Annotated in this window: 50 protein-coding genes; 34 read left to right on the top strand and 16 right to left on the bottom strand. The window is 59.1% G+C overall.

The window, feature by feature from the left end; genetic code table 11:
• The first annotated feature begins 301 nt into the window (after positions 1-301).
• Entirely contained in the window at positions 302-2455 is a 2154-nt protein-coding gene (locus tag ACLEIV_RS16090; RefSeq protein ID WP_410457644.1) for a TonB-dependent receptor, read from the top strand.
• Between the two features lie 227 nt (positions 2456-2682).
• Positions 2683-3363 carry a Fe2+-dependent dioxygenase gene (locus tag ACLEIV_RS16085; RefSeq protein WP_410457643.1) on the top strand — a complete coding sequence of 227 codons (681 nt, stop codon included), beginning with the start codon at positions 2683-2685 and terminating at the stop codon, positions 3361-3363.
• 290 nt (positions 3364-3653) lie between these two features.
• Here ACLEIV_RS16085 and ACLEIV_RS16080 read toward each other — a convergent pair whose 3' ends face one another.
• Positions 3654-5060, bottom strand: a complete 1407-nt coding sequence (locus ACLEIV_RS16080; RefSeq protein ID WP_410457642.1) for a uracil-xanthine permease family protein — start codon at positions 5058-5060, stop codon at positions 3654-3656.
• A 397-nt stretch (positions 5061-5457) separates the two neighbouring features.
• Here ACLEIV_RS16080 and ACLEIV_RS16075 point away from each other — a divergent pair, with 397 nt between their 5' ends.
• Positions 5458-6498 (top strand): sterol desaturase family protein, encoded by a 1041-nt coding sequence (locus ACLEIV_RS16075; RefSeq protein ID WP_410457641.1) that lies wholly within the window; start codon positions 5458-5460, stop codon positions 6496-6498.
• A gap of 62 nt (positions 6499-6560) precedes the next feature.
• The gene (locus ACLEIV_RS16070; protein ID WP_410457640.1) at positions 6561-6920 is read left to right on the top strand and encodes a YacL family protein; all 360 of its coding nucleotides are present in this window, start codon (positions 6561-6563) and stop codon (positions 6918-6920) included.
• Positions 6921-7275: 355 nt separating this feature from the next.
• Here the strand turns inward: ACLEIV_RS16070 and arfB are convergent, their stop codons facing one another.
• Positions 7276-7692, bottom strand: coding sequence for an alternative ribosome rescue aminoacyl-tRNA hydrolase ArfB (gene arfB / locus ACLEIV_RS16065; protein ID WP_410457639.1), 417 nt, complete (start codon positions 7690-7692; stop codon positions 7276-7278).
• Positions 7693-7865: 173 nt separating this feature from the next.
• On the opposite strand from arfB, the gene ACLEIV_RS16060 reads away from it, so the two are divergent.
• The 6 genes from ACLEIV_RS16060 (at position 7866) to ACLEIV_RS16035 (ending at position 14450) form a co-directional block, all read left to right on the top strand.
• Positions 7866-8204, top strand: coding sequence for a P-II family nitrogen regulator (locus ACLEIV_RS16060; RefSeq protein ID WP_410457638.1), 339 nt, complete (start codon positions 7866-7868; stop codon positions 8202-8204).
• A 15-nt stretch (positions 8205-8219) separates the two neighbouring features.
• A complete protein-coding gene (locus tag ACLEIV_RS16055; RefSeq protein WP_410457637.1) occupies positions 8220-9446 on the top strand; it encodes an ammonium transporter in 1227 nt (408 codons plus the stop codon).
• A gap of 232 nt (positions 9447-9678) precedes the next feature.
• Positions 9679-10692: a Fe(3+) ABC transporter substrate-binding protein gene (locus tag ACLEIV_RS16050; protein ID WP_410457636.1), complete on the top strand. Its 1014-nt coding sequence runs from the start codon at positions 9679-9681 to the stop codon at positions 10690-10692.
• Positions 10693-10727: 35 nt separating this feature from the next.
• A complete protein-coding gene (locus tag ACLEIV_RS16045; RefSeq protein WP_410457635.1) occupies positions 10728-12350 on the top strand; it encodes an ABC transporter permease in 1623 nt (540 codons plus the stop codon).
• Positions 12350-13411 carry an ABC transporter ATP-binding protein gene (locus tag ACLEIV_RS16040; protein WP_410457634.1) on the top strand — a complete coding sequence of 354 codons (1062 nt, stop codon included), beginning with the start codon at positions 12350-12352 and terminating at the stop codon, positions 13409-13411. Before ACLEIV_RS16045 ends, ACLEIV_RS16040 begins: the two co-directional genes overlap by 1 nt.
• A gap of 124 nt (positions 13412-13535) precedes the next feature.
• Positions 13536-14450, top strand: coding sequence for a Dyp-type peroxidase (locus ACLEIV_RS16035; RefSeq protein ID WP_410457633.1), 915 nt, complete (start codon positions 13536-13538; stop codon positions 14448-14450).
• A 179-nt stretch (positions 14451-14629) separates the two neighbouring features.
• Here ACLEIV_RS16035 and argR read toward each other — a convergent pair whose 3' ends face one another.
• Positions 14630-15130, bottom strand: a complete 501-nt coding sequence (argR, locus tag ACLEIV_RS16030) for a transcriptional regulator ArgR (RefSeq protein ID WP_410457632.1) — start codon at positions 15128-15130, stop codon at positions 14630-14632.
• Positions 15131-15263: 133 nt separating this feature from the next.
• On the opposite strand from argR, the gene ACLEIV_RS16025 reads away from it, so the two are divergent.
• The 5 genes from ACLEIV_RS16025 (at position 15264) to mdh (ending at position 19136) form a co-directional block, all read left to right on the top strand.
• A complete protein-coding gene (locus ACLEIV_RS16025; RefSeq protein WP_410457631.1) occupies positions 15264-16001 on the top strand; it encodes an ATP-binding cassette domain-containing protein in 738 nt (245 codons plus the stop codon).
• Positions 16002-16020: 19 nt separating this feature from the next.
• A complete protein-coding gene (locus tag ACLEIV_RS16020) occupies positions 16021-16755 on the top strand; it encodes a transporter substrate-binding domain-containing protein (RefSeq protein ID WP_410457630.1) in 735 nt (244 codons plus the stop codon).
• A gap of 1 nt (position 16756) precedes the next feature.
• A complete protein-coding gene (artQ, locus tag ACLEIV_RS16015) occupies positions 16757-17404 on the top strand; it encodes an arginine ABC transporter permease ArtQ (RefSeq protein WP_410457629.1) in 648 nt (215 codons plus the stop codon).
• Positions 17397-18074 carry an arginine ABC transporter permease ArtM gene (gene artM, locus ACLEIV_RS16010; RefSeq protein ID WP_410457628.1) on the top strand — a complete coding sequence of 226 codons (678 nt, stop codon included), beginning with the start codon at positions 17397-17399 and terminating at the stop codon, positions 18072-18074. The genes artQ and artM overlap by 8 nt, the downstream gene beginning before the upstream one ends.
• 123 nt (positions 18075-18197) lie before the next feature.
• On the top strand, positions 18198-19136 hold the full coding sequence (mdh, locus tag ACLEIV_RS16005) for a malate dehydrogenase (RefSeq protein WP_410457627.1): 939 nt from the start codon (positions 18198-18200) through the stop codon (positions 19134-19136).
• Between the two features lie 392 nt (positions 19137-19528).
• Here the strand turns inward: mdh and ACLEIV_RS16000 are convergent, their stop codons facing one another.
• The 6 genes from ACLEIV_RS16000 to ACLEIV_RS15975 all read right to left on the bottom strand — a co-directional run bounded on the left by ACLEIV_RS16000 (position 19529) and on the right by ACLEIV_RS15975 (position 27994).
• On the bottom strand, positions 19529-20992 hold the full coding sequence (locus ACLEIV_RS16000) for a carbon starvation CstA family protein (protein WP_410457626.1): 1464 nt from the start codon (positions 20990-20992) through the stop codon (positions 19529-19531).
• A 330-nt stretch (positions 20993-21322) separates the two neighbouring features.
• Positions 21323-22213 (bottom strand): hydroxymethylglutaryl-CoA lyase, encoded by an 891-nt coding sequence (locus ACLEIV_RS15995; RefSeq protein ID WP_410457625.1) that lies wholly within the window; start codon positions 22211-22213, stop codon positions 21323-21325.
• A complete protein-coding gene (locus ACLEIV_RS15990) occupies positions 22210-24225 on the bottom strand; it encodes an ATP-binding protein (protein ID WP_410457624.1) in 2016 nt (671 codons plus the stop codon). Before ACLEIV_RS15990 ends, ACLEIV_RS15995 begins: the two co-directional genes overlap by 4 nt.
• Positions 24218-25015: an enoyl-CoA hydratase-related protein gene (locus ACLEIV_RS15985; protein ID WP_410457623.1), complete on the bottom strand. Its 798-nt coding sequence runs from the start codon at positions 25013-25015 to the stop codon at positions 24218-24220. The genes ACLEIV_RS15990 and ACLEIV_RS15985 overlap by 8 nt, the downstream gene beginning before the upstream one ends.
• A gap of 8 nt (positions 25016-25023) precedes the next feature.
• On the bottom strand, positions 25024-26628 hold the full coding sequence (locus ACLEIV_RS15980) for a carboxyl transferase domain-containing protein (RefSeq protein ID WP_410457622.1): 1605 nt from the start codon (positions 26626-26628) through the stop codon (positions 25024-25026).
• A gap of 202 nt (positions 26629-26830) precedes the next feature.
• Positions 26831-27994, bottom strand: a complete 1164-nt coding sequence (locus ACLEIV_RS15975) for an isovaleryl-CoA dehydrogenase (RefSeq protein ID WP_410457621.1) — start codon at positions 27992-27994, stop codon at positions 26831-26833.
• Between the two features lie 294 nt (positions 27995-28288).
• Between ACLEIV_RS15975 and ACLEIV_RS15970 the strand changes: the two genes are divergently transcribed.
• The 6 genes from ACLEIV_RS15970 to ACLEIV_RS15945 all read left to right on the top strand — a co-directional run bounded on the left by ACLEIV_RS15970 (position 28289) and on the right by ACLEIV_RS15945 (position 35948).
• Positions 28289-29470 (top strand): acetyl-CoA C-acyltransferase, encoded by a 1182-nt coding sequence (locus ACLEIV_RS15970; protein ID WP_410457620.1) that lies wholly within the window; start codon positions 28289-28291, stop codon positions 29468-29470.
• A 34-nt stretch (positions 29471-29504) separates the two neighbouring features.
• Complete coding sequence (locus ACLEIV_RS15965) at positions 29505-30998, top strand: CoA-acylating methylmalonate-semialdehyde dehydrogenase (RefSeq protein ID WP_410457619.1); 1494 nt, start codon at positions 29505-29507, stop codon at positions 30996-30998.
• Positions 30999-31397: 399 nt separating this feature from the next.
• Entirely contained in the window at positions 31398-32552 is a 1155-nt protein-coding gene (locus ACLEIV_RS15960) for an acyl-CoA dehydrogenase family protein (RefSeq protein ID WP_410457618.1), read from the top strand.
• 223 nt (positions 32553-32775) lie between these two features.
• The gene (locus ACLEIV_RS15955) at positions 32776-33903 is read left to right on the top strand and encodes an enoyl-CoA hydratase/isomerase family protein (protein WP_410457617.1); all 1128 of its coding nucleotides are present in this window, start codon (positions 32776-32778) and stop codon (positions 33901-33903) included.
• 14 nt (positions 33904-33917) lie between these two features.
• On the top strand, positions 33918-34811 hold the full coding sequence (gene mmsB / locus ACLEIV_RS15950) for a 3-hydroxyisobutyrate dehydrogenase (protein WP_410457616.1): 894 nt from the start codon (positions 33918-33920) through the stop codon (positions 34809-34811).
• 375 nt (positions 34812-35186) lie between these two features.
• Positions 35187-35948 carry an SDR family NAD(P)-dependent oxidoreductase gene (locus ACLEIV_RS15945; RefSeq protein WP_410457615.1) on the top strand — a complete coding sequence of 254 codons (762 nt, stop codon included), beginning with the start codon at positions 35187-35189 and terminating at the stop codon, positions 35946-35948.
• Positions 35949-36480: 532 nt separating this feature from the next.
• On the opposite strand, the gene ACLEIV_RS15940 is transcribed toward ACLEIV_RS15945, so the two are convergent.
• Positions 36481-38127: an electron transfer flavoprotein-ubiquinone oxidoreductase gene (locus ACLEIV_RS15940; RefSeq protein WP_410457646.1), complete on the bottom strand. Its 1647-nt coding sequence runs from the start codon at positions 38125-38127 to the stop codon at positions 36481-36483.
• A 132-nt stretch (positions 38128-38259) separates the two neighbouring features.
• Here ACLEIV_RS15940 and ACLEIV_RS15935 point away from each other — a divergent pair, with 132 nt between their 5' ends.
• On the top strand, positions 38260-39009 hold the full coding sequence (locus ACLEIV_RS15935; RefSeq protein ID WP_410457614.1) for an electron transfer flavoprotein subunit beta/FixA family protein: 750 nt from the start codon (positions 38260-38262) through the stop codon (positions 39007-39009).
• The gene (locus ACLEIV_RS15930; RefSeq protein ID WP_410457613.1) at positions 39009-39935 is read left to right on the top strand and encodes an electron transfer flavoprotein subunit alpha/FixB family protein; all 927 of its coding nucleotides are present in this window, start codon (positions 39009-39011) and stop codon (positions 39933-39935) included. The genes ACLEIV_RS15935 and ACLEIV_RS15930 overlap by 1 nt, the downstream gene beginning before the upstream one ends.
• 148 nt (positions 39936-40083) lie before the next feature.
• Here ACLEIV_RS15930 and tenA read toward each other — a convergent pair whose 3' ends face one another.
• On the bottom strand, positions 40084-40752 hold the full coding sequence (gene tenA, locus ACLEIV_RS15925) for a thiaminase II (protein ID WP_410457612.1): 669 nt from the start codon (positions 40750-40752) through the stop codon (positions 40084-40086).
• A 381-nt stretch (positions 40753-41133) separates the two neighbouring features.
• Here tenA and pyrG point away from each other — a divergent pair, with 381 nt between their 5' ends.
• The 11 genes from pyrG to rpoS all read left to right on the top strand — a co-directional run bounded on the left by pyrG (position 41134) and on the right by rpoS (position 50886).
• Positions 41134-42771: a glutamine hydrolyzing CTP synthase gene (gene pyrG / locus ACLEIV_RS15920; RefSeq protein WP_410457611.1), complete on the top strand. Its 1638-nt coding sequence runs from the start codon at positions 41134-41136 to the stop codon at positions 42769-42771.
• A 103-nt stretch (positions 42772-42874) separates the two neighbouring features.
• The gene (gene eno, locus ACLEIV_RS15915) at positions 42875-44176 is read left to right on the top strand and encodes a phosphopyruvate hydratase (RefSeq protein WP_410457610.1); all 1302 of its coding nucleotides are present in this window, start codon (positions 42875-42877) and stop codon (positions 44174-44176) included.
• 285 nt (positions 44177-44461) lie between these two features.
• A complete protein-coding gene (ftsB, locus tag ACLEIV_RS15910) occupies positions 44462-44752 on the top strand; it encodes a cell division protein FtsB (protein ID WP_410457609.1) in 291 nt (96 codons plus the stop codon).
• Positions 44749-45444: a 2-C-methyl-D-erythritol 4-phosphate cytidylyltransferase gene (gene ispD, locus ACLEIV_RS15905; RefSeq protein ID WP_410457608.1), complete on the top strand. Its 696-nt coding sequence runs from the start codon at positions 44749-44751 to the stop codon at positions 45442-45444. Before ftsB ends, ispD begins: the two co-directional genes overlap by 4 nt.
• Entirely contained in the window at positions 45441-45917 is a 477-nt protein-coding gene (gene ispF, locus ACLEIV_RS15900; RefSeq protein ID WP_410457607.1) for a 2-C-methyl-D-erythritol 2,4-cyclodiphosphate synthase, read from the top strand. Before ispD ends, ispF begins: the two co-directional genes overlap by 4 nt.
• Positions 45914-46957: a tRNA pseudouridine(13) synthase TruD gene (truD, locus tag ACLEIV_RS15895; RefSeq protein WP_410457606.1), complete on the top strand. Its 1044-nt coding sequence runs from the start codon at positions 45914-45916 to the stop codon at positions 46955-46957. The genes ispF and truD overlap by 4 nt, the downstream gene beginning before the upstream one ends.
• Positions 46938-47684 carry a 5'/3'-nucleotidase SurE gene (gene surE, locus ACLEIV_RS15890; protein WP_410457645.1) on the top strand — a complete coding sequence of 249 codons (747 nt, stop codon included), beginning with the start codon at positions 46938-46940 and terminating at the stop codon, positions 47682-47684. The genes truD and surE overlap by 20 nt, the downstream gene beginning before the upstream one ends.
• Before the next feature lie 3 nt (positions 47685-47687).
• Positions 47688-48314 (top strand): protein-L-isoaspartate(D-aspartate) O-methyltransferase, encoded by a 627-nt coding sequence (locus tag ACLEIV_RS15885; RefSeq protein WP_410457605.1) that lies wholly within the window; start codon positions 47688-47690, stop codon positions 48312-48314.
• A complete protein-coding gene (locus ACLEIV_RS15880) occupies positions 48311-48892 on the top strand; it encodes a YqaA family protein (protein WP_410457604.1) in 582 nt (193 codons plus the stop codon). The genes ACLEIV_RS15885 and ACLEIV_RS15880 overlap by 4 nt, the downstream gene beginning before the upstream one ends.
• Positions 48892-49872: a LysM peptidoglycan-binding domain-containing protein gene (locus ACLEIV_RS15875; RefSeq protein WP_410457603.1), complete on the top strand. Its 981-nt coding sequence runs from the start codon at positions 48892-48894 to the stop codon at positions 49870-49872. The genes ACLEIV_RS15880 and ACLEIV_RS15875 overlap by 1 nt, the downstream gene beginning before the upstream one ends.
• Positions 49873-49914: 42 nt before the next feature.
• On the top strand, positions 49915-50886 hold the full coding sequence (rpoS, locus tag ACLEIV_RS15870) for an RNA polymerase sigma factor RpoS (RefSeq protein WP_410457602.1): 972 nt from the start codon (positions 49915-49917) through the stop codon (positions 50884-50886).
• Between the two features lie 87 nt (positions 50887-50973).
• On the opposite strand, the gene mutS is transcribed toward rpoS, so the two are convergent.
• The 5 genes from mutS to ACLEIV_RS15845 all read right to left on the bottom strand — a co-directional run.
• Positions 50974-53592 carry a DNA mismatch repair protein MutS gene (gene mutS / locus ACLEIV_RS15865; RefSeq protein WP_410457601.1) on the bottom strand — a complete coding sequence of 873 codons (2619 nt, stop codon included), beginning with the start codon at positions 53590-53592 and terminating at the stop codon, positions 50974-50976.
• 263 nt (positions 53593-53855) lie between these two features.
• Positions 53856-54230, bottom strand: coding sequence for a RidA family protein (locus ACLEIV_RS15860; protein WP_298723370.1), 375 nt, complete (start codon positions 54228-54230; stop codon positions 53856-53858).
• A gap of 92 nt (positions 54231-54322) precedes the next feature.
• Positions 54323-55885, bottom strand: coding sequence for a BCCT family transporter (locus ACLEIV_RS15855; protein WP_410457600.1), 1563 nt, complete (start codon positions 55883-55885; stop codon positions 54323-54325).
• A 57-nt stretch (positions 55886-55942) separates the two neighbouring features.
• Positions 55943-56953, bottom strand: coding sequence for a dipeptidase (locus tag ACLEIV_RS15850; RefSeq protein ID WP_410457599.1), 1011 nt, complete (start codon positions 56951-56953; stop codon positions 55943-55945).
• Between the two features lie 13 nt (positions 56954-56966).
• On the bottom strand, positions 56967-57562 hold a 596-nt coding region (locus ACLEIV_RS15845), incomplete at its 5' end, for an aldehyde dehydrogenase family protein (RefSeq protein ID WP_410457598.1).

Below are 57562 nucleotides of genomic sequence, written 5' to 3'. Positions count from 1 at the left end.
TGCGGGTTCGGCTAAACGCGTTTTTCTCTTTGTTGAGAGGGCTTTGCTTAGAATGACTAGGCTACACCCCATACGCTCGATAAAAACGCGTTAACTCGAACAAAATTTCACCGCGCAAGGTCAACAGACCCTAATGGCTTCTTTATTAACCAGTCGCACTCAGCAAGTGATAAATGCATTGATCTTAATGTAAGGTTAAATAAGAATGACTCGCTTTTGTATTTACTTGTCATTCCATTCAACCTTGCAAGGAGCCGCAGTGCAAACCTTCATTCAGTCTTCCCCCCTCCCACCGCGAAAAATGATGGCATCTGCCGTCGGTCTGGCGGTGGCGTCACTGGCCGTATCCTCCCAGGCTCATGCGCAACAAGTGACCCAGCTCGACACCATTACCGTGCAGGATGTGCGGGAGCAGGGCTACAAGGCTGAAGAGTCGGCCTCATCCAAGTACGTTAAGCCCCTGCTGGATACACCGCAAACCGTGACGGTAGTGCCGGAAGAAGTGATTAAAGAGCAGCAGGCGCTGAGCCTGAGGCAGGTACTGTCGAACGTGTCGGGCATTACCTTCGATGCGGGTGAGGGCGGCGGCGGCTCCGGCGACAAGATCAATATTCGCGGTTTCAGTGCCAACTCCAACATGCAGATTGACGGCCTGCGCGACAGCAGCCAGAACAACCGTACCGACACCTTCAACATCGAACAGGTGGAAGTGCTGAAGGGCCCCAACTCGGTATTTGGCGGTGCCGGTACTACGGGGGGCGCCATCAATCAGGTGAGCAAGGCACCCAAACAGCGTGACTTCGCCGAAGTGGGGGCCAGCCTGGGTACCGATAATTATCACCGTCTGACCCTGGATGCCAACAAGACCCTGGATGGCGTAGGCGTAGACAGTGCCGCCCGCATCAACCTGATGGCCCACGAAAACGACGTGCCCGGCCGCAACGATATCGACCGCCAGCGCTTTGGTATTGCGCCTTCCGTGACCATTGGCCTGAGCGAGCAGACCCGGGCCACTCTGAGCTACTTCCATCAGCAGGATGACAACCTGCCCGACTATGGCCTGCCGGCCCGGGACGGCAAGATACTGCCCGGTGTAGATCGGGAAAACTACTACGGCTGGCGCAACCTGGACGAAGAAAAAATCCAGTCCGATGCCATTACCCTCAAGTTGGAACACGATCTGAGCGATACCAGCCGTATCGAAAACCAGACCCGCTACAGTCGGGTAGACAGAGACACCACCATTTCAGCTTCTCATGTGAATACCGACGGATTGCCCGCTGGCCGTTATACGCCGGCCGGTCCGCAAGGCTATCGCCGGGATGCCCGGACCGAACTATGGGTGAACCAGACCGGACTGAGCACCGCGTTTGACACCGCAGGGCTTGAGCATGACATGCTGATTGGTGCCGAGATTTCCCGGGAAACCTACGATCTGACCTCCGGCAGCTACAACCTGAGCGGTAACTACCCCGCCAACGGGTTCGATCTGTACCATCCGCCCGGCATCTGGACCGGACCGACCAATTACAGAGATAGCGGTGGCACCGCAGCCGAGTTGGATACCCGCGCGCTCTACGTGTTTGATACCGTGACTCTGCACCCGCAGTGGGATCTGAGTCTGGGGCTGCGTCATGACTGGGTGTCCGGTGAAACCACCGACAAAAACAGCGGCCTCACTACCAGCAGCAGCGATCAGATGTTCAGCGGTCGTGCCGGGCTGGTATTCAAACCGGCAGACAACGGACGCCTCTATCTGGCTTACGGTACTTCCTTCAATCCTTCGGCCGAGGCGTTGGCTACCTCTGGCCGAGTCTCGGGCGAAAACTTGCAGCCCGAGAAAAACAACACCTGGGAGCTGGGCACCAAGTGGGAGCTGCTGGATGGCCGCCTGGGGCTCGACGGCGCCCTGTTCCGGGTCGACAAAACCAACGCCCGGGAGACCAACGAGCTGACCAATGAACTGGAGCTGGCCGGCGAACAGCGGGTGCAGGGCGTCGAACTGGGGTTGACCGGCGAACTGACCGAAGAGTGGAAGGTGTTTGCCAACTATACCCTGCTCGACAGCGAAACCCTGAAGTCGGCGGCCGCGCCGCAGACCGGCGGCCGCTCCGCCGAAGGCCAGCCGTTGGGTAACACGCCGCGCAACAGCGCCAACCTGTGGACCACCTATGAACTGGCCTCCGGTCTGGAGATTGGCTACGGCGCCCGCTATGTCGGCTCTCGTTATGTCGCCTCCGATGTGGACGCCAAAATCGACAGCTACTGGCTGCATAATGCCATGGCCTCCTACCGGGTGAATGAGGCCTTGAGCCTGCAGCTGAACGTGAACAACCTGTTTGACGAGGAATACGTGGAGCGGGTGCGCGGTCGTCCGGGTACCGATACCCGCAGCTCGGCGGTAGAGCTGGGCGACGGTCGCTCGGCGGTGCTGTCCGCCAACTACCGGTTCTGAGCCTGCTCGTTTTTAAGACAAACCACGTCAATGCCCGAGAGGAAGGCTGAAGGGAATGACTCCACCGACCCTCTGCGCCATGGATGGCGCAGCGGAGCCCCCAGGGAGGGGTTTACGGCGTGTCGGTGGAGTCAGCCCTTTGGCCGACCAGATCGAGGTTTACAGACAATTTTGTTATAAGCCCCTCATGGGGCTTTATCCATTTATAACGAAAAGAGTATTTCACCATGATGCTGCATATTCCCGGTGTGCTCGGCGCCGAGCAGGTGGCCGAGTGCCGCCAACGACTGTTGGCCGCCCAGTGGAGCGACGGCAATGTTACTGCCGGCTTTCAGTCGGCTCAGGCCAAGAACAACCTGCAACTGCCGGAACACGACGAGACGGCGCGTGACATCGGCGAGTTGATCACCTCGGCTCTGGCCCGGCACCCGCTGTTTATTGCCGGCGCCTTGCCCGCCCGGATTTTTCCGCCGTTGTTCAATTGTTATCAGGGCGGTCAGTCGTTTGGCGTGCATGTGGATAACGCGGTGCGCATAAACAGGGCTACTGGCGAGTCGATTCGTACCGACTTGTCGGCCACCCTGTTTTTCTGCGAGCCGGATGAATACGAAGGCGGTGAGCTGGTGGTGGAAGACAGCTATGGCGCCCACAGCGTCAAGCTGCCAGCCGGTGATTTGATTTTGTATCCGTCGAGCAGCCTGCATCGGGTAAAGCCGGTGACGGCGGGGGCGCGGATCTGTTCGTTTTTCTGGATTCAGAGCATGGTGCGGGACGATGGTCAGCGCAGCCTGCTGTTCGATCTGGATACGGGTATCCAGCAGGTGAACCAGCAGCTGGGAGCAGGCAGCGAGACCAGCATTCAGCTGACCGGCGTCTATCACAACCTGCTACGCCGCTGGGCACTATGACTCCGAATGGCTCGCAGACAGTGCAAGCAGGAGACGCGGATGTATCAAGGAGGTCAACGGGATCTGCTCCGCCGTCCATCAGCCGACAGGGCCAACAAAGGCTCCTGCAATACTGATACTTCCGCCGTCGATGGCGGCCGGATGTCATGTGCTGAAACGGTGAGTGTCATTCGCCTGAAGCGTGTCGGCGGAGTGGGCCCTATGTTCGGGATTGGCATGACAATCAAACTACGCCGGCAATAAAAAAGGGCCGGTACATACCGGCCCTTAAAGCGAGACAAACGGCTGGTTTAACCGGCCTGTTCTGCCTGCTGCTGCCCGGCAGCTTCATCTGCCTGTGGCTGGTTCAGCGGCATTATGATGTTCATCAGGATGGCGGTGATACCACCGGCGGCGATGCCGGAAGAGAACACGTTCTTGATGAGCTCGGGCATGAACTGCAGTATATCCGGGCGTTGGGAGATACCCAGGCCCATGCCGAACGAAATGGCCATGATGAAGAGGGCACGACGGTCCAGACGCTCGCGGGACAGGATGCGTACCCCGGCGGCGGCGATAGAGCCGAACATCACCAGGGTGGCGCCTCCTAGTACCGGCTCGGGAATGCGCTGTACCAGGGTACTGATGGCCGGGAACAGACCCATAATCACCAGAATACCGGCCACGAAGAAGCCTACATGGCGACTGGCGACGCCGGTCATCTGGATCACGCCGTTGTTCTGGCTGAAAGTCGACACCGGAAAGGTGTTGAAGATGGAAGCCAGCGACGAGTTGATGCCGTCACCCAGCACGCAGCCCTTGAGACGGCTCATGTAAACCGGGCCACTGACCGGCTCACCGGACACTTCTGACGTGGCGGTGGTGTCGCCGATGCCTTCCAGCGCGGTGATCAGGAAGACCAGTACCAGCGGAATAAACAGCGAAGCGTTGAAGCCCAGACCGTATTGCAGCGGAATGGGGAAGGACATGGAGGGCAGAGTGCCTTCCAAGGGTGCCAGCTTACCCAGGTACCAGGCCAGCAGGGTGCCGGTGACCATGGCGACCAGAATGGACGACAGACGAACATAGGGGTTACGGCTGCGGTTCATCAGAATGATGATACCCAGCACGGTACCGGCCAGGGCCAGGTTGTCGAGGGCACCGAAGGTGCCGCCGGACATGGCGTCGAAACCACCGCCGATAGAGGTCAGACCCAGTTGGATCAGGGTCAGGCCTATCAGGGTGACGATGATACCGCTGACCAGCGGCGAGATGACGCGACGGGCCAGATGCAGAAAACGCGACAGAATCATCTCGGTAGGGGCGGCCAGCAGGGCGGTGCCGAAAATGGCGGCCAGCATGGCTTCGGTGGTGACACCGCCGTCTTTCATGGCCAGGCCACTGGCGATGATGGGGCCGAGAAAGTTGAAGCTGGTGCCCTGAATCGACAGCAGACCGGTGCCGACGGGGCCGAAACGTTTCATCTGGATAAAGGAAGCCACACCGGTAATGAACAGCGACATGCTGATGATATGAGAGGTGTCGGCGGCGGGAATACCCAGAGTCTGACAGATGATCAACGGCGGTGTGATCACCGCCACGAACAGCGCCAGCAGATGCTGAATGGCGGCGAACAGAGACTGAATGAAGGGCGGTTTGTCGTGTAGCTTGTAGACCAATTCCTGTTGACTGGTCTTATGGTGCGGGTCATGACTCATGGTGTCTGCGTTCCAGTGGTGTATACAATTTATTAACTAGACGGCCTGATTGTTTTTATGATTGGCTTGTCTGATGGGTCAGCTTTTCTTTATGTGAAGATGTTTAATCTGCGCATGTTGTAATGTGCGACCGAATATTCCTTCTAATAGAGGAAGGTGGCATAGGATACTGGAGATAAATGCATCAGGCCAGTTTCCTGATACTGAGTTCACCCGCTATGTTGTGAACAATGATATTGCCAATGCTTATGGATTTGAAAAAATAATACTCGCTCGGGCCTAATAGGCCCTTGGTGGTCGTCCGTTATTTGCAATAGTGTTACGAATGGTTTTCTTTTAGAATCTCGTGCGCACCGGTCGTGAATGCCAGGCCGAACGAAACGTACGGAGATGAACCATGGAACGCCTTGATGAGCTGCTCCTGTCTTTGCAGGCGCTGCTGCTGAACCCGATGATCGATCGGCTGATCGGTATCTTCGATCTCAATGGTCGTTTCTCGGTGGTTTTTCTCGGCATCTCCTATCTGACGGCGCTGCTGCTCTACCGGTTGCGTCTGCAGGATGGCACCACAACCGCCACTGGCTACTGGCGCTTTATCGGCGGTCGAGAAGTGTTCTGGCACCCTTCGGCACGGCTGGACTATCAGTATTACCTGGTGCGCGGCGTTCTCAAGCTGTTGTTTGTACTGCCGGTGATGGGCCTGGTGGATCCCTATATTTGGGAGTCCCGGGACTATGTGGGGTTTTTCGAGCAGGTCTGGGGCGAGCGGCCCCGGCTGGGTGAAAACATGGGGCTGATGATGCTCTATGGTCTGGGCCTGTTTCTGATCGCGGACTGCGTGCATTACTGGGTGCACCGGGCCTTTCATTGTCGCTGGCTGTGGGAGTTTCACAAGGTACATCATTCGGCGGAGGTCATGGTACCGGCTACCGCCAGCCGCATCCATGTGGTGGAAAAGGTGGCGGAGAAGGTTGCCAAGGGGGTGTTTATCGGCGCCTACGCGGGTGGCTTCTATTACCTCTGTGGCGGCAGCGTAAGCAAATATACTCTGTTCGGCTCCAGCTACCTGGTGCTGTTGTTCAATTCCCTGGCCGCCAACCTGCGGCATACCCATATTTGGCTGTCATTCGGGCCTCTGGTCGAACACCTGATCAACAGCCCGGCCCAGCATCAGATCCATCACAGTAACGACCCGAAGCACTTCAACCGTAATTTCGGTACCAACCTGTCGCTCTGGGACTGGATGTTCGGCACCCTTTATGTCACCGGCTGGCAGCCGGAGCCGCTGACCTTCGGCGCCGGCAAGCCGGAAAATAACCGCTATCGCAGCCTGTGGGCGCTGATATTCCTGCCCTTTATCCTTACTTTCAGCCGGTTACGCGTTCGCCTTCGGTTGCGCCTGGCAGGTCGGCAGCCACCGTTGAACCCGGCCGGCTGAAACAGCGCTGTTCAGTGCCGGCCACCGGGAGTAGAATCGCGCCTTTATTGCTGGAGGTGCCTGTGGAGTTTGAATTTTTTCGGGATCTGAATGGCCATCATAGAGCCCGTTTTACCATGGGCCACGAGGTGATGGGCCAGTGGCTGACCGACGAGGTCGGCATTACCGAGGCGACGGCGCTGCTGGCGACCATCAAGAATCTTGAGGCGGGTGAAGCACAGGAGTTCAAGAAGACGTATCCCGAATGCACCCTGCTGCTGACCCGGGAAGAAGCCGAGCTCAGCGCCCATGCCCTGGCCTTCGACACCGACGAGATGGAAGATGGCCTGGCCTATTACGATGACGAGCTGTACGCCGGTTGCGGCCTGGACGATCTGGCCCGGGTGCTGGAGCAATGGCGGGACTTCTGCAGCAACCGTTAAAGCCGACTCAAAGAAAGGGTAAGCCTGTTTATTGGTCAAACGTCGATTTGCTGCATAAAGAGGCAACAGGGTTGCCTCCTCCGACACGCTTCAAGCACATCCATGTGACGCTCGACACATGCCATCCCTGGCATTTGATGGTCGGCTGAGGCAATCCCTGCAGCCTTTTCCATCATTCTGAGCCGTCCATTGGAGGTGTCATCAGGCGACTCCGTTGGCCGAACCGCCAGCTGATCCCGCAGTTGTACCGGTTCTTGTTGGCGCCCATTTATGCGGTGCGCACCTCCCGACAGTTGCGCATTAACAAGCGCACTACAAACTCCACAATCATGATTGTTTTTCTATAGCTTAACGCTTACACCTTCACCTTCCCCCGTCCGCTTTTGATTTTTCCTCTGAGCGTCTTGCTGTCGGCGCGTTTGCGTTTGGCGGCCTTGCTCGGCTTGGTAGGGCGGCGCACCTTTACCGGCTTGCCGGCTTGTTGCAGCAGGGCGAGCAGGGCTTCCCTGGCGGTTTCCTTGTTCATCAGCTGGCTGCGATGGCTCTCGACACGGATCATGATCCAGCCCGAGGCCAGTATCCGGTTGTCTTTCATTTGCCGCAGGGCGGCCTTGTAGGTGTCGGGCAGGCTGGGGCTGTTGGCGTAGTCGAAACGCAGCTGTACCGCCGAGTCGGTCTTGTTCACATGCTGGCCGCCGGGTCCGCTGGCGCGCATGGTGATAAATTCCAGTTCCTGCTCGGGGAGTTGCACCCGGGCCGATAGAGATAACATGGTGACTCCGTTGCACCACCTTGGTGCCTTTAGTGTATCTACTGCACCAGCATCATATCACGGTGCTCAAATCAATCCGTAGATTAAGATTAAATCATTGAAAATAAAGGAATAAAAAACTGGCACGAAGCTTGTTTGTCTTTAATTAATCCAGACACACAAGGAAGCTCGCCATGAAAATGATTTGCGCCATTATCAAACCTTTCAAGCTCGATGACGTGCGATCGGCACTGGCTCATGTCGGCATCGACGGCATGACGGTGACGGAAGTGAAAGGATTCGGTCGCCAGAAGGGGCACACAGAGCTGTATCGCGGGGCCGAATACACGGTGGATTTTCTGCCCAAGATCAAACTGGAAATCGCCACTCAGAGTGACCAGGTGGAGCTGGTGATTGAAGCGATTACCGAAACCGCCTACACCGGCAAGATCGGCGACGGCAAGATTTTTGTTTATGACCTGCATCAAACCGTACGCATCCGTACCGGTGAGCGGGATATGGAAGCCATTTAAGCGAGGGAAAGCATAATGGATACTTTAACCGAAATGAAGTTTGCCCTGGACACCTTTTATTTTCTGATGTCCGGCGTGCTGGTGATGTGGATGGCGGCGGGGTTTGCCATGCTGGAGGCGGGCCTGGTACGCGCCAAGAATACCACCGAGATCCTGACCAAGAATATTCTGCTGTTTGCCATTGCCTGCACCATGTACCTGCTGGTGGGTTATAACATCATGTATGTAGACAATGCCGAAGGTGGCTGGCTGCCGAGCCTGGGCGGCTTGATCGGCAGCCAGGCCGATGACGCCGACCATGCTCTGGAAGCCGACTTCTTCTTTCAGGTGGTGTTCGTCGCCACCGCCATGTCCATCGTCTCCGGGGCCGTGGCCGAGCGGATGAAGCTGTGGGCTTTCCTGGCATTCTCGGTGGTACTGACCGCCTTTATTTACCCGGTAGAAGGCTACTGGACCTGGGGCGGTGGTTTCCTGTCCGAGTGGGGATTCACCGACTTTGCCGGCTCCGGCATAGTGCACCTGGCGGGGGCGTGTGCGGCGCTGGCCGGGGTGCTGCTGCTGGGAGCACGCAAGGGCAAGTACGGTAACAACGGTGAAATTCACCCCATTCCCGGTTCCAACATGCCGCTGGCGACCCTGGGTACCTTTATTCTGTGGATGGGCTGGTTCGGCTTCAACGGTGGTTCTCAACTGCTGCTGTCCGATGTGGAAAACTCTACCGCCGTGGCCAGGATTTTCGTCAACACCAACGCCGCCGCCGCCACCGGCGCCATCGGCGCCCTGGTGGTGACCAAGCTGACCTGGGGCAAGGCCGATCTGACCATGATTCTCAACGGTGCTTTGGCCGGATTGGTGGCCATTACCGCCGATCCGCTTTCACCTAGCCACCTGTGGGCCGCAGGTATCGGCCTGCTGGCGGGCATAGTGGTGGTCTATGCCATAGTGGTGCTGGACAAGCTGCGTATCGATGATCCTGTTGGCGCCATTTCGGTACACGGTGTCTGTGGGGTGCTGGGGCTCTTGCTGGTGCCGGTGGCCAATCCCGATGCCTCCCTGTGGGGTCAGTTGGCCGGCATCCTGGTGATTGGAGGCTGGGTATTCGGCGCCAGCCTGCTGGTCTGGTCTCTGCTCAAGCAGATCTTGGGCATTCGAGTGACCGAAGAGGATGAACTCTCGGGTATGGACAGGATTGACTGTGGCATCGACGCCTACCCCGAGTTCGTGACCCTGAAGCGCCATTGAGTCACGTTATCGTGCCAACATCGTCGGGACTGATAGATGCAGGGGAGGCCATGAGGCCTCCTTTTTTTGTCTGGTAGCCGATCCAGCGCAAGGACGTCTCGGCCGAAGGAGGTAATAATATTGCGGATGAAAACTTTTATTATTCGGATGTCAGTTGCTTATTGATTCCGGGTCGCGTCCGGGTATACTTCTAAACGTTAATTATTCTCACTCAACTAAATGGATCTGGATGATGTCTAAGAAATTTTTCCTGTCGGCGGCGGCTCTGCTGGTTTCCAGCTTCACCAGCCAGGCCTTTGCCGAAGAAGTTAATGTTTACTCCAATCGGCAGGACTTTCTGATCAAGCCGATCATCGACACCTTTACCAAGGAAACCGGTATCGACGTCAATGTGGTGTTCATCAAGGACGGTATGGGTGAGCGTCTGCAGCGCGAAGGTCGCCTGTCACCGGCCGATCTGGTGCTGACCGTCGATGTCAGCCGCCTGATGGACGTAGTCGACAAGGATCTGACCCAGTCAGTCGAAAGCAAGGTGCTGGAAGAGAACATTCCGTCCCAGTACCGCGATGCAGACGGCAAGTGGTTTGCCCTCACCACCCGCGCCCGCGCCATCTACAGCTCGGTCGAGCGGGTGGGCAAGCGTGACGATATCACCTATGAAGAGCTGGCCGATCCCAAATACAAGGGCAAAATCTGTACCCGCAGCGGCAAGCACCCTTACAACGTGGCGCTGACCGCTTCCATGATTGACGAGCACGGCGTTGAATATACCAGGACCTGGCTGGAAGGCCTGAAAGCCAACCTGGCGCAGAAGCCTCAGGGCGGTGACCGGGATCAGGTCAAGGCCATCCGTGATGGTGTCTGTGATTATGCCCTGGGCAACAGCTACTACTACGGCGTCATGCTGACCAACGACAAGCAGCGCGAATGGGCCGAATCCTCCTATATCAACTTCCCCAATCAGGCTGATCGCGGCACCCACGTCAACATCTCTGCCGTGGCCCTGGCCAAGCATGCCAAGAACAAGGATGCAGCCGTCAAGCTGATGGAATTCCTGGCCGGCGACGAGGCGCAGCACCTGTATGCCTCCGCCAACCATGAGTATCCGGTCAAGCCCGGCGTGGAGCCGTCCGAACTGGTGAAGAGCTGGGGTGACTTCAAGTCCGACACTCGTCCGTTGACCGATGTGGCAAAACATGCCAAAGAAGCGGTGCAATTGATGGACGAAGTCCAATACGATCTGTAAAAAGACGGGGGTCAGTCCCCCGTTCCGAGTTGTAGATGAAAAGACCTGGTTGGACGGTCGGCAGCTGGGCCCTGGCCCTGCTGCTGACCTTGCCTGTGATGGCATTATTATATGAAGCACTGTTACCTGCAGAAGACCTCTTCCGTCATCTGTGGGGAACGGTGCTTCCTGCGTATATCAACAATACCTTCTGGCTGGTGTTGCTGGTCATGGTGTTCAGTCTGCTGTGCGGGGTGCCTGCCGCCTGGCTGATGTCCATGTGCGAGCTTCCCGGCAAACGCTGGCTGCAATGGGCTCTGATCCTGCCTCTGGCCATGCCTTCCTACATCGTTGCCTTCGTTTATACCGATCTGCTGGACTTTTCCGGCCCGGTGCAGGTTACGTTGCGCCAGTGGTTTGGCTGGCAGTCTGCTGCCGATTATTATTTTCCGCCCATTCGTACCCTCGGCGGTGCCGCCCTGATGCTGGGACTGGTGCTGTACCCTTACGTTTATCTGCTGGCGCGTACCGCCTTTCTGGAGCAGTCCACCAGCCTGATCCAGTCCAGCCGATTGCTGGGTTGTACGCCCTGGCAAAGTTTTAAACGCGTCAGCCTGCCGCTGGCGCGGCCCTCCATTGCGGTGGGGCTGTCACTGGTGGCGATGGAAACCCTGGCCGACTTCGGCACCGTCAACTTCTTTGCGGTCAATACCCTGACTACTGCGGTGTACGACACCTGGCTGGGCTATGGCAGCCTCAATGCCGCCGCTAAAATCGCCGCCATGATGTTACTGGTGGTGATGTTGTTGCTGAGTGTCGAACGCATCAGTCGCAAGCGACAGCAGGTGTTTCAGAAGGGCATGGGGCACGAACAGGAAACCGGCTATCGATTGAGCGGCGTATCGAAATGGGGCGCACTGGCGTTTTGCTGGGGGCTGGTGATGGTGGGCTTCCTGTTGCCCTTTGTCATACTCTGTTATCACGCCATTCATTATTTTGAACAGGCCTGGAATGCCCGTTTCTTCGAATACAGCATCAACAGCCTGCTGCTGTCGACTCTGGTGGCCGGACTGGCGCTGTTCATTGCCCTCTTGCTGGGCATGAGCCACCGGCTGACCGGAAAAACCAGCACGGTACTGCCGATGAGGCTGGCAAGCATGGGCTATGCGCTGCCCGGCACCGTGCTGGCCATTGGGGTACTGGTGCCGCTGACCGGTCTCGATTTTGCCATTAACGATCTGGCCCTGTGGCTGGGGCTTGACGAGCCCGGCCTGCTGCTGACCGGCACCATGGCTGCCATCGCCTTCGGTTATCTGGTTCGTTTTGGCGCCATGGCGGTGGGGGCGGTGGAAAGCAGCCTCGGCAAGGTGTCGCCGTCGCTGGATATGGTGACCCAGACCATGGGCTATGGCCCGGGTGCCATGATGATGAAGGTGCACATGCCACTGATCCGCAAGGGCATGCTGGCCGGCGCCCTGCTGGTGTTTATCGAATGCATGAAAGAACTGCCGGCGGCGCTGTTGCTGCGGCCGTTCAACTTTCAGACCCTGGCGACCTACGTATATCAGTTTGTGTCCGACGAACAGCTGGAGGTGGGGGCCTTGCCCGCCATCGTCATCGTGCTGGTTGGGCTGATACCGCTGATTTTCCTGAATCGATCACTGGAGCAGCATCACTGATGGCGGCATTGGATGTAAACGGCATTCGCTGTAGTTATAACGGTAATCCCATACTGAATGATCTGTCACTGCAGGTGGCCGAAAATGAAATCATGTGTCTGCTGGGTGCCAGTGGCTGTGGCAAGACCACGCTGCTGAAGGCGGTGGCGGGCTTGCTGCCGGTGACTGAGGGGGACATTCATATCCATGGCCGGCAGATGAACGGCAACGGCGTGGAAGTGGTACCCGAACGGCGCAATATCGGCATGATTTTTCAGGACTATGCGCTGTTTCCACACCTGAATGTGGCGCAAAATGTGGCCTTTGGCCTGCAAAGCAAGGAAAGCAACAAGGCGCGCATCAAGGCTCGGGTGGCCGAGGTGCTGGAACTGGTGAATCTGGCGGAGCTGGGCGGGCGTTACCCGCACCAGCTGTCCGGTGGCCAGCAGCAGCGCGTCGCCATTGCCCGGGCCATGATCTGCCAGCCGGGACTGATGTTGCTGGATGAACCCTTCTCCAACATCGATACCCAGGTGCGGATGCGTCTGATCGGTGAAATCCGGGATCTGCTTAAGGGGCAGGGTATCAGTGCCATTTTTGTCACCCACAGCAAGGAAGAAGCCTTCGCCTTCTCCGACCGGCTGGCGCTGTTCCGCGCCGGCCATATCGAGCAGGTGGGGCGGCCGCAAACCCTGTACCAGCATCCGCAAAGCCGTTTCGTGGCCGACTTTCTTGGTCAGGCCAACTATGTGCCCGCCACCGTGCTCGACAACAGCACCCTGCTGACCGCCATGGGGCCCATAGTGAGTCAGGCGGCATTGAACGCCGACCCCGGTACTAGTGGCCAGCTGATGCTGCGTCCGCGGCAAATCCAGTTGTTGCTGACCGAGCAGGGCAATGGTCGCGTGCTGGAGCAGCAGTTTCTCGGCACCCACACCCGCTGTGTGGTGGAATGCCAGAGCCTGCAGCTGGAAGTGAGCATCAACGAGCCCTTGCCGGCAGTCAGTCAGGTCAGCGTGAAGGTGTTACCCCATGCCCTGACCTTCTTCCCAGACTCCGAAGGTCAGCGTGCCGTCGCCTGAATGTCCCGTTAAGCGACGTCGAGTCCATGCGAGGCTGGCTTGACTCGGGCGCTGTTGTTTGCTTGCTTGTTGCCATATGGCTCGCGTTATACTGAGCCATCATGAATTATCGAGAGAGTGGACGATGACAGCACAAACCGGTATTTGCGCCGAACCCAATCTTCATGCCTATTACCTGATGTTCGACATCAAGCCCGACGGCTTTGGTGCCGTGCGTGCCGCCCTGGCCGAGTTGCCCGCCTTGTGGCAGCCCCTGCAGCGGGACTATCCGGATGCCGCCTTCTCCGGCCTGGTGGCGGTGGGCAATGAGGCCTGGGATGAGCTTTACCCTGTGGCCCGCCCGGCCGAGCTGGCTCCCTTTCCGGCGCAGCAGGAAGGGCTGCGTATCGCACCCGAAACCCCGTTCGACCTGTTCTTTCAACTGCGGGCCGACCGGCTCGACGTGGCCTATATCGCGGTGCAAGGTGTCATGGTATTACTGGCCGGCAAGGTGGAACTGAAAGACGAGCGGCAGGGCTTTCGTTATCTCGACGGCCGCGATATGACCGGTTTTGTGGACGGTACCGAAAACCCCGAGGGTGAACACAAGGCCGAGGTGGCGCTGGTGGGCGAGGGCCGTTTTGTCGATGGCAGCTACCTTCATGTGCAGCGTTACAAGCACAAGATGGCACGCTGGCAAAGGCTGGCGGTGAAGGCGCAGGAAGATATCTACGGCCGTACCAAGGTGGATAACATCGAGTACGAGTCGGCCCATAAGGCCCCGACGGCTCATACCAAAAGAACCAGCCTCAAGGATGCCTCCGGCAGCAGCATGGAAATTCTGCGCCAGAGCATGCCCTGGGGTACGGCGGCGGAGCAGGGGCTGGTGTTTGTTTCCTGCTGCAACACCTCGCTGCACTTTACCCGCATGCTGGACAGCATGTTTCAGCTCGACGACAGGGGACACTTCGATCACCTGACGCTGTTTACCCAGGCCGAAACCGGCGCCGCCTTCTTCGCGCCGTCACAAGAGTGGCTGGTTGCACAGGGGGATCTGTAAACAAGGCTGTAAGGGAATAGCTCGAAGCGGCAAGCCACCCGAGTTGTTTGCGGGCGTTTCGGTGATGGCTGTCGGCGCCAACTTATTCGGTGTGGAGCGGCCGGTGAGTCGGAATACCGACTCACCGGTTATTTAAATGCCACCTGTTGTTTCTTGGAGCTTATCGCTGACGGTGTTCTTTAAACGTATTGTTCGAACAGCTCCAGTACGCTCTGGAACAGCGTTTCTATCGGGGTGTCGTTGGTGGGGGTGATGAAGATGGTGTCATCACCGGCGATGGTGCCGAGAATGCCTTCTGCCTTGCCGAGAGAGTCGAGCATGCGGGCAATCAGCTGGGCAGCACCGGGGCTGGTGTGGATGACGATGAGCGCACTGTTGTGGCCTACATCCAGCACCAGGTTTTTCAGCTGGCTGCTGCTGGTAGGCACGCCCAGTTCGACCGGCAGGCAATAGACCATTTCCATCTTGGCATTGCGGGTACGCACGGCGCCGAACTTGCTAAGCATGCGCGAAACCTTGGACTGGTTGATATTATCGAATCCCAGATCCTGCAGCGCACTCACTATCTCTGCCTGGGATCCGAAGCGTTCTTCCTTGAGCAGGGCCTTGAAGGCCTTGATCAGTTGTTCTTGCTTTTCGTTCATTTTTTGCAGCCGACTGAGCGTGGTTGAATGGGACATATTGTCTATCCGTGGCCATTTTTTATCAAGGATTAGTCATTTGTTTTGCATAAAGATGCAAAATTAGCTTGCATTAACATCAATGCAAAATAAAATCAGCCGAACACTCTGACAAATGATGTGAACATAGCGCATGGGCATAGAATTCAGTGGCATTTGCAAGTCCTGGGCTGGTCAGGAAATTTTAAGCCAGGTTTCGCTTAAATGCGATGCCGGAGAGACATTAGTGCTACTTGGGCCAAGCGGTGCAGGAAAAAGTTCTCTGTTACGGTTGCTCAACCTGCTGGATATTCCGGATTCTGGTGAATTGACCATTGCCGGTGAGCAGTTCTCCTTTCCCGATGCTCGCTCGAGCCAGGTGCAGAAAAGAGCTCAGCAACTGCGCGGCAAGGTTGGCATGGTGTTTCAGCAATATCACTTGTGGCCACATCTGACGGTAGAGCAGAACCTGCTGGAGGCGCCGCTCAAGGTGCTGGGCATGGACAAGACCAGGGCGCAGGATAAAGCCGGTTACCTGCTGAGTCAGCTGAAACTGGCCGACAAGCGGCATGCCTGGCCGGGGGCGCTGTCTGGTGGTCAGCAGCAGCGGGTGGCGATCGCCCGGGCGCTGATGATGAATCCTTCGGTGCTGCTGTTTGATGAACCCACGGCGGCACTGGATCCGGAGATAACCAAGGAAGTGGCCGACATTATTCTGCAATTGGGGCAGACTGGCATTACTCAGGTAATAGTGACCCACGAAGTCGGCTTTGCCCGCCGTATAGCGACCAAGGTAGCCTATCTTGAACAGGGCCGTTTGGTAGAGTACGGCGATACCGGGCTGCTCGACCATCCCCAGACTCGGCGGTTGGCCGAGTTTCTGACCCATTAATGACTATAAGGACATCATCATGAACAAGACCCTGTTATCCCTGGCCCTGCTGGCCACTTTTGGTACCGCTCAGGCGGCGGAAGTGAAGTTTGTTACCAATGCAGCCTATCCTCCCTTTGAATTTGTCGATGAAAATAACGAGATGCAGGGTTTCGATCTCGATCTGGCCAGGGCGCTGTGTGACGTGGCGGTCCTGCAGTGCAGCTTTCATAATCAGTCCTTCGACAGCCTGATCCCGAGCCTCAAGTTCCGTCGTTATCATGCTGCCATCGCCGCCATGGACATCACGCCCGAGCGTGCCAAGCAGGTGGACTTCAGCGATATCTATTACGAAAACTCCGCCGTGTTCGTGGCGCCGACCGGCAAGTTCGACGGCATCGACGGCCTGAAAGACAAGACCGTCGGCGTGCAGAACGGCACCTCGCACCAGAAATACATCCAGGACAAGCTGGAAAGTGAAGGTCTGGAGTCTCGTCCCTATCAAAGCGTGCAGGATGCGTTGCTCGACATGACCAACGGTCGTTTGAATGCCGTCTTTGCCGATACCGCCGTGGTCGGTGAATGGCTGGGCAAGAACGAGGGCTACGCGGTACTGGGTGAACGCATCACCGATGACAATTACTTTGGTACCGGATTCGGCATCGCGGTGACCAAGGGCAACAAGGAGCTGCTCGATCAACTGAACCAGGGGCTGGCAGAGCTCAAGGCCAACGGCAGCTACGACCTTATCTACCAAAAGTATTTCCCTCAGTAATATGCTGACTCACCTGATGAATGCCAGCCTGATGACGCTGGGGCTGGCATTGATGTCATTGGCGGCCGGCCTGGTTCTGGCCATCCTGCTGTGCGGCGCCGAGATGAGCCGCTTTGCGGTGTTACGCTGGCCGACAACCCTGCTGACCACTGTGCTGCGCGGCTTGCCTGAAATCCTGGTGGTGTTTTTCATCTATTTTGGCTCTACCCAGATACTGTTTCTGCTGACCGGCGAGTATCTGGAATTCAGCCCCTTCTGGTGCGGAGTGACGGCCTTGTCGTTGTTGTTTGCCGCCTACGCCGCCCAGACGTTGCGCGGAGCGCTGAACGCGGTACCTCGTGGTCAGCGACAGGCGGCGCAGGCGCTGGGTCTGCCGCCCCTGTACACCTTTGTGCGCATCGTGTTGCCGCAAACCTGGCGCCATGCGCTGCCGGGGCTGGGCAACCAGTGGCTGATCCTGCTGAAAGACACCGCGCTGGTGTCCCTGATCGGGGTGCACGATTTGATGTATCAGGCCAAGGCCATTGCTGCCCGTACCTACGAGCCCTTTACCTGGTACGGCATAGCGGCGCTGATTTATCTGGCGATTACCGTGCTCAGCCAGCAGGGATTGAAGCGGCTTAGAACCAGGGTAACCCGTTATGACTGAGTGGCTCTATTATCTGCCGACCTTGCTGCAAGGGGTGAAAATCACCCTGACCATTACCGGTGCCGGCCTCTTGCTGGGGCTGGTGATAGCTCTGTTGCTGACCTGGGTGCTGGAGCGCCGTGTACCGGTGCTGGCGCAGCTGACGGAAGCTTATTTGCTGTTGCTGACCGGTACCCCGCTGCTGGTACAGATTTTTTTGGTGTATTATGGGCCGGCCCAGTTTGACTGGATCAAGACCAGCTGGGCCTGGACTTATCTGCGCGAGCCCATGTTCTGCGCCATTCTGGCGTTGGGCATGAATGCCGGTGCCTATACCTGCCGCTTGTTCAAGGGGGCCCTGGACGCGGTGCCGAAAGGCGAAACCCTGGCCTGCCAGGCGCTGGGCATGAACGGTTGGCAGACGCTGAGCGTCAAGCTGCGCCATGCCGGCAGGCGGGTGATCCCGGCCTATTCCAATGAAGTGGTACTGGTACTCAAGGGCAGCTCGCTGGCCAGCACCATCTCGATCATGGAAATCATGGGCCTAGCCCAGCGGCTCAATGGCCAGACCTACGACACCCTGGCGGTGTTTGGGATGGCGGGCGCCATTTATCTGATTCTGAATGGCCTGCTGACTTTTTTGTTTCGTCTGCTCGAGCGGCGGGCCTTGGTATTCCAGACTCAGGGATGAACGGCGCTGTCTCACAGAACCACATATTCAGCATCCCTTAACCATTGTCTTTCTGTGGCGCTTTCGCTATGTTGCTAAAGTCCCAGGAAACGTCTAACAACCCAATAATAACGGAGTTCAGTCATGAAAGTTGCCGTACTTGGAGCCGCCGGTGGTATCGGCCAGGCTCTGGCCCTGCTGTTGAAAAACAACCTGCCTGCCGGTTCTGCATTAAGCCTGTACGATATCGCCCCCGTCACTCCCGGTGTTGCCGCCGATCTGAGCCACATCCCGACCGCCGTCAGCGTGGTTGGCTTTGGTGGTGAAGATCCGACTCCTGCACTGGAAGGTGCCGACATCGTGCTGATCTCCGCCGGTGTTGCCCGTAAGCCGGGCATGGACCGTGCCGATCTGTTCAACGTGAACGCCGGTATCGTCAAGAACCTGATCGAAAAAGCCGCCGCCACCTGTCCCAAGGCCTGTATCGCCATCATCACCAACCCGGTGAATACCACTGTGCCGATTGCCGCCGAAGTGCTGAAGAAAGCCGGCGTCTACGACAAGAACAAGCTGTTTGGTATCACTACTCTGGACGTTATCCGCGCCGAGACTTTCGTGGCCGAAGCCAAGGGCCTGAACGTGTCCGACGTTAAAGTACCGGTGATCGGTGGCCACAGCGGTGTGACCATACTGCCGCTGCTGTCTCAGGTTGAAGGTGCTTCTTTCTCCGATGAAGAAATCGAGAAGCTGACCTATCGCATTCAGAACGCCGGTACCGAAGTGGTTGAAGCCAAGGCCGGCGGTGGCTCTGCCACCCTGTCCATGGGGCAGGCTGCCTGTCGTTTCGCGCTGTCTCTGGTCAAGGCCATGCAGGGCGAAAGCAACGTGGTTGAATGTACCTATGTCGATGGCGGCAGCGAGCACGCTCAGTTCTTCGCACAGCCAGTGTTGCTGGGCAAGAACGGCGTAGAAAAAGTGCTGCCTTACGGCGACATCAGCGCCTTCGAGCAGGCCGCGATGGACGGCATGCTGGAAACCCTGAAAGGCGATATCGCCAAGGGTGTCGAGTTCGTTAACCAGTAAGGTTCGAATTCGTTCAGATGAAAAAGGGAGCTTCGGCTCCCTTTTGCGTTTATGAATCGTAATGGGAGCTAATACCGATCCCAGTAATGATCTGGTCATATTGAGACCCCAGACCAGAGGCAACACAGCCGCCTCCCTCGACACGCCATAAACCCATTCCTGGGGGCTCGGAAATGCCGTCCCTGGCATTTCATGGTCGTGGGAGCCGTTCTCTGTTGCCTCTGCAGGAACACCGAGTTTTCCGCAGGCAGCGCTAACAGGCGGCGTCGGAGCATCAAGGAGGATTGATACAGAAATTAAATAGACCATTTGTTTAATGCGACCGGTATAACAAAAAGGTAGCGCAGGCGCTACCTTTTTATTTAATTTATAGCTGCTGGAGGGGTTCGGTTTTACATCACTCTTACAGGGCGTTTTTTATGCTGTAATACCAGGCCGGTAAAGCAAATGATGGCCGTCACTATGCCTATGGCTTGGCTGTATTCCATCGGTAAATTGAAACCAATCTGATTGGTTGTAATATAAGAGACAGTAATGGCCGTGCCGATAACGGCAGGAATACTGGTAACCCAATGGAAAGTGCCTCTGTCGAACAGGTACTTGGTGGCTAACCACAGCACGCTGGTGGATAGCAGCATGTTTGAGAAGGCGAAATAGCGCCAGATTAACGCGAAATCCAGGAGGGTCATCAAATAGGCGATACCAAGCAGGGGCGCAGATAATGCCAGTCTGTGCAAGCTGGTTTGTGAGATGCTGAACGCATCCATAATGGTTAAACGCAATGAGCGAAACGCAGTGTCGCCAGAGGTAATGGGGAAAATGGCGACAGCCAGAATAGCCATAACCCCACCAATTACACCCAGATAGCTGGTTGCAATATGGTTAACCACCAAGCCTGGGCCACCAATATCCAGCATTGATTTCAACTCTTCATAACCACCAGGGAAAGCGGCAATACCCGCCAGGGCCCATACACAACCGACGATGCCTTCACACATCATGGCGCCATAAAACACCGGGCGTGCATATTTCTCATTGGTAAGGCAACGGGCAATCATAGGCGATTGTGTGGAGTGAAAACCACTGATGGCACCGCAGGTAATGGTTAGGAACAATAACGGCCATACGGGTAAACCATCCGGATTGGGCGTTAACAAGTCCGCATGGTCATGCCCATCAAAGTAAGCAAAAACATCGCCCACTTGCGGCAGGTGCGGTGCTTCCAGTAACAAGGCCCCGGCAATCAAGGTGGTCATGACAATCATTAACAGACCAAATAACGGATACAGCTTGGTGATGATTTTATCGATGGGTAGCAAGGTAGCTAAAAAGTAATAGCCTAAAATCAACAATACCCAGAAGCTGTTGCCGGCTAGAAAGGTGCCTTCAAAATAGGATAGGTTACTCAATAGCCCTGCCGGGCTCATAATAAAAACCACACCCACAAAAAACAGCAGCATGCAGGTAAACACCAGCATGATACCTTTGAAGACCACGTTATAATAATGACCGGCAATTTCCGGTAAACTTTTACCATCCTCTTTCAGGCTCATTACACCCGAGAAATAGTCATGTATCGCGCCACCTAATACGTTACCAATCACGATCCACACCAATGCAATGGGCCCATAGAGGGCACCGAGAATAGGGCCGAAAATGGGTCCAACACCGGCAATGTTCAGGAATTGAATTAAAAACGCTCTAACCGGGCTGATGGCAACGTAGTCAACACCGTCATCCAGGCGTTGCTGAGGCGTGCGCGCCTTAGGGTCTATGCCCGCTTGTTTTTCAACAAAGGGGCCGTAGAACTTATAACCGAGAATAAGTAAGGTAATACTGATAAAGAAAATAAGCATTTATAAAATCCCTTATTAATTAAGTGCTTGGTGGTTCACCTTTCCTGCCTGGTAACACACTACCGACCTACTGAGTACCAGATTATAGCCGCAGGTGTTGATGATTAAACTTAACCGGGGCGGCTTGAGTTATCCGGCTGATGACGGGGCATCTTTCGCGTGATTTGGTCAAACCTTGATTGATTCTGCCGCAACATGTGTGTTGGTATGTTGCAAGAGATCATATTATCAGGGAGTAAATTCAGGTATTAACCATTCTGCTGATCCGGGCTCTGGCCCGAGGAGCCGAACGTTTTCCGATATGTCGGGATCCGGAATGTACGGGCGTTTTTACTTTGTCCAGGCCAGCCCTACCTTTGCGCCGTTGCGCCGACCCAGCTGCCGGCTAATCCAACGGCCGGTCTGCACCAGTTGGTCCAGATTCACGCGCGTCAGCATACCTAAGCCCTGTAATAAATACACCACTTCTTCGGTGGCGACATTACCCGAAGCTCCGGGGGCGTAAGGGCAACCGCCGAGGCCGGCTACCGAGCTGTCAATAATGCGTATTCCGTGCTCAAGGGAGGCATAAATGTTTACCAGCGCCTGGCCGTAGGTATCGTGAAAATGTACCGCTAGCTGCGGCAGGGGGACTTCTTGACTCACGGCGCTCAGCAGGGCTTTTACCCGCGTGGGTGTGCCGGTGCCCAGCGTATCGCCCAGAGAAATTTCGGCACAACCCATTTGATACAAGGCGCTGGCGACTTGTGTTGCCGCCTCAGGAGTAATGGCGCCTTCATAAGGGCAGTCCAGCACGGTAGACACATAACCGCGCACCGGTATGCCTTGCTCTTGAGCCAGGGCTAACAGCGGCGCAAAGCGTGCCAGGCTGGTGGCGATAGAGGCATTGATATTGTGCCGGCAGAAGGACTCCGAGGCGGCGGTGAACACGGCCACCTGGTCAACACCGGCGGCCAGGGCGGCTTCCAGCCCCTTGAGGTTGGGGGTCAGGGCGCTGTAGATAACGTGGGGGCGGCGTCGAATGCCGGTGAGCACGGCGTGGCCATCGGCCATCTGCGGTACCCACCTGGGAGAGACGAAACTCGCGGCCTCGATATGACGCAGGCCGCAGTCGGCCAGCCGTTCGACCAGCTCGATTTTGATGGCGGACGGCACCGAAGCCGCTTCGTTTTGCAGCCCGTCCCGCGGGCCGACTTCCACCAGTCTGACCTTGTCGCTCATGGTGTCTCTTGCTCCTGATCCTGCTCTTGATCCTGTTCTGGCTCCAGTCGCAGCAGCTCGGCGCCTTCACCAACCTGGCTGCCTTCCCGGTAATACAGCTCGGCCACCCGCCCGGCGGCTGGGGCGACAATAGGGTGCTCCATCTTCATCGCCTCCAGGATCAACAGGGTCTGGCCGGCAGCCACCGACTCGCCAGTCGCCACCTTTAGCTGACCGATGAGCCCCGGCATGGGGGCACAGAGGCCGCTGCCATGTTGCGTTTTGGTGTGTTCGACATCGGACTGGTGTAATTGCACGTCGAAACGCTCGGCCTGATAAAACAGCCATAGCCTATGCTGATGCCGGGCCAGATGGCAACGCAGCGGCACCCCGTCGATCACCGTCTGCAAACGGTCTCGGTGCAGTTCGGCGGTGACTTGATGTGATTGACCGTCAACCGTTACTTTCCAGCCTTCACATTCAAGATGAATATCGACCTCGCAGATCTGGCTTTCCAGCATGAACGAGAGGTGGCGACGGCTAGGTAGATTGAGCCACCAGCCCTGTCGGCCGGCGAAGGGGGAGGCGTCTTCGTCGGATTCGGTGAGCAGAACAAAGGCGGTGCAGAGCGCCAGCACCCGGGAGGGCGCCAGGGAGGGCGGCGAAAATAACAGCTCACTGTGTTGTTCGATAAAGCTGGTGTGCAGATCTGCGGCCCTCAACGGGGCCGACCCGGCCAGCGCGTGCAGAAAGCGCAGGTTGGTGCGGACACCGCCGATGCGATACTGGCCCAGGGAGCTTGTCAGCTGCTGCAGTGCTCGTTCGCGGCTCTGGGCCCAGACGATTAGCTTGGCGATCAGCGGATCGTAGAAGATTCCGACTTCGTCGCCTTGGCGCACGCCGGTATCCAGCCGGATAACGGTATCTGGTCTGGTCATGATGCCGGTATCGGGCTCGTGCAGATAATGCAGGGTGCCGGCGGCGGGCAGAAAATCGTGCTCGGGATCTTCCGCATATACTCGTGCCTCCACGGCATGGCCCCGGATTTTTACCTGCTCCTGGGTCAGAGGCAGCGGCTCGCCGGCGGCGACGCGCAATTGCCATTCCACCAGATCCAGGCCGGTGACCAGTTCGGTAACCGGATGTTCCACCTGCAGGCGGGTGTTCATTTCCATGAAGAAAAAGCGGCCGTCCTCCAGACACAGAAACTCCACCGTGCCGGCCCCGCGATAGTTGATAGCCAGTGCCGCCCGTACCGCCGCCTCGCCCATCTTGACACGGGTTTCCGGCGAAAGGTTGGGGGCGGGGGCTTCTTCCAGCACCTTCTGGTGGCGGCGCTGCACCGAGCAGTCCCGTTCCGCCAGATAGATGCCATGGCCGAACTGATCGCAAAATACCTGCACCTCCACATGGCGGGCCTCTGGTAGGTAACGTTCCAGCAGCATGGCGTCGTTGCCGAAAGCGGCCTTGGCTTCTCGCCGGGCGGACGCCAGAGCCTCGTCGAAATCATCAATCGTATGTACCAGCCGCATGCCCTTGCCGCCGCCGCCGGCTACCGCCTTCAGCAGCAGCGGAAAGCCGCAGCGCTCGGCTTCATGGCGCAACACCGGCAGGCTTTGGTTGTTGTCGTGATAGCCGGGCACCACGGGCACACCGGCGGCACTCATCAGCGCCTTGGCGGTAGACTTGGAGCCCATGGCGGTGATGGCGGCGGCGGGCGGTCCTATAAAGACCAGTCCCTGCTCGGCACAGGCATGGGCGAAATCGGCGTTCTCCGACAGAAAGCCGTAGCCCGGATGAATGGCCTCGGCGCCGGCGGCCTGCGCAATGCTCAGCAGCTTGTCCTGGCGAAGATAGCTCTCGGCGGCCGGAGCCGGACCCAGCCGCCAGGCCTCGCCGGCCAGCTCCACATGGGCGGCATTTGCATCGGCATCGGAATACACGGCGACCGTCTCGATGCCGAGTCGGTGAGCGGTGCGAATGGTGCGACAGGCAATTTCACCCCGGTTGGCAATCAGTATTCTGCTAAACATCCTTATCCTCCCAGGCCGGCGGGCGCTTGTTGATAAAGGCATCCAGCCCTTCCCGAGCCTCGGCACCGACCCGCAGTGCGGCGAGGCGGCGGGCGCTGGAATTGAGCAGCGGCTCGTCGATGGGGTGCCCACAAAAGTCCCGTATCAGCCGCTTGGCGGCGGTGAGGGCCTGGGGGCCGTTGCGGATAATGGCCTTGATCAAGGGGACCGCCGCTTCATCCAGACTCTGCTCGGGAGTTGCCAACAAATGTACCAGCCCCAGCCGTTCGGCCACGGCGGCGTTTATGACTTCGGCGGTGAGCATATAGCGCCGGGCTTGTCGGGCGCCGATGGCGCGCAGTACATAGGGGCTGATGGTGGCAGGGATCAAGCCCAGTTTTGCTTCGCTCAGGGCAAGGCGCGCATCGGCCGCGGCCACCACCAGATCGCAGCAGGCAATCAACCCCAGGGCGCCACCGTAGGCGGCGCCCTGCACCAGCGCGATAGTAGGATGAGGAAAGCGGTCCAGTTGCCATAACAACCGCGCCAACTGCCGGGCATCGGCCAGATTCTGTGTCTCATCGAGGGTGGCGGCCCTTTGCATCCAGTTCAGATCCGCCCCGGCGCCGAAGTGTTTTCCGGTGCTGCGGACGATTAGCAAACGAAGATCGGGCAGGAGGGCAGCCTGTTCCAGCCGCTCGCTCATGGTGATAATCAACTGCTCGTCGAAGGCGTTATGGCGCTCGGGCCGGTCCAGTATCAGCTGCCAGACGCCGGGGCTATGCTCTTCAAGCCGCACTGTTTCCTTCATGATGCCTCCTACATGCGAAAGACCCCGAAGCGGGGCTCGTCCATGGGCCGGTTCAGCGCCAGTGCCAGACTCATGGCCAGCACGGTGCGGCTGTCGGCCGGGTCGATCACGCCGTCGTCCCACAGCCGGGCGCTGGCATAGCAGGAATGCCCTTCCCGTTCGTAGCGTGCGACGATGGGGGCCCTGAACGCGGCTTCGTCTGCTTCACTCCAGGCTTCACCGGTTTTTTCTTTCGCCTCGCGTCGTACCGTCGCCAGCACACCGGCGGCCTGTTCGCCACCCATCACCGAAATGCGGGCGCTCGGCCACATCCACAGAAAGTCCGGATCATAGGCCCGGCCGCACATGCCGTAATTGCCGGCGCCGAAGCTGCCGCCGATGATCAGGGTGATTTTGGGCACATTGGCGCAGGCTACCGCCATCACCAGCTTGGCACCGTGCTTGGCGATACCTTCGGCTTCGTATTTTCTGCCCACCATGAAGCCGGTGATGTTCTGCAAAAACAGCAGCGGTATTCGGCGCTGGCAGCACAGCTCGATGAAGTGGGCGCCTTTCTGGGCCGATTCGCTGAACAGGATGCCGTTGTTGGCAATAATACCGATAGGATAGCCGTGCAGGCGGGCGAAGCCGGTGACCAGGCTGGTGCCGTAGTCGCGCTTGAATTCGTCGAAGGCCGAGTCGTCCACCAGCCGGGCGATAACGTCGCGTACCTCGAACGCCTTGCGCAGGTCGGTACCGACGATGCCGTAGAGTTCTTCGGCGGGGTAACGGGGCGGCAGCGGAGCATGGGACGGTGCAGGCAGTGGCGAACGGTTGAGATTGGCGACCAGGCGGCGAGCCAGCCAGAGGGCATGGGCGTCGTCTTCGGCGGCGTGATCCGCCACGCCCGAGGTTTGAGTATGCACCTCGGCACCCCCCAGCTCTTCGGCACTGACCACCTCGCCGGTGGCGGCGCGCACCAGTGGCGGCCCACCGAGGAAGATGGTGCCCTGATGGCGTACTATGATGGACTCGTCCGCCATGGCCGGCACATAGGCGCCACCGGCGGTACAGAGCCCCATCACCACCGCCAGCTGGGGAATGTTGGCGGCGGACATCCGTGCCTGATTGAAGAAGATACGCCCGAAGTGCTCCCGATCCGGGAATACATCGGCCTGGCTGGGCAGATGGGCACCGCCTGAGTCGACCAGATAGAGGCAGGGCAGGCGACAGCGTTCGGCAATTTCCTGGGCGCGCAGGTGCTTCTTGACCGTGAGCGGATAATAGGTGCCGCCTTTTACCGTGGCGTCGTTGGCCACTATCATGCACTCGACCCCGCTGACTCGTCCTATGCCGGCGATCAGCCCCGCCGCCGGAAGAGCCTCGTCGTAGACATCAAGGGCCGCCAGTTGCGACAGTTCCAGGAAGGGTGCCCCCGGGTCCAGCAGCAAGCGCACCCGTTCCCGGGGTAGTAACTTGCCTCTGTCCGTGTGTCGTTTTCGACTGACTTCGCCGCCACCCTGCTCGATGATGGCGACCCGCTCCCGCAAGGCCGCCACCTCGGCGGCCATGGCCTCGTGATTTTCCCGGAACCGATCCGACTCGGGATCAACGTTATTGGGTAGTATGGTCATGGTTTGCTCCCAGGCAGCCAATTCGGAGTCGAAACAGCGGTAAAAAGGAGCAAGCTCTGCCGATCGTTGGCGCCATGGATGGCGCCGCCGAGCCCCCAGGGATGGGGTTACGGCGAGTCGGTGGAGTTGGCCCTTTTGCCGCTATGCGCCTTTGGCTTCGTTCTGCATTGATGATGGGCATACTTATCCACATATCAGCCGATTATCGATTCTGCACCAGTTCGCGGCCGATCAGCATGCGGCGGATCTCCGAGGTGCCGGCGCCGATTTCGTACAGCTTGGCATCCCGCAGCAGGCGGCCGGCGGGAAACTCGTTGATATAACCGTTGCCGCCCAGCAGCTGTATGGCATCCAGGGCCATCTGGGTGGCTGTTTCGGAAGCCAGCAGTATCACACCGGCGGCATCCTTGCGGGACAGCCGGCCCCGGTCTGCCGCCATCGCCGTCATATAGGTATAACAACGGGCGGCGTTCATCCGGGTGTACATGTCCGCCAGCTTGCCCTGTACCAGCTGAAAGTCGCCGATGGACTGGCCGAACTGCTTGCGCTCTCGTACATAAGGCAGCACCAGATCCATGGCCGCCTGCATGATGCCGAGCGGGCCACCGGCCAGCACCAGCCGTTCGTAGTCGAGCCCGCTCATCAGCACCTCCACTCCGCCGTTCGGCGGACCGAGCAGATTGGCGCCGGGCACCCGGCAGTCCTGAAACACCAGCTCGCAGGTGCTGGAGCCGCGCATGCCGAGCTTGTCGAGCTTCTGGGCGTGGCTGAAGCCGGGTGTGTCGCGCTCCACTATGAAGGCACTGATACCGCGGGCTCCGGCCTGGGGATCTGTCTTGGCGTACACGACCAGTACCTGGGCCTCGGGGCCGTTGGTGATCCACATCTTGGTGCCGTTCAGCACGAAGTCATCGCCGTCGGCACGGGCCTGCAGGCTCATCGACACCACGTCGGATCCCGCGTTGGGCTCGGACATGGCCAGGGCCCCGATATGCTCTCCGCTCAGCAGGGGCGGCAGGTAGCGCTGTTTCTGTTTTTCGCTGCCGTGGCGGTGGATCTGGTTGACGCACAGGTTGGAGTGGGCGCCGTAAGACAGCCCCACCGCCGCCGAGGCCCGGCTGATTTCTTCCATCGCCAGCACATGGGCCAGATAGCCCATGTTCACCCCACCGTAGGCGTCGTCCACCGTGATGCCGAACAGCCCCATGTCGCCGAGTCGGGGCCAGAGCTCGGCGGGAAAACGGTTGTCTCTGTCGATGGCCTCGGCCAGGGGGGCTATTTCGTGCGCGGCGAAGAGCGCGACCTGCTCTTGCAGCATGGTCAGGGTATCGTCCAGGCCGATATTCAGGGGCGGGTAGGGGGTCATGGCGTCCTCCTCTTTCTGGGGGCTGAACACGGATGAGGTGGTGGAGAATGTGGGCTCGTTTGCTGCCGGTATTGCCGAATTAACTATAGTGCAATGAAGCGAGCGAGGCTTGGCTAAGCTTGAATAAGTATTCGGAGGTGAATGGCGCTGGAAGGAGCGACATGCCGACGCGCTGTAAATACGTCCCTGTACGCTCGGACATGCCCTCCATGGCATGTCACGGTCGGTTTAGCCGCTTCCTTCCAGCGTCCTCCACCCCTTTATTGGCCGGTTGCTAGAACAGATGGAGCCAGCATGACCAACAGCGAGATAGTGATAGTGGGCGCAGCCCGCACGCCTATGGGGGCGCTGCAGGGGGAACTGGGCACAGTGCCGGCGCCGGAGTTGGGGGCCGCGGCCATTGCCGCCGCCCTGCAAAGAGCCGGGGTCGCGCCGGAGCAGGTGGATGAAGTGGTGATGGGCTGCGTGCTGGCGGCAGGCCTGGGCCAGGCGCCGGCCCGGCAGGCGGCGCTGGCGGCGGGACTGCCGGTGAGTACCGCTTGTTCCACGGTCAACAAGATGTGTGGCTCGGGCATGAAGGCGTTGATGCTGGCCTGCGACCAGCTCAGGGCGGGTAGTGCCGGTCTGATGATCGCCGGCGGCATGGAAAGCATGAGCCTGGCGCCCTACCTGTTACCCAGGGCGCGGGCGGGCTTGCGTATGGGGCATGTCCAGTTGCTCGATCACATGTTTTTCGACGGGTTGGAAGACGCCTATGAGGGCGGACTGATGGGCACTTTCGCCCAGCAGACGGCGGATAAATTTGGCGTCAGCCGGGAGGCGATGGACGGCTTCGCCCTCGAGTCGCTGAGTCGGGCGCAAAGGGCCATTACCGATGGTGATTTTGCCGAAGAAATCACCCCCGTGCCGGTGGAAAGTCGCCATGGCATTGTGGCGGTGGCGACCGACGAGCAACCGGGCAGGGCCAGACCGGAGAAGATTCGCCGGCTCAAGCCGGCCTTTACCCAAAGCGGCACCGTGACGGCCGCCAATTCCAGCTCCATTTCCGACGGTGCTGCGGCGCTGGTGGTGACCACCGCCGAACGGGCCCGGGCGCTGGGACTCAGCCCCCAGGCCCGGGTGCTGGCTCATGCCACTCATGCCCGGTTACCAGCCGAGTTCACCCTGGCACCCATCGGGGCCATTCGAAAAGTGCTCGAAAAGGTGGGCTGGCAGGCGGACGAGGTGGACCTGTTCGAGATAAACGAGGCCTTCGCCGTGGTCACCCTGCTGGCGATGAAGGAGCTGAAGCTGGATGCAGCCAGGGTCAACGTCAACGGTGGCGCCTGCGCCCTGGGCCATCCCATAGGGGCCAGTGGGGCGCGTATTGTGGTGACCCTGCTGCATGCCTTGCGTCGGCGCGGCTTGAAACGAGGGGTGGCGGCGCTGTGCATCGGCGGCGGCGAAGCCACGGCGGTGGCGCTGGAGCTGATTTAACCTGGAGCTTATTGAACCCAGAGGGAGTAAAACCATGGCGTATCAGGTTCCGCTGCTGATTGGCGGCAAAATGGTGCCCAGCCGCACCGAGCAATGGTTGGAGGTGAACAATCCGGCCACCCAGAAGGTGATTGCCCGTCTGCCCTGTGCCACGGCGGCGGAGGTAGAGGCGGCGGTGGCGGCGGCCAGTGATGCCTTTGTGACGTGGAAAGAAACTCCGGTGCCGGAGCGAGCCCGGCTGATGCTGCGTTATCAGGCGTTGCTGAAAGAACAGCACGACGAGATCGCCCGCCTGCTCAGCCGGGATACCGGCAAGACCTTCGAGGATGCCAAAGGCGATGTGTGGCGCGGTATCGAAGTGGTGGAGCAGGCCGCCAATATTGCCGCCCTCAGCATGGGCGAAGCGCTGGAAAACGTGGCCGGTGGCGTCGACTGTTACAGCCTGACCCAGCCGCTGGGTGTGTGTGTGGGCATCACGCCATTCAATTTTCCGGCCATGATACCGCTGTGGATGTTTCCGCTGGCCATCGCCTGCGGCAATACCTTCGTGCTCAAGCCATCGGAGCAGGATCCATTGGTGCCGATGCGACTGGCGGAGCTGTTTATGGAAGCCGGTGCGCCCGACGGCCTGCTGCAGGTGATACACGGTGGCAAGGAGGTGGTCGATTTGCTGCTGGTGCACTCTCAGGTGCGGGCCATTTCCTTCGTCGGCTCGGTTGCGGCGGGGCAGCATATCTACCGCACCGGCACCGAACACCTGAAGCGGGTACAAGCCTTTGCCGGCGCCAAGAACCACATGGTGGTACTGCCCGATGCCAACCGGCAGCAGGCAGTCAACAACCTGGTGGGTGCCTCGGTCGGCGCCGCCGGGCAGCGCTGCATGGCCATTTCGGTAGCGGTGCTGGTGGGTGAGGCCGGCAATTGGATACCCGATTTGAAGGCGGCGATGGCCAAGGTGCGCCCCGGCATCTGGAATGACCCGGATGCCGGTTACGGTCCCTTGATAAGCCAAGCTGCCAAAACGCGGGTGCTGCAGTTGATAACCAGGGGCAAAGGTGAAGGCGCCGACTGCCTGCTCGACGGCAGCCAGGTTCAGGTGAGCGGCTACCCGGACGGCAACTGGCTGGGACCGACCTTGTTCGGCGGCGTGACCAGCGACATGAGCATTTACAAGGAAGAGATCTTCGGCCCCGTATTGCTGGTGATGACGGTAGACAGCCTGGATGAGGCCATCGCCCTGGTGAATGCCAACCCCTATGGCAACGGCACCTCTATATTCACCGCGTCGGGGGCGGCGGCGCGGAAGTATCAGCACGAAATCCAGGTCGGACAGGTCGGCATCAATGTCCCCATACCGGTACCACTGCCGTTTTTTTCCTTCACCGGCTGGCGTAAGTCCTTCTACGGAGATCTGCATGCCTATGGCAAACAGGCAGTACGTTTTTACACCGAAACCAAGACCGTCACAGCCCGCTGGTTTGATGACGAGATCGTGGCCGGACCCAACATGTCGATTCACCTTAAATGAACAGCGGTATGTCTAAAGCCATCGGCCTGCATGTTAGTCACCAGTCGTTTGTGAAGCCGGCAAGAATAAGCATCAGCAGGGCTGCCTGTGCCGACACGCTTCAAGCTCCTCCCTGGGACGCACGGCGCATGCCATCCCTGATATGTGACGGTCGGCTCCGGCAATCCCTGCCGCTGCTTCACGCGACATCGGTGTTGCCTGATAGATGTTTTCGGGAGGCTCGGTGGCAGCTCAAAGGACCAGGAGTGTCTGTTTCGCCGCCCCCTCTGCGTCATGGACGGCGCGGGTTTACGGCGTGTTGGCGAAGCAGTGCCTTTTGTCCTGCGGAGTGCAGGACTCGACAGAAAACTTTTGTAGATTTCAGCTTAAGACTCAAGGCCATGACCAAAGGGAGATCTTATGGACTTTGAACTGAGTGACGAGCAAGGCGCCTTTGTCGAACTGGCCGATGACTTCGCCCGTAACGAACTGGAGCCCCATGCCGCCGACTGGGATCGGGACCATTACTTTCCGGTCGAGGTGCTGCAAAAGGCGGGAGAGCTGGGTTTCTGCGGCCTTTACACCCCCGAGTCGGCCGGAGGTCTGGGTCTGAGTCGGCTCGACGCCAGCCTGATCTTCGAACGCCTGTCCATGGGCTGCACCTCTACCACCGCCTTCCTCACCATCCACAACATGGTCACCTGGATGGTGGCTAGCTTCGGAACACGGGACGGTTGGGCTCGCTGGGGCGAAGGGCTGGTCACTGGGCAACTGCTGGGCTCCTACTGCCTGACCGAAGCCGGTGCCGGATCCGACGCCGCGGCTCTTAAAACCAGCGCCCGCCGGATCGGTGAGCATTACGAGCTCAATGGCAACAAGATGTTTATCTCCGGTGCCGGCAGTACCCAGGTGCTGGTCGTCATGGCCCGCACCGGCGGTGAGGGAGCCGGTGGCATTTCCGCCTTCGCGCTGGATGCCGACAGCCCCGGCATCACCTATGGCCGGCCCGAGGACAAGATGGGCTGGAACAGTCAGCCGACCCGCACCGTCACCTTCGAGGGGGTCAAGGTACCGGCAACCCAGCTGCTGGGGCGGGAGGGAGAAGGCTTCAAGATAGCGATGAAGGGGCTGGATGGCGGACGCATCAATATCGCCAGCTGCTCGCTGGGTACGGCCCAGCAGGCGCTGAACAAGGCGCGGCAGTATCTGCAGGAGCGCAGTCAGTTCGGCCGCAAGCTGACCGAGTTTCAGGCGCTGCAATTTACCATTGCCGACATGGCCACCGAGCTGGTGGCGGCCCGGCAACTGGTCCGGCTGGCTGCCTGCAAGCTGGATGCGGGCCACCCGGATGCTACTACCTATTGCGCCATGGCCAAGCGCTTCGTCACCGACGTGGGCTTTCGGGTGTGTGACCAGGCGCTGCAGCTGTATGGCGGTTACGGTTATATCCGTGAGTATCCGCTGGAGCGTTATCTGCGCGATACCCGGGTGCATCGTATTCTGGAAGGTACCAATGAGATCATGAAATTGCTGATTGCCCGTCGGGTGCTGGCGGAAGGAAGCGGGGAGTTGTGATGGTGTCGGTGAAACGGTGGCGCAAGACGGACAAAGGATCCGCTCCTCCGACTCGCCATGCACCCATCCCCGGGGCTCTCCGTTTTATTCCTGAAACGAAAGGTCGGCGGAGCAGATTCCCCTGTCTTCTTCGCAGCCGCCTGATGGCACCACCAGCAGACGGCCCCGAGTCGTTCAAAAGGCAAGGGGGATTGACTCTGAGAAAGCAGAAAAAGGAGAAAGAATGAGCGGCCTGATCATCGAAGAATATCAGACGGCTGATGGCAACCGTATCGGTCACGTCCGGCTGAATGCCGAGCGCAGCCTCAACGCCCTGACGCTGGAGATGATCGAACAGATGTTGCCGACACTGAGGGCCTGGCAACAGGATCCGCGGCTGGTGGCGGTGCTGCTCGATGGGGCCGGCGATAAAGCCTTTTGCGCCGGCGGCGATGTGGTGACGCTGTATCACTCCATTTGCGCCACCGGGCCTGACGATGAGCGGGGGCTGGCGCCGGTTCCCGAGTTGGCGGCTCGTTTCTTCGAGCAGGAATACCGGCTCGATTATCTGCTGCATACTTTCGGCAAGCCGGTGCTGTGCTGGGGCGGTGGCATCGTCATGGGCGGCGGCATGGGGCTGTTCAGTGCCAGCTCGCACCGTATCGTCACCGACACCAGCCGGCTGGCGATGCCGGAGGTGACCATAGCGCTGTATCCGGATGTGGGCGGCAGCTGGTTTCTCAATCATTTACCGCCGGGGCTGGGGGAATTTATTGCCCTGACCGGCTGTGCCATCAATGGGAACGACGCCCATTGGCTGGGACTGAGCAACAGGGCCATCGCCGCCGACAAGAGAGCCGAGTTGCTGCCGGCTTTGCTGGCGGTGGCAGACTGGAGCCGGCCCGAGGCGAGGGTAAATGCGGTGCTGCGGCAACTGGAGGCTGACTCGGCGGATGTTTTTTCCGGCTTGCCGTCTCCCTTGTGGCAGCATCAATTTCAGATCCGCCGCCTGCTGGATAAAGACCGACTGGAAGACAAGGTGGCGGCGATACTCGATGCCGAACTTGAAGACCCTTGGTATCACAAGGCCCGGCAAAGCCTGACGGTGGGCAGCCCGCTGGCTATAACCGTGATCGCCGAGCAGCTGCGCCGCAGCCGGCATAGCTCCCTGGCCGAGGTGTTTCGCCAGGAGCTGGCGCTGTCGGTGCAGTTGTGCCGGTTTCGCGAGTTTGCCGAGGGGATAAGGGCGCGGCTGATCGACAAAGACAACAGGCCCGACTGGACTTTCACCAGCCTGAAGGACGTGGACGAAGGGATATTGGCGGCTTTATTCGAATCACCCTGGCCGGTCAATCCGCTGACGAGTCTGTAACGGAGGTAGGCATTATGGCAAGCATCGCATTTATCGGTCTGGGCAACATGGGTAGCCCCATGGTGGCGAATCTGCTCAAGGTTGGGCACAGGGTGCGGGTATACGACCTGCTACCCGAAGCGGTTCGACGAGTCGCCGGGTTGGGAGCCATGGTGGCCGAGTCAGCCGCCGAGGCGGTGCAGCAGGCGGAAGTGGTGATTACCATGCTGCAAAGCGGTGCCCAGGTGGACTCACTCTATGTAAGCGGCCCGGATCCTTTGTTCGATCACCTGGCGGCGGGCATCCTGGTGATCGATTGCTCTACCATAGACGCAGTCACCGCCAGGGCTACGGCCGCCCAGGCCATGATCCATGGTCTGGAGTTTATCGACGCTCCGGTATCCGGCGGAGTGGCCGGTGCCGAGGCCGGCACCCTCACCTTTATCGTCGGGGGCACGGCGGCGCAATTTGCCCGGGCCGAACCTATTCTGAGTCAGATGGGACAGAGGATACTGCATGCGGGAGAGCACGGGGCGGGTCAGATAGCCAAGGCCTGCAACAACATGCTGCTGGCGGTGCAGATGGCGGGCACCTGTGAGGCGCTCAACATGGGCATCAACAACGGCCTGGACCCCAAGGTGCTGTCGGAGATCATCAAGCAGAGCTCCGGCAACAACTGGGTGCTGCAGGTCTATAACCCGGTGCCGGGTGTGATGGACAAGGTGCCCGCTTCCCGTGGTTATCAGGGGGGCTTTCAGATCAAACTGATGTGCAAGGATCTGAATCTGGCGATGGAGCTGAGTCGGGACAGTGGCTCGCCGGTTCCCATGGGGTCGGCGGCCAGGGCATTGTTCAACCTGCATCAGGTGGCGGGCTTTGATGAACTGGATTTTTCCAGCCTGCTGACGTTATTTCAGAAGACGCAGTAGTACCGGTTTGCTAGAGGGTCTGCTGGTGGATTTGATGGTCGCATGAAACCGGACAAAGGGCACGACGCCGCCGACATGCGGTAACCCCCCTCCTTGGGGGCTCAACCGACCATCATATGTCATGGTCGGAAAATGCTCCTGCCATTTCGACATCCCCGCCTTCCCTGGTGGTCTGATGGCATGAATGAGCTTGCATGGGGCGAGTTTGTCTCGCTATGACGTCTGGTTTCAGCCTGACCGAACGTCCTGTGAATGTTCGCAGTAGGCCGAAACAGTGGGTGTCATTTTCCCGTAGCGTGTCGGGGGGAGGCAGCCCTGCTGCCTCTTTGCTGTGAGGCTGATACGCGATCGCTGTTTTTCCGAAGGAGGTAAACAATGGACATCAAAGGCAAGGTGGTGGCGATGACCGGTGCGGGCCGGGGGCTGGGGCAGGCGATGGTGCATCATCTGGCCCGCAGAGGCGCGACGCTGGCGTTGATCGACAATAACGAGACGGCGCTGGCCAAAAGCGGCGAAATGGTGGCGGCCACCGGATCCCGGGTGGGGGTCTATCTGTGTGATATCACCGATGAAACCCAGGTGACGGAAACCTTCGGTCATCTGGTGCGGGAGCTGGGCGGGCTGGATGTGTTGGTCAACAACGCGGGCCTGATGCGCGATGCCCTGCTGGTCAAGCTGGAAGAAGGCAAGGTCGTCAACAGGATGAGCATGCAGCAGTGGCAGCAGGTGGTGGATGTGAACCTCACCGGCACTTTTCTTTGCGGGCGGGAGGCCGCGGCGATCATGGCCGAGCGGAGCCTGGGGGGACTTATCGTTAATATCTCCTCGGTGGCCCGGGCCGGTAATCGGGGCCAGAGCAATTATGCGGCCACCAAGGCCGGGGTGGCCGCGCTGGTAGTGTGCTGGGCCGGCGAGCTGAGCCGCCATGGCATCCGGGTGGCGGGCATCGCTCCCGGGGTGATAGGTACCCCGATGACGGCCCAGATGAAGCCGGAGGCGATGGCCCGCATTATCCGCTACATTCCGCTGGGGCGATTGGCTGAGGTTGACGAGCTGGTTCACAGCCTGCAGTACATTATCGACAACGATTATTTTCATGGTCGTATGCTGGAAATGGACGGTGGCCTGCGGTTGTAGGACTAAAGTCTGACTTGTCTGGCGGGGGCCTCGGGCGTAAAGTTTTTGCAACGCATACACAAACGGACGTGCTCCTGCGTTATTACAGAACCAATAAAAAATGATAACAAGCGCTACCACCTCCCCGATGCGGTGATTTCTCCAGACGATTGGAATTACCGCATCGGGGATTTTTATACCCGGCCGCTATGCTCATCGCGTTCAACATTCGATCTTTCTTACGCTCATGTCACGCTCGGACAAAGGGTTCGTTCCGGCGAGGTGGCCTACATAGATCCTGACATGCCATGGCCGGAAAATATTCCTGCCGCTCCGGCATTCCCGCCTTCCCCGGTGTCCGGATGGCATGTCCGAGCTTGCATGGGGCGAGCTTGTCTCGCCTTGACGAACCGTTTCAGCCTGACCGAACATCCAGTGAATGTTCGCAGCAGGTTGAAACAGTGAGTGTCACTCTAGGTTGCCTGTCGTGGGAGGCGGCGGTGCCCCCGGGGATCAGGACAAAATCCTGCTCGGATACTTAATGTAAGTAGTCTCACATATTTGGGTAGTTGGGACCGCTGCCGCCTTCCGGCGGTGTCCAGCGGATATTCTGCGCAGGATCCTTGATGTCGCAGGCCTTGCAGTGCACGCAGTTGGCGGCGTTGATCTGAAACCTGGGTTCACCGTCCGTGGTGACTATCTCGTAGACACCTGCGGGGCAATAACGCTGTGCCGGCTCTTCGAAGCGCGGCAGATTATCACGCAGCGGCAGCGCGGGATCGACCAGCACCAGATGACAGGGTTGATCCTCGTCGTGACCGGTATTGGCCAGATATACCGACGATAGCCGGTCGAACGACAACTGGCCGTCGGGCCTGGGGTAGTCTATTTTCGGGCTCCGGGCGGCGGGCGTCAGGGTGGCGTGATCGGGAATGCGGTCGTGCAGGGTCAATGGCAGCGAGCCCCCCAGCCAGTTGTGGTTCAGATAATTGAAGGCGCCACCCAGCCAGGGCCCGAATTTATGCAATGCGGGAATGAAGTTTCGGCTTTGCTTCAGCTCCTGGTGGAGCCAGCTGTCTTTGAAGGTCGCGTCGAAATCGGTGAGGGTGCGAGCGCCGGTATCACCGCCGGCCAGGGTCCGCACCAGGGTGTCGGCGGCCAGGATGCCCGACTTCATGGCGGTATGAATACCCTTGATCCTGGCGCCGTCCAGGGTACCGGCGTCGCACCCCAGCAGCAGGGCGCCGGGCATGGTCATGCGCGGCAGCGAGTTCAGGCCTCCCTTGGTAATGGTGCGGGCGCCGAAGGCCAGCCGTTTGCCGCCATAAAGGTGGCGGGACAGCAGCGGATGCTGCTTGAGTCGCTGACATTCCTCGAAGGGGCTGAGCCAGGGATTGGCATAGCCGAGATCCACGATAAGGCCCACCGCCGCCTGGTTGTCATCCCCGTGATACATGAAAAAGCCACCCTGAGCCTCTGCCAGTGGCCAGCCGCTGCCGTGTATCACCAGGCCGGGCCTGTGGTGTTCCGGCGCCAGCTGCCACAACTCCTTGATACCAAGCGCATAATGCTGAGGATCCCGGTCTTTGTCGAGCCCGAAACGGCCGATCAGTTCCTTGCCGATATGGCCGCGACTGCCTTCGGCAAAGAGGGTATACCTGGCATGCAGCTCCATGCCCGGCACATGGCCGGGTTTGAGGCTGCCATCTGCCGCCAGTCCCATATCGCCGGTCAGAATGCCGCACACGGCCCCCTGCTCGTCGTAAAGTGGTGCGCGGGCGGCGAAGCCGGGGAAAATCGACACCCCCAGTTGTTCGGCCTGTGTCGCCAGCCAGCGGCACAGGTTACCCAGACTGATGATGTAATTGCCCTGATTGTGCATGGGAGCGGGCACCAGGGCGGGAGGCAGCTCTATGCCGCCGGTCTGGCCGGTCAGCATATAGACACGGTCATCGCCGACGGCGGTGTGAACCGGTGCGCCTCTGGCTTGCCAGTCCGGGAACAGCTCGGCCAGGGCGCGAATGTCGAGCAGGGCGCCGGACAGAATATGCGCCCCCACCTCGGCGCCTTTTTCCACTACGCAGACGCTGAGGGTCAGGCCGGCGTCTTCGGCCTCCTGCATCAGCCGGCAGGCGGCCGACAGCCCGGCAGGACCGGCCCCCACTATCACCACATCAAACTTCATCGATTCCCGCTGCATCATCCGACCCTGCTGTTGTTGGAGCATGGCTAAAGTATTGTATTGGTTGTGGTATTTAACAAAGATGAAAACGGCAGGATCCGGCCTCATGGATTAGTATTAAGGCACATCCGACAGCGTCCGGAGGTAAGGATGAAGGTGCTGGTGACGGTCAAGAGGGTTATTGATTACCACGTCAGGGTCAGGGTGCTGGCCGATGAAAGCAACGTGGATCTGAACAATGTGAAGATGGCGGCTAATCCTTTCTGCGAGATTGCGCTGGAGGAGGCGGTGCGCATGAAGGAAGCGGGGTGGGTATCGGAAATAGTCGCCGTGTCCGTCGGGCCGCAGGCGGCACAGGAGCAGTTGCGCATGGCGATGGCGCTGGGAGCGGACAGGGCACTGCTGGTGCTCGCCGATGACGTGGTAGAACCACTGACGGTGGCCAGGCTGCTGGCAAAGCTGGTGGAGCGGGAACAGCCGGGGCTGGTGCTGCTGGGCAAGCAGTCCATCGACACCGACAACAATCAGGTCGGCCAGATGCTGGCGGCGCTCACCGGCTGGCCTCAGGGCACCTTCGCTTCTTGCATCGAACGGGAGGGTGACGAGCTGCGGGTGACCCGGGAGGTGGACGGCGGCCTGCAGACCCTGGCGCTGACGCTGCCGGCGGTGGTGACCACGGATCTACGGCTGAACGCGCCGCGTTATGCCTCTCTGCCCAATATCATGAAGGCCAGGCAGAAGCCGCTGGAAACCCTCGGCGTCGATGAGCTGGGCGTTGAGCCTCGGGTCCACACTCGGTTGCTGAAGGTTAATCCGCCTCCGGTACGCAAGGCGGGCATCCGGGTAAGCGATGTGGCCGAGCTGATGGATAAACTGAAAAACGACGCAAAGGTGATCTGATGACGACTCTGGTAATAGCGGAACACGATAATGATGCACTCAAGCCTGCCAGCTTGCACGCCCTGACCGCAGCCACCCTACTGGGTGGGGATATCGATCTGCTGGTGATGGGGCGGGGTTGTCGGCTGGTCGCCGAGTCAGCCTGCAAGCTAGGGATCAGAGCCGTGCTGCTGGCAGACGATGCGGGCTATGAACATCAGCTGGCCGAGCCTTGCGCCGCCCTGGTGATGTCGCTGGCCGCCGATTACAGCCATGTGCTGGCGGCGGCGACTACTCAGGGCAAGAATCTGTTGCCCCGGGTGGCGGCACTGCTGGGCGTGGGCATGGTATCGGATGTGATGGCCATAGAGTCAGCGGACACCTTCCGTCGGCCTGTCTATGCGGGTAATGCCATCGCGACGGTGCAGTCGCTGGACCCCATCAAGGTGCTGACAGTACGCGCCACCGCCTTCGAAGCCATGGCTCCCGGTGATGAACGGGCGGAACTGGAAGAGCTGACACCGGTGGCCGGTTCCGGAGGCAGCCGTTTTGTCGGTGAGGAGCTGTCGGCCAGCGAGCGGCCCGAGCTGACCGCGGCGCGGGTGGTGATCTCCGGAGGCCGGGGAATGGGCTCGAAAGAGAACTTTGTGTTGCTGGAGCGACTGGCCGACAGGCTGAACGGGGCGGTAGGCGCTACCCGGGCGGCGGTGGATGCGGGTTTTGCCGCCAACGACATGCAGGTAGGGCAAACCGGCAAGATAGTGGCGCCCGAGCTTTATATCGCCGTGGGCCTGTCCGGTGCCATACAGCATCTGGCGGGCATGAAAGACTCCAAGATTATCGTGGCCATCAACAAAGATGGCGAGGCCCCCATCTTCGAGGTCGCCGACTACGGGCTGGTGGCCGATTTGTTCGAGGTGCTGCCGGAGTGGGAACAATTGCTGTGAGGTATGAGGCGAACAAGGCAGGCAATGGTCTTGTGCAGGGGCGACTTTATCCGACCAAAATCGGTCGATTGAAAGCGACCCTGCACATCCGGGCCGGCAAGTGAGGCGTGCTTGTTTTTTATCCCAGTGCCTTCATACCTCACGCACATTACATCTGCTGATTCAGTCCCATCTCCCAGAAGTCGATTTCCAGGCGGGTGGCGTCGTTGAAGATGCGGCTTAGCTGTTTGAAACGGGTGGGGGACACATCCGCCAGTCGTTCATTCAGCCACTCCACTTCCGCCTGGGCCGCGGCCTGGAACTCGGCGCTTTCGTACATGGCAAGCCAGGCTTCATACGGGTTCTTCTCACCGCGTATCGTACCGGGCTGATCGACCAGCCAGCGGGCCAGATCGGCATAACCGACCAGGCAGGGAGCCAGCGCCACATGCAGATCGAGCAGGTCGCCCCGGTTACCGGTATCCAGCACATAACGGGTATAGGCCAGGGTGGCACGGGCTTCCGGCAGCTCGGCCAGCTCCTGCTCGCTGATGCCCCATTGCCGGCAATAATCGATGTGCAGGCCAAGCTCCAGGTCGATAATGGCATCGAGGCCAGCCTTGGCATGGCGCAGATCCGCCAGCGTCGGGCTCTTGTAGGCGGCGAGGGCGAAGGCGCGACCAAACTGGATCAGAAACAGATAATCCTGCTTCAGGTAATGGCGAAAGGCCTCGGGCGTCAGGCTGCCGTCACCGAGCCGACGCACAAAGTCGTGCTCGGTATAGGCGCGCCAGGGGGCCTGGTTGTCTTGTTTCAACTCATTGAAAGTAAAGCTCATCTCATGTCCTTATTGCGGATGTTGCCGAAATGTTCGCCCCGGTCCTGACCCCCTGCCGACGGCGAGTGAAGGGTGACCATTCTGGCGTTTTTCCCCGTAATATCAACCGAGAGCAAGAAGGAGGCAAACTAACATCAGGATTCAAGCTGCCCTCTGTTGTAATAAAACAACTAAAGCGGCTATAGTGGTCCCCAGTCTGCCGTCGGCAGCCGGTTCGAATGGACTCTCACATGAGAACAAGGGGAATAATGGCAAAAAATAATCACCCTACCGCCGGTACCCGTACATTGTTTCATTGTCGTTATCGGCCATCTTGCGTATACTTTTACCCCGTCTTGAATTCCACATTTCATTCGTTCCCTAGCTTTCTTCAGGTTCTGCATGACGACTAAATATATTTTTGTTACTGGTGGGGTTGTTTCCTCCCTGGGTAAAGGCATTGCTGCCGGCTCCCTGGCGGCCATCCTCGAGGCTCGTGGTCTTAATGTGACCATTATGAAGCTGGATCCTTACATCAACGTGGATCCGGGAACCATGAGCCCGACCCAGCACGGTGAAGTCTTCGTGACGGATGACGGTGCTGAAACCGACCTGGATCTCGGCCATTACGAGCGTTTCATTCGTACCAAGATGACTCGCCGCAACAACTTCACCTCCGGCCGTGTCTATGCGGACGTGCTGCGCAAGGAACGACGTGGCGACTACCTGGGGGCGACCATTCAGGTGATCCCGCATATCACCAATGCCATCAAGGACAGAGTGATTGCCGGTGCCGAAGGGCACCAGGTAGCTATTGTGGAAGTCGGCGGCACCGTTGGTGATATCGAGTCACTGCCGTTTCTCGAGGCGTTGCGCCAGCTGGCGGTGGTCGTGGGCCGGGAAAATACCCTGTTCATGCACCTGACACTGGTGCCCTATATGGCGGCAGCCGGCGAGGTGAAAACCAAGCCGACCCAGCACTCGGTGAAAGAGCTGTTGTCTATCGGCATTCAGCCCGACATCCTGATCTGCCGCAGCGATCGCGCCATTCCTGCCAATGAGCGCAGCAAGATAGCCCTGTTCTGTAACGTGTCCGAAAAGGCCGTTATCTCGCTGAAGGATGTGGACTCCATCTACAAAATCCCGGCGCTGCTGCGCTCTCAGGGGCTGGATGAGCTGGTGGTCAAGCGTTTCGGTCTGGATTGCCCGCCTTCGGACCTGTCCGAATGGGAACAGGTGATCTACGAAGAAGCCAACCCTATGGGTGAAGTGACCATCGGCATGGTCGGCAAATACATCGAGCTGCCTGATGCCTATAAGTCGGTGAACGAGGCGCTCAAGCACGGTGGCCTGAAAAACCGGTTGACCGTCAACATCAAGTATATCGACTCTCAGGATCTGGAAAGCAAGGGTCTGGGCCTGCTCGAAGGTCTGGATGCCATTCTGGTACCCGGCGGCTTCGGCGAGCGCGGTGTAGAAGGCAAGATCATGGCGGCCCGCTACGCGCGTGAAAATCGCGTACCTTACCTGGGCATTTGCCTGGGCATGCAGGTGGCATTGATCGAATACGCCCGCAACGTGGCCGGGCTGGAAGGCGCCCATTCGTCCGAGTTCGACAAGCAAAGCCCCTATCCGGTGGTGGGTCTGATCACCGAATGGATCGATGAGGAAGGCAATGTCGAAGTGCGTGACGAGCTGTCCGATCTGGGCGGCACCATGCGCCTGGGTGCCCAGCTGTGCCACCTGGAGCCTGGCTCCAAGGTGCACGATCTGTACGGTTCCGACACCATCTATGAGCGTCATCGCCACCGTTATGAAGTGAACAATCGCCTGCTGCCGAAGATTGAAGCCGCCGGTCTGAAAGTGACCGGTCGCTCCGCGGACAAGAAGCTGGTCGAGATCATCGAAAACCCGGATCATCCCTGGTTTGTGGCGGCGCAGTTCCACCCGGAATTCACCTCTACCCCGCGTGATGGTCATGGCCTGTTTGCCGGCTTCATAAAAGCGGCAGGGCAATACCAGCAGGGCGAGCTGGAATAATCTGATATAACGGCTGAGCCAACGACTCAGCCGTATTTTTTAGTGCTTTATTTCGTTTTTACCTTTCAACTATTTTTACTTTCAACAAAGAGGAAGTTAGAGAATGGCTAAGATCGTTAAAGTGATCGGTCGTGAAATCATCGATTCTCGTGGCAACCCCACAGTAGAAGCCGACGTATACCTGGAAGGCGGCCTCATGGGCCGTGCTGCGGCGCCGTCCGGTGCTTCTACCGGTTCCCGCGAGGCCCTGGAGCTGCGTGACGGTGACAAGTCCCGCTTTTTGGGTAAAGGCGTGCAAGTTGCCGTCGCCAACATCAACGACCAGATTGCTGCCGCTCTGATTGGCAAGGATGCAACCCAACAGGCCGGAATTGATCAGATCATGATCGACCTGGACGGTACCGATAACAAGGCCACCCTGGGTGCCAACGCCATCCTGGCCGTGTCTCTGGCCACTGCCAAGGCCGCTGCCGCCGCCAAGGGCCTGCCGTTGTACGCCTGGATTGCCGAACTGAACGGTACTCCCGGTCAGTACTCAATGCCGCTGCCGATGATGAACATCATCAACGGCGGTGAACATGCCGACAACAACGTCGACATTCAGGAATTCATGATTCAGCCGGTCGGCGCCAACAACATCAAGGAAGCACTGCGTATCGGTGCCGAGGTGTTCCACAACCTGGCGAAGGTACTGAAGGCCAAGGGCCTGAGCACCGCGGTGGGCGATGAGGGTGGCTTCGCGCCGGATCTTGAGTCCAACGCCGCCGCCCTGGCTGCGATCAAGGAAGCGGTAGAGCAGGCCGGTTACGTGTTGGGTAAAGACGTGACACTGGCGATGGACTGCGCGGCTTCCGAGTTCTTCGACAAGGAAGCGGGTAACTACAACCTGAAAGGCGAAGGCAAAATCTTCACTTCCCAGGAGTTCACTCATTACCTGGAAGAGCTGACCAAGGAATATCCGATAGTGTCCATCGAAGACGGTCTGGACGAGTCCGACTGGGACGGCTTCGCCTATCAGACCAAGGTGCTGGGCGACAAGATCCAGTTGGTGGGCGACGACTTGTTCGTCACCAACACCAAGATCCTGAAAGAAGGTATCGACAAGGGCATCGCCAACTCCATTCTGATCAAGTTCAACCAGATTGGCTCCCTGACCGAAACCCTGAACGCCATCAAGATGGCGAAGGATGCCGGTTACACCGCCGTTATCTCGCACCGCTCCGGTGAAACCGAAGATGCCACCATCGCCGATCTGGCGGTAGGCACCTGCGCCGGCCAGATCAAGACCGGCTCCATGAGCCGCTCCGATCGAGTTGCCAAGTACAACCAGCTGATCCGCATCGAGGAAGAGCTGGAAGGCAAGGCGCCGTACCGCGGTCTGTCCGAGGTGAAAGGCCAGGCTTAATGCCAGCCCTTTGCGGCTGATATTGTGGTCTGTTTCGGGCAGGTAATTCCGATACGGAAGGGAAGGGCAAGGGAACTGCAAAGCCGACCGTTAAATGCCATGGATGGCACTTGCCGAGCGCTACATGGATGTATTTATAGCGTGTCGGCGGCGCAGTCCCTTTGTCCGACCCTACACTGCAATAACAGACGACTTATGCCGCAAGACTGAAACCCCGCCCCGTGCGGGGTTTCTTTTGTTCGGCTCCCGAATATGGGAAACTAGCGCGCTACTTTTGGAGGATTGATGCGCACCCTGACGCTGATACTGCTCGCCCTGTTAGGCACCTTGCAATACCACCTGTGGTGGGGTAAGAACGGCCTGGCCGAATATAACGAAGCAAAGGCCAATGTGGCCCGCCAGATGACCGATAACGAACAGCTGATTGCCCGCAACGCCTTGCTGTACCGGGAGATCGAGGATCTCAACAAGGGGCTGGCGGCGGTGGAAGAGCTGGCACGCAACGATCTTGGCATGATCAAGCCCGGAGAAACCTTTTACCGCCTGCTGTTGGCGGAAGAGCCGTCACCGCCATGATATCTGAATCATCCTATACCGCCGTGGTACCCGCGGCCGGGATCGGTAGCCGCATGGCGGCCGGCATACCCAAGCAATATTTGCCGTTGGGTGGCAGTACCGTGCTCGAACAGACCCTGGCGCGGTTGCTGAACCATCCGGCCATCGGCCGAGTTATCGTGGCCACCGCCGAACAGGATCCCTGGTTTGAACGGCTGGCTAGTGCCCGACACCCTAGGATATTGCGGGTCATCGGCGGGCGCGAGCGAGCCGATTCGGTACTTAATGCGCTGGCTCATGTAAAAACCGACTGGGTGCTGGTGCACGATGCGGCCCGGCCCTGCCTGCACCGAGCCGATCTCGATGCCGTGCTGGCGGCGGGCCGGCAGTCCCAGGGCGCCTTGCTGGCCTGTCGGGTGCGCGACACCATGAAGCGGGGGGATGGCCGGGGCGCCATCGGCACCAGCGTGCCCCGCGACGAACTCTGGCACGCCCTGACGCCCCAATGTTTTGCCTCCGCGCCGTTGCGACAGGCTCTGAGTGATGCCCTGGCCGCTGGTTGTGCTATCACCGACGAAGCCTCGGCCATGGAGTGGGCCGGCTTTCATCCTCGACTGGTGGAAGGGCGCGCCGACAATATCAAGATAACCCGCCCGGAAGACCTTGGCCTGGCGGGCTTTTTTCTGCAGCAGATGAGCGAGAGCAAACTATGATGCGAATCGGGCACGGTTTTGACGTGCACAAGTTTGGTGGTCAGGGGCCCTGCATCCTGGCCGGGGTGGCGGTGCCTTACGCACAAGGGCTGCTGGCCCATTCCGACGGTGACGTGGTGCTGCATGCCCTGAGTGATGCGCTGCTCGGCGCCATAGGTGCCGGCGATATCGGCCGCCACTTCCCGGACACCGATGCGGCCTATGCCGGTATCGACAGTCGAATCCTGCTGCGCGACGTGTTCGAACGGGTCAGACAGGCCGGCTTTACACTGGGTAACGCGGACATTACCGTGCTGGCCCAAGCGCCGAGACTGGCGCCTTTCATCGGGGACATGGTGACCAATATCGCCGCCGATCTGCAGGCAGATCCCACCCTCATCAACGTCAAGGCCACCACCACCGAGCAGCTCGGTTTTGTAGGCCGAAAAGAAGGCATAGCGGCCGAAGCCGTGGTGCTGTTGGTAAAAGCATGAACAACAACTGGCATTATCTGCACGGACAACCCGAATACCGTGGCCGCCTGAAGGCGGCACCGGAAGATTTTATCGTGCGCGAAGACCTGGGCTTTGAGCCCGGTGGCGAGGGTGAACATATACTGCTGCACATTCGCAAGCGCGGACAGAATACCCAGTGGGTAGCGCGCGAGCTGGCGCGTCTGGCAGGCGTGACCCAGCGAGAGGTCACCTGGGCCGGGCTCAAGGACCGGCATGCGGTGACCGAGCAGTGGTTCGGGGTGCATTTGCCGGGCAAGGAGATGCCGAATTTTTCGTGTCTCGAAAACGATGACGTGCAGATCCTGGCCATCGCCCGCCACAACAAGAAGTTGAAAACCGGCGCCCTCAGGGGCAACTGGTTCGAACTCAGAGTCACTGAGCTGGAAGGGCAGGGAGACCTGGAGACCCGCCTGGCGGCCATCGCCGAACGTGGTGTGCCCAATTATTATGGAGATCAGCGTTTTGGCCGGGAGTACGGTAACCTGGATCAGGCCAGGGCCATGTTCAATGGACGCCGTGTTAAAGACCGCAACAAGCGCTCTCTGTATCTGTCTTCTGCCCGTAGTTATCTGTTCAATCTGGCGGCCAGCCATCGACTGGCTGCCGGTCTCGGTGAACAGTTGCTGGAGGGGGATTGCGTGATGCTTTCGGGCAGCCAGTCTTTCTTTACCCTGGGCGAAGACAACCCGCTGGATGACGCCATGCAGGCCCGCTTTGCCGAAGGCGATGTGCGTCTGAGCGCCCCGCTGTGGGGGCGGGGGCGGTTGGCGAGCAGTGGTCAACCCGGCGAGCTGGAGCAGGCGGCGATCGCCGGACAGCAAGATCTGTGCGCGGGGCTGGAAGCCAACGGCCTGAAGCAGGAGCGGCGCCCCTTACTGCTTATCCCCAGGCAGATGAGTTGGAACAGGGAGGGCGACAGCCTGGCGCTGTCGTTCTGGTTACCGGCAGGAAGCTATGCCACCAGCCTGGTACGGGAATTGATTAAGGATAATGGAAATGATGAAGATACTGGTGAGTAATGACGATGGTGTGAATGCCTTGGGGATTCGCACCTTGAGTCGGGCGCTGGCAGAGTTTGCCGAGGTAGTGACGGTGGCGCCTGATCGTAATCGAAGCGGGGCCAGTCATTCCCTCACGCTGGAAGTACCGCTCAGGGCCGACAAGCTGGATGACAGCGGCTTTTATTCGGTCAAGGGCACTCCGACCGATTGCGTACACTGGGCGGTGAACAGCCTGCTCGATCCGGATCCGGATATGGTGGTGGCCGGCATCAACCACGGTGCCAACCTGGGCGATGATGTGATTTACTCCGGCACGGTGGCGGCGGCTACAGAAGGGCGTCACCTGGGCTTGCCCTCGGTGGCGGTATCGCTGTGCGGCGATCGCTATTTCGAGAGCGCGGCCCATTATGCCAGCCTGCTGGTACAGGGATTGTTGCGGGCGCCGTTGTCGTCCAATCAGATCCTGAATGTGAATGTGCCCGACTTGCCCCTGGATAAAATTCAGGGTATCAAGGTGACTCGTTTGGGTAATCGCCATCGCAGTGATGCCGTGCTCAAGGAGTACGACCCCCGCGGTCGGCCCATTTACTGGATAGGCCCTCCGGGCGCCATCCAGGACGCGGGTGAAGGCACCGACTTCGATGCAGTGGAGCGGGGCTATGTTTCCATCACCCCGCTGACCATCGATATGACGGCGTATGCGCAAATGGCGGCGCTGGCCAGTTGGATTAAAGAAGTGGAGTAACGGGTGCTCACGTTAGCGGGACAGCAACTCTATCGTTTGTTACTACAGCAGGGCATCAGAGACGAGCGGGTGTTACAGGCCATCGCCGGTCTGCCAAGAACCCAGTTTGTCGATGAGGCCATGGCCCACAAGGCCTGGGAAAACAGTGCCTTGCCCATCGGTTTTGGTCAGACTATTTCTCAGCCCTATATAGTGGCGCGGATGACGGAAGTGCTGCTGGCCCAGCGACCGAAGCGGGTACTGGAGGTGGGCACGGGGTCGGGCTTTCAGACCGCGGTGCTGGCACAGCTGGTGGAGCAGGTCTTTACCGTTGAGCGGATCAAATCGCTGCAGTATCAGGCCAGGCGCCGGTTGCAGCGGCTGGATTTGCACAATGTATCGACCAAGCACGGCGACGGTTGGCTGGGGTGGGCCAGCAAGGCTCCCTTCGACGCCATTATGGTCACGGCGGCGGCGCAGGAGACTCCCCAGGCGCTGTTGTCGCAACTGGCGGATGGCGGGCGCATGGTGATACCTGTAGGGCAGAGCCAGCAGTCACTGTGGCTTTATCAACGTCATGGTGATCAATTTTCTCGTACCGAGCTGGAATCGGTGCGTTTTGTACCTTTGGTGAAGGGTGATCTTGAGTGAAGATTTTTTCTCGGTTGTATCGGCAGGTCATGATGTGGGCCGTGCACCGGCATGCGCCGGTTTATTTGTCTTTGAACAGCTTTGCTGAGTCGATTTTCTGGCCGGTGCCGGTGGATGTGATGCTGGCACCGATGGCGCTGTCCAAGCCGGAACGGGCCTGGCATTATGCCGGGCTCGCCACCTTATTCTCGGTGCTGGGCGCCGCCTTCGGTTATCTGCTGGGCTATGCATTATGGGAGCCGGTCGTGCAGCCCTTTATCGCCACCATGGGTTATGAAGGCAAGATGGCCATCGCCCGGCAGTGGTTTGATGAATGGGGCATCTGGGTCATCTTCATCGCCAGTTTTACCCCTATTCCCTACAAGGTATTTACGGTCACGGCGGGCCTGCTGCAGATGGCCTTTCTTCCCTTCCTGCTGATCTCGCTGGTCGGGCGAGGCCTGCGCTTTTTCCTGGTCGCGGGCCTGATGGTCTGGGGGGGAGTCAGAATGGAGGCCAAACTGATCCGATATATCGATATCCTCGGCTGGTTGTGCCTTGCGGCGGCAGTGGCGGCCTATCTGTTGCTGAGAAACTGATGCAAGGGCGGAGCCGCTCGTTCAGACTGGTGTGTTTCAACCTGGTGTTGATCACCTTGTTGACGGCCTGCTCCGCTTCTCGTCCGGCGCCGGTGGTGGGGGTGCATGCCCGAGGCCAGATCAAGGCCGGCGGCCGCCATTATGTGGTGGTCAAGGGAGACACCCTGTATTCCATTGCCTGGCAGGCCGGTACCGATGTACCGACCTTGGCACGGCATAACCGAATTCAGGCACCTTACTCCATTTATCCCGGCCAGACCCTGCGGCTGGATGTTCCCGGCGCCGCTCGTACGGTCTACCGGGTACGCCGTGGCGATACTCTTAGTATCATAGCGCGCAACACCGGCCATTCAGTTGCCGATCTGGCTACCCTGAACGGGCTTAAACCTCCTTATCGTATTTATGTCGGTCAGCCGTTAAACCTGCGTGCACGCACCGGACGACCTGCATCCACGACAGTATCTCAACCGGGTCCGAAAAAGACCCGGGTAACCCCGAACGTAACAGCTGGTACGAGCACTCCGGCAAAAGCAACCAAGCCACTTGCACCCGCTCCGGGAAAAGCATACGCTGGATCCGAAGTACAAAAAAACGCCGCTGTCAATGTGACCATTGCCTGGCAATGGCCAACCGCAGGACCGGTTATTACCGGTTTTTCGCTGGCCGAAACCGGTAATAAAGGCATTGATATTAGGGGGGGCAGAGGCCAGGCCATCAAGGCGGCCGCTGCGGGCAAGGTTGTTTACGCAGGGAATGCGCTACGTGGTTACGGCAATCTGATCATCATCAAGCACAACGATGATTACTTGTCTGCCTACGCTCACAATGAAGTGCTTCGGGTAAAGGAGCAACAAGCGGTGAGTGTCGGTCAGCACATAGCGGATATGGGTAGTAGTGATACCACGGATGTGCGATTGCATTTCGAAATTCGGTATCAGGGATCTTCGGTTAATCCGATGAAATATCTGCCAAAGCGATAGACTCCGGGAAACAGGTAGTACCCGGATTAAGGGAGAACTGCCATGAGCCATAGTAAAAAAGCAAGCCACCAGGATGAAGTGGATTTGGATGCCGGTACTGAACAGGACGTGATGACCGGTAGCGATGAAAAGGAAAGTATTCAGGAAGAAGAAATCCTCAAGGTTCCCAATGCTCGAACGCTGGATGTTACCCAGCTCTACCTGGGAGAAATCGGTTTTTCACCCCTGCTGACGGCAGAGGAAGAAGTGCTTTACTCTCGTCGTGCCCTGCGTGGTGATTTGATCGCCCGCAAGCGGATGATCGAGTCCAACCTGCGGCTGGTAGTCAAGATATCCCGCCGTTACAACAACCGTGGCCTGGCGTTGCTGGACCTGATTGAAGAGGGCAATCTCGGTCTTATTCGCGCCGTCGAAAAATTCGATCCCGAGCGCGGTTTTCGTTTCTCGACCTATGCCACCTGGTGGATCCGCCAGACCATAGAGCGGGCTATCATGAACCAGACCCGCACCATCCGACTGCCCATTCACGTGGTCAAGGAACTCAACGTTTATCTGCGTACCGCCCGAGAACTGGCCCATCGTCTCGATCATGAGCCGACCGCCGAAGAGATAGCCGACGCCCTCGACAAACCGGTGGAAGATGTCTCTCGCATGCTCAAGCTGAACGAAAAAATCAGTTCGGTCGACACCCCCATCGGTGGTGACGGCGACAAGGCGCTGCTCGATGTGATCACCGACGAGAATGATCTGGATCCGGAAACCGAAATTCAGGATGACGACATTCGCCTGAGTCTGGTGCGCTGGCTGGAAGAACTCAATCCCAAGCAGCGAGAAGTGCTGGCCCGTCGTTTCGGCTTGCTCGGCTACGAAGCCTCGACGCTGGAAGATGTAGGCAGAGAAATAGGCCTGACCCGGGAGCGGGTGCGGCAGATTCAGGTAGAAGCCCTGCGCCGGTTGAAGGAAGTGCTCACTCAGCAGGGGCTGTCGATAGACACCCTGTTCTACAGCGATTAACTGCTAAAAATCACCTGTAGACAAAAATGCGGCTGCAGACCTTGTGGGTCTGCAGCCGCATTTTTATAACATAGGACTGTAAATACCTTACCGCTCCGTTTGACGTGCCTGTTTCAGTTGATACAGCAGCGTCAATGCCTGGCGAGGGCTGAGTTCGTCCGGATCCAGATCGTCGAGCATCATCAGTGCCGAATCCGGCTCTGCTGCGGTGTCGAACAGCGGCAGCGACGACTGCGGATCGTCATGCTGCGCCGGGAGCGGGTTGGTGGCTGCGTTTTGACTTGTTTGTGCTTTATCCTCGGGCCGGTGTCCGCTTTCCAGTTCGGCCAGTTTCTGGCGAGCCAGGGTCAGTACCGTTCTCGGTACCCCCGCCAGGGCGGCGACCTGCAAGCCGTAAGAGCGGCTGGCCGCACCTTCCTGTACCGCATGCATAAAGGCGATGGTGTCGCCATGCTCTACCGCATCCAGATGCACGTTGGCCACCTCGGGCCACAGGCCCGCCAGCTCGGTCAGTTCGAAGTAATGAGTGGCGAACAGGGTGTAGGCATGCAGCCGGTTGGCCAGCGCATCGGCGCAGGACCAGGCCAGGGCCAGGCCGTCGTAGGTGCTGGTGCCGCGGCCGATTTCATCCATCAACACCAGGCTGTGACGGCTGGCGTTGTTGAGAATATTGGCGGTTTCGGTCATTTCGACCATAAAGGTAGAGCGGCCCGATGCCAGATCGTCCGAGGCGCCGATGCGGGTAAAAATGCGGTCAACCTTACCGATTCGCGCGCGTTGGGCCGGCACGAAAGAGCCGATGTAAGCCATCAGCACGATCAGCGCCGTTTGCCGCATATAGGTGGATTTACCCCCCATGTTCGGCCCGGTGATCACCAGCATCTTGCGCCGCTCCGACATCGACAGCGGGTTGGCGATAAAGGGGTCGGTCATTACCTGCTCCACGACCGGATGGCGACCTTCCTCGATATCGATCACCTCGTCACCGGTCAGTTGCGGGCGGCAGTAATGCAGGCTTTCGGCCCGCTCGGCCAGGTTGGCGAACACATCCAGCTGAGCCAGGGCGATGGCACTGTGCTGCAACGGCTGCAGTTGTTCCAGCAGACGATCCAGTAACGCCTCATACAGTTTCTTTTCCAGCGCCAGGCCCTTGCTCTGGGCGTTGAGCACCTTGTCTTCGTACTCTTTCAGCTCGGGGATGATGTAGCGTTCGTTGTTCTTCAGGGTCTGGCGGCGCACATAATGCACCGGCACCAGATGGGCACTGGCCCGGCTGACCTCGATATAAAAGCCGTGCACCCGGTTATAGGCCACTTTCAGGGTGGAGATGCCGGTGGCGGCTTTTTCCCGAGCTTCCAGCTCTTCCAGATAACGGTGGGCACCGGCGGCCAGCTCGCGCAGTTCGTCCAGCTCGGGGCTGAAACCATCGCGAATCACGCCGCCGTCGCGGATCAGTACCGGCGGGGTATCGACGACTGCCTGTTCCAGCAGCTCGGCCAGTTCAGGAAATTGGCCGATGCGAGCGGCGAGGGCGTCCAGACAGGAAGGGGTAGTGTCACTCAACAGGGTCTGAATGTCGGGCTGGGCCAGCAACGCGGCCCGCAACCGGCTCAGATCCCGAGGGCGGGCCGAACGCAACGCCAGCCGCGCCAGCACCCGCTCCATATCTCCGATCTGGCGCAGCAGCGGGCGTAGCTCTTCATGACGACCCTGTTCCATCAGCAGGGCAATCATATCCTGACGTCGGTTGAGTTCCTCGATATCGCGGCTGGGCTGGTGGATCCAGCGCTTGAGCAGGCGGCTGCCCATGGGCGTGGCGGTGTTGTCCAACACCTCGGCTAGGGTATTCTCCATGGTGCCGGACAGGTTCAGGGTCAGTTCCAGGTTGCGGCGCGTGGCGGCGTCCATGATCACCATGTCCTGACTGCGCTCCAGGCTGATGCTGCTTATATGGGGCAGGGCGGTGCGCTGGGTGTCTTTTACATATTGCAGCAGGCAACCGGCGGCACATAGCGCCGTGGTCGACTGCTCGACGCCGAAGCCCACCAGATCCCGGGTGCCGAACTGCTGGCACAGCAGGTGGCGGGCCGTGCCCAGATCGAACTCCCATTCCGGCCGGCGGCGCAGTCCCTTGCGTTGTTCGATAAGCGAATAGCAATGAAAGCCTTCCGGATACAGTAACTCGGCGGGCTGGGTGCGCTGCAGCTCGGCGATCAGTGCCTCTTCGGTGTCGAACTGGTTGAGTACGAAGCGACCGGTACTGACATCCATGATGCCGTAACCGAACTGCTGGCCGTCGTGATACACCGCCGCCAGGCAGTTGTCCTGCCGGTCGGCCAGCAGCGCCTCGTCCGACAGGGTGCCGGGAGTAATAATACGTACCACCTGGCGCTCTACCGGTCCCTTGCTGGTGGCCGGATCGCCAATCTGCTCGCAGATGGCCACCGACTCTCCCATCTGTACCAGACGTGCCAGATAGTTTTCCGCCGCATGATGGGGTACCCCTGCCATGGGGATGGCGTTGCCGCCCGATTTGCCGCGCTTGGTCAGGGAAATATCCAGCAGGCGCGAGGCCTTCTTGGCATCGTCGTAGAACAGCTCATAAAAATCGCCCATGCGATAGAACAGCAGTATTTCCGGATGCTGCGCCTTCAGTGCCAGATATTGCTGCATCATGGGTGTGTGAGGGGTCTTGTCTTGATTCATAGTTAAATCAATACCTTATATCTTTATGAGTCTGTTTCTGGAAACGATGAGGCGAGCTGGATCCGGCCCGCTGCCGGGGCCGCATGATACCAGTATCCGGGATGGAAGGCATGATCCGAGAAGGATGAATACAAGGTCGCGGAGAGGGATACGGATGAGGTGCGCTCTGCGTATACTGGCGGCCGTTCGGCATTAAAGCGCAGCCAGGCCGCCATGTTATCCGGGCGGCTTCCCGCCACGGGGAAACCGCCGATTCGGCAGGATCAGGGTTGGGCGGCGTAGGCCACGATTTCGCACAGCATTTCTTCCCGGGCCAGGCCGGCGACGATCATCGCTGCCCGGTTGGGGTAGGGGGCCTCGAAGTACTCGGCATAGACCTTGTTGAATACCGGCAACTGGTCGCGGGCGGTGACGTAGATCAGCACCTGGGTTACGTCGGCCATGGTCAGGCCGGCTGCTTCCACCGTGTGTTTGAAGTTGTCCATGGTCTGGCGGGCCTGGGCCTCGATGCCGCCGTCGACCACCTTGCCTTCGGTATCGATGGGGATCTGGGCGGTATAGAAGTGGCCGTTGGCCATCACCGCCCATTCCAGCGGGGCCTTGGAGGCGAAGAGTTCGGTTTTTACGGCTGTTTTCATGAGATGCTCCTGTCATTGGGCAGAGTGAAAAAAAGAGCGGCTACTGCCGCTCAAAAGAGATTGCACCGGGCAATGCCCGGTGCGGCGGCGACTCAGAGCCCCTGCTCAGCCGCCATTTTCTTGATGATTTTCGGGGCCGTCCACAGGGTGGGCAGCAGCACCAGCGACACCGGTACCGCCGTGACCACGATGAAGGACTGCAGGGCGGTAATACCGCCGGAGCCGATGGATATCAGGATGGCGGCCACCACGCCCATCATGACGCCCCAGAACACCCGGACTCCGGCGTGGGGATGGTCGGTGCCGGTCATCACCATGGATACCGCATAGGTCATGGAATCACCGGTGGTGGCGACGAAGATGGTGGTCAGCACCAGAAACAGCACCGAGATGATAAAGCCCATCGGCAGCTGCTCGGTGATCGCCAGCAGGGCGGCGGGCAGGTTGAAACCGGTGAAGGGGCCGGACACGCTGCCGGGGTTGGCCAGCTCGAAGGCCAGGCCGCTGCCACCCATGATGGTGAACCAGAAGCAGGTGATCATGGGCGCTATGATGGAAATCAGCACTATTACCTGGCGTACTGTACGGCCGCGGGAGATACGAGCCACAAACATCGCCATCAAGGGGCCATAACCCAGGAACCAGCCCCAGAAGAACACGGTCCACCAGTCCAGCCAGGCCGGGTCGGCGCGAAAGGTCGCCATGGGGATGAAGTTGTTCAGGTAGAGGCCAAAGGCATGCAGGTAGGTATTGACGATAAAGGCGGTCGGGCCGAACAGAAAGATAAACAGCATCAGGAAGGCGGCCAGCACCACGTTGATGTTGCTCAGTATCTGAATGCCGCGGGTGACACCGCTCACCGCCGACAGGGTATAGATGCAAATCAGGCCGATCAGTATGGCGACCTGGGTGCTGTAGACATCGGGAATACCGAACAGTTTTTCCAGACCGAAGCTGACCTGGAGGCCGAGAAAGCCGATGGGGCCCACGGTACCGGCGACCACCGCCAGCACGCAACAGGCATCCACCAGGGAGCCGAGCCAGCCTTTCATCACCTTGTCGCCAAACACCGGATACAGCAGGGTACGCGGCTTCAGCGGCAGACCCTTGTCGTAATGCAGGTGCATGAACACAATGCCGGTCAGGCTGCCGAGAATGGCCCAGGCCAGAAATCCCCAGTGCATGAAGCTCTGGGCCATGGCGTTGATGGCCATGTTCATCTTGTCGGTTTCGCCGGCATACATGGGCGGGGGTGACATAAAGTGTGCCAGGGGCTCGGCGGCGGCCCAGAACACGCCCCCTCCGGCCAGCAGGGTACACATGATGATCGACATCCACTGAAAGGTGGACATTTCGGGTTTGCTCAGATTACCCAAACGAACCTGCCCGCCGCGGCTGATGGCCATGGCCAGTCCGATCAGGAAGGTCATCAGCAGCAACACCTGCCAGTAGGCGCCGAACAGCCGGGTAGACACCGCAAAGGCACTGTTGACGAAAGCCGACACCAGTTCGATGTCATACAATGCCATGGCGACGAACAGCAGCAGGGCGCCACCGCTGATCAGAAATACCGGCAGATCGAGACCGGCGAAAAAGCCGGGTTTGGCGTTGATATCCTTATTCATGGCCAGGGATGCCTCTGTTTTGTTGCTCATGTTCGCCTCCATAATGGAACATCATGCAAAGGGGAGCCGAGGCCCCCCTTGTTATCCTTAACGACCAGCGGTTTGCGGCTGCAGGGCATCATCCAGGAAGTTGAGCCAGTTCAGGCCCATGATCTTGGCCACGTCTTGCTGGCTGAAGCCCCGGGCCAGCAGGCCCTGGGTCAGATTGGGGAAGTCGCGGCTGTCGCGGAACCAGGACAGCGGGCGAGGCCAGTCGGCATTGGACTTTGAGCCTTCGCCATAATCCATGGCCTTGGACCAGCGACCGTTGCGCATCCACTCCAGCACCGACAGCGGTTGGTTCTGGCACAGATCGGTACCTATGCCCAGTCTGTCTACACCCATCAGTTCTGCGGTGTCGGCAATCATGTCGCAGTATTCTTCCAGGGTGCAGTCGGGGCCGTTTTTGAGGTGGAAGGGATAGGCGCTGAAGCCCAGCAGGCCACCGGACTCGGCCAGTGCCTTCAGCACCGTATCCGACTTGTTGCGCTTGGCGTCGTGAAAGCTCAGTGGGTTGGCGTGCGAGATCACGATGGGGCGTTCGGAAATCTCGATCGCCTCCAGGGTGCTGCGCTCGGCGCTGTGGCTCATGTCCACCACCATGCCCACCCGGTTCATTTCCTTGATCACCTGGCGGCCGAAGCGGGTCACGCCGCTGTCGACGGCCTCGTAGCAGCCGCAGGCCAGCAGACTCTGGTTATTGTAGGTCAGCTGCATGATCATCAGGTTCAGATCACGCATCACCTCCACCATGCCTATGTCGTCTTCGATGGGGGAGCAGTTCTGCGCCCCGAACATGACGCCGACCTTGCCTTCGGCCTTGGCGCGCCGAATATCGGCGGTGCTGCGTACCGGCATGATGAGGTCGCCATGCTGTTCGAACTGACGGTTCCACTCGGCAACGCGCATCAGGGTTTCACGGATTTGCTCGTGATAGACGATGGTGGCGTGCACCATGGTGACCCCGCCTTCGCGCAGCTGTTCGAAGATCTCCCGGCTCCAGTTGGAATACTGGAGGCCGTCGATCACTATCATGTCGTTATGCAATGTTCTACTCATGGCCCCGTCCCCGTTACGCGCGGATGTAGGTGGTTTTCACGACGGTGTAGAATTCCTTGGCGTAGGTACCCTGTTCACGCGGGCCGAAGCTGGAATCTTTGCGTCCGCCAAACGGCACGTGGTAATCGGTACCGGCCGTCGGCAGGTTGACCATCACACAGCCGGTTTTGGCATTGCGCTTGAAGTCGGTGGCGTACTTCAGCGACTCGGTGCAGATGCCGCCGGTCAGGCCGAAGTTGGTGTCGTTCAGGGTCGCCAGTGCTTCGGCGTAGTCCTTCACCTTGATGACGCAGGCGATGGGCGCGAAGGCTTCTTCCCGGTTGATGGTCATGTCGTTGGTGGTGCCGGTAAACAGCGCCGGCTGCATGTAATAGCCTTCGGTGTCTTCGGTTATGACTTCGCCGCCGTAGACCAGCTTGCCGCCTTCGCTCTTGGCCAGTTCCAGGTATTTCAGATTGGATTCCATCTGGCGGGCATCGGCCACGGCCCCGATGTGCACGCCTTCCTTCAGCGGATTACCGACCACCAGCTTCTTCATGCGCTCGATCACGGCGGCGACGAAACGGTCGTGGATGCCTTCGGTGACGATCAGGCGGGAAGAGGCGGTAC

Source organism: Oceanisphaera submarina, assembly GCF_046521305.1.
Taxonomy (GTDB): domain Bacteria; phylum Pseudomonadota; class Gammaproteobacteria; order Enterobacterales; family Aeromonadaceae; genus Oceanimonas; species Oceanimonas submarina.
Note: the sequence above shows the minus strand (reverse complement) of the source record. Positions and strands in the feature narration are given on the sequence as shown.

Coding starts and splice junctions, on each gene's coding strand:
- ACLEIV_RS16090 (WP_410457644.1), top strand. CDS start 302: ATGATGGCATCTGCCGTCGGTCTGGCGGTGGCGTCACTGGCCGTATCC.
- ACLEIV_RS16085 (WP_410457643.1), top strand. CDS start 2,683: ATGATGCTGCATATTCCCGGTGTGCTCGGCGCCGAGCAGGTGGCCGAG.
- ACLEIV_RS16080 (WP_410457642.1), bottom strand. CDS start 5,060: ATGAGTCATGACCCGCACCATAAGACCAGTCAACAGGAATTGGTCTAC.
- ACLEIV_RS16075 (WP_410457641.1), top strand. CDS start 5,458: ATGGAACGCCTTGATGAGCTGCTCCTGTCTTTGCAGGCGCTGCTGCTG.
- arfB (WP_410457639.1), bottom strand. CDS start 7,692: ATGTTATCTCTATCGGCCCGGGTGCAACTCCCCGAGCAGGAACTGGAA.
- ACLEIV_RS16060 (WP_410457638.1), top strand. CDS start 7,866: ATGAAAATGATTTGCGCCATTATCAAACCTTTCAAGCTCGATGACGTG.
- ACLEIV_RS16055 (WP_410457637.1), top strand. CDS start 8,220: ATGGATACTTTAACCGAAATGAAGTTTGCCCTGGACACCTTTTATTTT.
- ACLEIV_RS16050 (WP_410457636.1), top strand. CDS start 9,679: ATGTCTAAGAAATTTTTCCTGTCGGCGGCGGCTCTGCTGGTTTCCAGC.
- ACLEIV_RS16045 (WP_410457635.1), top strand. CDS start 10,728: ATGAAAAGACCTGGTTGGACGGTCGGCAGCTGGGCCCTGGCCCTGCTG.
- ACLEIV_RS16040 (WP_410457634.1), top strand. CDS start 12,350: ATGGCGGCATTGGATGTAAACGGCATTCGCTGTAGTTATAACGGTAAT.
- ACLEIV_RS16035 (WP_410457633.1), top strand. CDS start 13,536: ATGACAGCACAAACCGGTATTTGCGCCGAACCCAATCTTCATGCCTAT.
- argR (WP_410457632.1), bottom strand. CDS start 15,130: ATGTCCCATTCAACCACGCTCAGTCGGCTGCAAAAAATGAACGAAAAG.
- ACLEIV_RS16025 (WP_410457631.1), top strand. CDS start 15,264: ATGGGCATAGAATTCAGTGGCATTTGCAAGTCCTGGGCTGGTCAGGAA.
- ACLEIV_RS16020 (WP_410457630.1), top strand. CDS start 16,021: ATGAACAAGACCCTGTTATCCCTGGCCCTGCTGGCCACTTTTGGTACC.
- artQ (WP_410457629.1), top strand. CDS start 16,757: ATGCTGACTCACCTGATGAATGCCAGCCTGATGACGCTGGGGCTGGCA.
- artM (WP_410457628.1), top strand. CDS start 17,397: ATGACTGAGTGGCTCTATTATCTGCCGACCTTGCTGCAAGGGGTGAAA.
- mdh (WP_410457627.1), top strand. CDS start 18,198: ATGAAAGTTGCCGTACTTGGAGCCGCCGGTGGTATCGGCCAGGCTCTG.
- ACLEIV_RS16000 (WP_410457626.1), bottom strand. CDS start 20,992: ATGCTTATTTTCTTTATCAGTATTACCTTACTTATTCTCGGTTATAAG.
- ACLEIV_RS15995 (WP_410457625.1), bottom strand. CDS start 22,213: ATGAGCGACAAGGTCAGACTGGTGGAAGTCGGCCCGCGGGACGGGCTG.
- ACLEIV_RS15990 (WP_410457624.1), bottom strand. CDS start 24,225: ATGTTTAGCAGAATACTGATTGCCAACCGGGGTGAAATTGCCTGTCGC.
- ACLEIV_RS15985 (WP_410457623.1), bottom strand. CDS start 25,015: ATGAAGGAAACAGTGCGGCTTGAAGAGCATAGCCCCGGCGTCTGGCAG.
- ACLEIV_RS15980 (WP_410457622.1), bottom strand. CDS start 26,628: ATGACCATACTACCCAATAACGTTGATCCCGAGTCGGATCGGTTCCGG.
- ACLEIV_RS15975 (WP_410457621.1), bottom strand. CDS start 27,994: ATGACCCCCTACCCGCCCCTGAATATCGGCCTGGACGATACCCTGACC.
- ACLEIV_RS15970 (WP_410457620.1), top strand. CDS start 28,289: ATGACCAACAGCGAGATAGTGATAGTGGGCGCAGCCCGCACGCCTATG.
- ACLEIV_RS15965 (WP_410457619.1), top strand. CDS start 29,505: ATGGCGTATCAGGTTCCGCTGCTGATTGGCGGCAAAATGGTGCCCAGC.
- ACLEIV_RS15960 (WP_410457618.1), top strand. CDS start 31,398: ATGGACTTTGAACTGAGTGACGAGCAAGGCGCCTTTGTCGAACTGGCC.
- ACLEIV_RS15955 (WP_410457617.1), top strand. CDS start 32,776: ATGAGCGGCCTGATCATCGAAGAATATCAGACGGCTGATGGCAACCGT.
- mmsB (WP_410457616.1), top strand. CDS start 33,918: ATGGCAAGCATCGCATTTATCGGTCTGGGCAACATGGGTAGCCCCATG.
- ACLEIV_RS15945 (WP_410457615.1), top strand. CDS start 35,187: ATGGACATCAAAGGCAAGGTGGTGGCGATGACCGGTGCGGGCCGGGGG.
- ACLEIV_RS15940 (WP_410457646.1), bottom strand. CDS start 38,127: ATGCAGCGGGAATCGATGAAGTTTGATGTGGTGATAGTGGGGGCCGGT.
- ACLEIV_RS15935 (WP_410457614.1), top strand. CDS start 38,260: ATGAAGGTGCTGGTGACGGTCAAGAGGGTTATTGATTACCACGTCAGG.
- ACLEIV_RS15930 (WP_410457613.1), top strand. CDS start 39,009: ATGACGACTCTGGTAATAGCGGAACACGATAATGATGCACTCAAGCCT.
- tenA (WP_410457612.1), bottom strand. CDS start 40,752: ATGAGCTTTACTTTCAATGAGTTGAAACAAGACAACCAGGCCCCCTGG.
- pyrG (WP_410457611.1), top strand. CDS start 41,134: ATGACGACTAAATATATTTTTGTTACTGGTGGGGTTGTTTCCTCCCTG.
- eno (WP_410457610.1), top strand. CDS start 42,875: ATGGCTAAGATCGTTAAAGTGATCGGTCGTGAAATCATCGATTCTCGT.
- ftsB (WP_410457609.1), top strand. CDS start 44,462: ATGCGCACCCTGACGCTGATACTGCTCGCCCTGTTAGGCACCTTGCAA.
- ispD (WP_410457608.1), top strand. CDS start 44,749: ATGATATCTGAATCATCCTATACCGCCGTGGTACCCGCGGCCGGGATC.
- ispF (WP_410457607.1), top strand. CDS start 45,441: ATGATGCGAATCGGGCACGGTTTTGACGTGCACAAGTTTGGTGGTCAG.
- truD (WP_410457606.1), top strand. CDS start 45,914: ATGAACAACAACTGGCATTATCTGCACGGACAACCCGAATACCGTGGC.
- surE (WP_410457645.1), top strand. CDS start 46,938: ATGAAGATACTGGTGAGTAATGACGATGGTGTGAATGCCTTGGGGATT.
- ACLEIV_RS15875 (WP_410457603.1), top strand. CDS start 48,892: ATGCAAGGGCGGAGCCGCTCGTTCAGACTGGTGTGTTTCAACCTGGTG.
- rpoS (WP_410457602.1), top strand. CDS start 49,915: ATGAGCCATAGTAAAAAAGCAAGCCACCAGGATGAAGTGGATTTGGAT.
- mutS (WP_410457601.1), bottom strand. CDS start 53,592: ATGAATCAAGACAAGACCCCTCACACACCCATGATGCAGCAATATCTG.
- ACLEIV_RS15860 (WP_298723370.1), bottom strand. CDS start 54,230: ATGAAAACAGCCGTAAAAACCGAACTCTTCGCCTCCAAGGCCCCGCTG.
- ACLEIV_RS15855 (WP_410457600.1), bottom strand. CDS start 55,885: ATGAGCAACAAAACAGAGGCATCCCTGGCCATGAATAAGGATATCAAC.
- ACLEIV_RS15850 (WP_410457599.1), bottom strand. CDS start 56,953: ATGAGTAGAACATTGCATAACGACATGATAGTGATCGACGGCCTCCAG.